We start from the raw sequence: 54,469 nt of genomic DNA, 5'->3' as shown, positions 1-54,469 counted from the left end.
GCGGATGCCGGCCTCGCTACTCCTCCTGCAGGTCTGGTGGCGGCAGCCGGCCAGGCTTCATCCGACCAGGCGTCATCGGGCGCTCGGAATGCCTCCTAGAACCGGTGACGGGACATGCGGCGTTATTTTTGAAACACTGCGGTCCTGATTCGGGGTAGGGGAAGGATTGCGGATGGAGCGGCTGGCGGGCAGGGTGATGCTTCTCTGGGGCATGCGCCGTCTCGTGCTGGCGTTTGCCGCAGGCGCGGTCGGCGCTCTCGCATTGCCCCCGTTCGGGATATTCGCCGTTCTCTTCGTCTCCTTCACCCTGCTCGTCTGGTTGATGGACGGGCAGGCTTCGCATCCTGAAAGCGGCTGGGTTTCGCGCCAGCGTTCCGTCTTCCTCCTCGGCTGGTCCTTCGGGTTCGGCTACTTCCTTGCGGGTCTGTGGTGGCTTGGAAATGCGCTGCTTGTCGAGGCCGACCAGTTCGCCTGGGCCTTGCCGCTTGCGGTGCTCGGGCTGCCGGCCGTGCTTGCCATCTTCTTCGGGCTGGCGACGGTACTTGCCGGCATGCTCTGGTCCGACGGGCCGGGACGGCTGGCGGCGCTCGCATTCGGGTTCGGCATCGCCGAATGGCTGAGAAGCTTCGTGGCGACCGGATTTCCCTGGAATGCCATCGGCTACGGGGCGATGCAGACGCCGATCATGATGCAGTCCGCCGCCGTGATCGGATTGTTCGGCGTGACGGTGCTGGCCGTCTTCGTCTTTTCCCTGCCTGCTCTCTTCGGTACGCGGCGCGGACTGGCTGCGGGACTGGCCTGCGGCGTCGTGCTTCTGGGCGCGCATCTCGGTTACGGTGCCTATCGTCTTTCCGTGATGGATGGCGCCGACACGGGCGCCGGGCCACAGACGATTGTTCGTCTCGTACAGCCGGTCCTCGACCAATCCCGCAAGCTCCAGAATTCCGACCGGGCCGCGATCCTGGAGGAGCATCTGACCCTGTCCTCCGCGCCGCCAGCCGATGGAGAAAGGCGTCCGGACGTCATCGTCTGGCCGGAGACTTCCGTCCCCTTCATCCTCACCGAGAACCGAGATGCGCTTGCGCGGATAGCGGACGTGCTGGAGGAGGGGCAGGTTCTGGTGGCCGGCGCGGTGCGCGTCGAGTATTCCGGTGCCGGTTCACCGCCGCGCTACTACAATTCCGTCTATGTCATCGATGACCGGGGCGAGATCCGCGGCGCGGCCGACAAGGTTCACCTCACCCCGTTCGGGGAATACGTACCCTTCGAGCAGTGGCTGCAGGAGTGGGGGATCGAAAGCCTTGTGGCGCTGCCTGGCGGCTTTACCGCAGCCGCGTCGCGCTCGCTCCTTCCCCTTCCAGATGGCCGGGCCCTCTATCCGCTCATCTGCTACGAGGCGATCTTCCCGGACGAGATCGGCGGAGAGGTGGGATCGACCGCGGCGATCCTCAACATCACCAACGACGCGTGGTTCGGCGATACTCCGGGTCCATACCAGCACTTTCAGCAGGCCCGGTTGCGCGCCGTGGAAACCGGTCGCCCGGTGATCCGGGGCGCCAACAGCGGCATTTCCGCAATCATCGCGCCGACGGGACGGATCACCGGCAGTTTGAGCTTCAACGAGAAGGCATTCCTCGACGTGCCGCTGGCCGATGTTTCGACAGGTGCGTGGAGCGAAAGCGCGCGCCGGATGAACTTCTGGTTGATTGAAATCGCTATGTTTTTGATTGCATTCATTTCCCGCAGTGGTTTTAATTTCCGACAGAATTGACCCAAAACCCCCAAAATTGCATAGTGCATCCGCACTTCTGTTCGGCAAGGTCTAGAAGTGATATGCGTTTCTGTCGCCACAGGCCGGCGGCAGTCGCGAAGCAGTTCGTAGACTACCAAACGTCAGGACAGAGTGATGATTGAAAACAAGAAGAAGCCGAACCCGATCGACATCCATGTAGGAAGCCGGATTCGTCTTCGTCGTACCATGCTTGGTATGAGCCAGGAGAAATTGGGGGAGAGCCTCGGCATCACCTTCCAGCAGATCCAGAAATACGAAAAAGGCACGAACCGGGTTGGTGCCAGCCGTCTCCAGAACATCTCCAGCATCCTGAACGTACCCGTTTCCTTCTTCTTCGAAGACGCGCCCGGTGATCATGGCGCTTCCGCCTCCGGGATGGAGGAGGCGTCGAGTTCGAACTTCGTCGTCGACTTCCTGTCTTCGTCGGAAGGGCTCCAGCTCAACCGCGCCTTCGTGAAGATCTCCGATCCGAAAGTGCGCCGTCGCATCGTTGACCTGGTAAAGGCGCTTGCTGCCGAAATCGACGAATAGCGTCCCGACACCGAAACACCCCGAGAAGCGGCCGCAGGGCCGCTTTTTTTATAAGCAGAGGAGGATCGCTCGCAGATTTTTACATATAAAGATATATTTATGTCCTTGTCTTTGAACGGGTGAGCTACTAATAGGTTGGCTGTTTGTTTCTTGAGGGGAATCCCGCATGCGTGAGAGCTATCTCTTTACCAGTGAATCGGTTTCGGAAGGTCACCCGGACAAGGTATGCGACCGGATATCGGATGAGATCGTCGATCTCATTTACCGTGAGGCTGCAAAGACCGGCGTCGACCCCTGGACGGTTCGCGTCGCATGCGAAACCCTGGCGACCACCAACCGCGTCATCATCGCCGGCGAAGTGCGGCTTCCGCCGAGCCTGATGAAGAAGGACAAGGACGGTCGCGACGTCATCAACCCGTCGAAGTTCCGGTCCGCGGCCCGCAAGGCAATTCGCGATATCGGCTACGAGCAGGCCGGCTTCAACTGGCGCACGGTGAAGGTGGACGTCCTGCTGCACTCGCAGTCGGCCGACATCGCCCAGGGCGTGGACAGTGCCGCCGACAAGCAGGGTGACGAGGGTGCCGGCGACCAGGGGATCATGTTCGGCTATGCCTGCCGCGAAACCCCGGACCTCATGCCTGCACCGATCTACTACTCCCACCGCATCCTCCAGCTGCTCGCCGCCGCCCGCAAGAAGGGCGAGGGCGATGCCGGCAAGCTCGGCCCCGACGCCAAGAGCCAGGTGACGGTGCGCTACGAGAACGGCAAGGCCGCCTGTGTCGACTCGATCGTCCTCTCCACCCAGCATCTGGATGAGAACTGGGATTCGAAGAAGGTCCGCGCCGTCGTGGAGCCCTATATCCGCGAGGCGCTGGGCGACCTGAAGATCTCGGAAGACTGCAAGTGGTACATCAACCCGACCGGCAAGTTCGTGATCGGCGGGCCTGACGGAGACGCGGGCCTCACCGGCCGCAAGATCATCGTGGACACCTACGGCGGCGCTGCCCCGCATGGGGGCGGTGCGTTCTCGGGCAAGGACACGACCAAGGTCGACCGGTCGGCCGCCTATGCCGCGCGCTATCTCGCCAAGAACGTGGTCGCGACCGGCCTGGCGGACCGCTGCACGATCCAGATCGCCTACGCGATCGGGATTGCACAGCCTCTCTCGATCTATGTGGATCTCCACGGCACAGGCAAGGGCGTGACGGAAGATCAGGTCGAGGCCGCCATCCGAAAGGTGGTCGACCTGTCGCCATCCGGTATTCGGCGCCATCTCGACCTGAACAAGCCGATCTACGCGAAGACAGCCGCGTATGGCCATTTCGGCCGCAAGCCGGGGCGTGACGGTTCCTTCGCCTGGGAGAAGGTGGATCTCGTCAAGCCGCTCAAGGAAGCGCTTAAGGCCGCCTGACCGGGCTTTACGGACCCGTCGTGAAAACTGTAAAGCGGGTGGCCTTCGAGCCGCCCGCTTTTTCCATTTCCGAAAGACCCTGCCGATGACCGATCAACAGCACCCCAGCCGCGCTACCGAAGCCTTCTTTGGCCGGCGCAAGGGAAAGCCGCTACGGGACCGGCAGGCGGAAAGTCTCGCTACGGTACTGCCCGCCCTGAAGCTCGATCTGGCGGCGTCCGCTCCGGGCCGACTTGTGGACCTCTTCCCGGTGTCCGTCGATGAGGTTCGCCTCGAGATCGGTTTCGGGGGCGGCGAGCATCTGATCCATAGGGCTCAGGAGAGCCCGGTCACGGGCTTCATCGGCGTTGAGCCCTTCGTCAATTCAATGGCCAAGCTGGTGGGGCGGGTGACCGATCTCGGCCTGCGGAACATCCGGCTCTACGATGACGACGCCACTCAGGTCCTGGACTGGCTTCCGTCTGGCTCGGTCGACCGGATCGATCTCCTCTACCCCGACCCGTGGCCGAAGCGGAAGCACTGGAAACGTCGCTTCGTCTCGCAGGTGAACCTTGACCGGTTCCACCGAGTTTTGAAGCCGGGCGGGCTGTTTCTCTTCGCCTCCGACATCGATACCTATGTCAACTGGACACTGATTCACTGCAGCCGACATGGCGGCTTCGAATGGCTTGCGGAGGAAGCGTCCGACTGGTTGACGCCCTTCGCCGGCTGGCCCGGCACGCGATACGAAGCCAAGGCGCGCAGGGAAGGGCGCTCGTCAGCCTACCTGACGTTCCAAAAGAAAGATCGTTGAGCAGAGTTAGTGAAGGCTGACGGTCTTCAGGTCGTCTTCAGCTGCCTTGAAGAAGGTGCTGGAGCGGTTGTCGGTCAGCAGGATCGGGGTGCCGTCGGCTCCGAACAGTGCCCAAAGATCGAGGCCGGGCTCCATGGACGGTGCTTCGGGGAAACAACGCGAGACATCTTCGTATCGGATCTTGCGGATGTAGCCGACTTCGCCGGCGCCCAGATGGGCAAGTTCGGTTTCCGTCAGCCGCGCGTTCGTTTCTTTCAGGAGCATCTCAGCCTCCAACATCGAGGGCATCACGACGATGATGTCGTTGCTCTACTCTGGGACGGAAATGTTAATTTTTCGCACCATCCGCGCCGGTTCCGGACGGACGAGATCGACGGAAAGCAGGCCGCTCCTGAGGGCCGCGCCGGCAACCTGCATTCCGTCCGCCAGCACGAAAGTCCGCTGGAACTGTCGTGCAGCAATGCCGCGGTAAAGATAGTCCCGCTCGGGCTGCTCCGCCTGGCGACCTCGAATGATCAACTGGTTTTCCTCGACGGTGACGTCGAGTTCGTTCTGGGAAAATCCGGCGACGGCGATCGTGATCCGCAGACTCTCCGCAGCGTCGGACGAGCCGGGAAGTATCCGCTCGATATTATAGGGCGGATAGCCATCGCCTGCCCTGACCACGCGCTCCAGGGTCTTTTCCATCACATCGAAACCCAGGAGAAGAGGGCTCGCGAACGGGGTGGTTCGGCTCATGTTTCAGGTCCTTCGAAGCGACCACAATTCCGGCCCGTCATGGCGCCGGCTTCGCCGGAATATGGGAAGGATGCCGCGGGAACGCAAGCATGGCGAGGCGGCTGGTCATTGCTTCGGAAACTGGGGCGGTGTAGCTAGGCGGCCATCCACAAAATCGGGAATCCAGCATGGCACAGCGGAAAATCATCATCGACACCGATCCCGGACAGGACGACGCGGCGGCGCTCATGCTCGCATTCGCCAGTCCGGAGGAGCTCGATGTTCTGGGGCTCTGCGCGGTCGCCGGGAATGTTCCGCTTTCGCTGACGAGCCGCAATGTCAGGATCGTCTGCGAACTGTGCGGACATGCCGACATGCCGGTCTACGAGGGTGCGGAACACCCGATCCTGCGCAAGCAGGTGACGGCGGAACACGTGCACGGTCGCACCGGCCTGGATGGCGCGGAATTGCCGGAGCCGACGATGGCGGTCATGCCGCAGCATGCGGTCGACTTCATCGTCGAGACGGTCATGCGGGAACCCGCCGGCAGCATTACCCTGTGCACGCTCGGGCCGCTGACGAACATTGCGCTCGCGCTGCAAAAGGAGCCGGCAATCGCGGGTCGCGTCCGGGAACTGGTGATGATGGGTGGCGGCTTCTTCGAGGGCGGCAACATCACGCCGGCTGCGGAATTCAACATCTATGTCGATCCGGAAGCGGCCGCAGCCGTCTTCGCCTCGGGAATGCCGATCGTGATGATCCCGCTCGATGTCACCCACCAGTTGCTGACCCGCAAGGACCGCGTCGCGAAGCTTGCCGCTCTCGGAACCCGCCCGGCGCAGGTCCTGGTCGACTGGCTCGCCTTCTTCGAGCGCTTCGACGAGGAGAAATATGGTTCCGATGGCGGTCCGCTGCACGATCCGACGGTCATCGCCTACCTGCTGAAGCCGGAGCTCTTCTCCGGTCGCCACTGCAATGTCGAGATCGAGACCCGGTCGGAACTGACGGTCGGCATGACGGTGGTCGACTGGTGGCGGGTCTCCGGTCGCCAGCCCAACGCCACGGTCCTGCGGAACGTGGACGCGGACGGCTTCTTCGACCTGCTGACGGAACGCGTCGGCCGCCTCTAGAGGCGTTCGGCGACTTCCGACGCGGTCGGTATCGAAGGCTGTGCGCCGGGCTTGAGGCAGGCAAGCGAGCCGGCCACGGCCGCGCGGCGCAGCGCGTCCGCGAAGGGCAGGCCGCCGTCCATGCCGGCGGCGAGATAGCCGCAGAAGGTATCACCGGCCCCCACCGTGTCGACCGGCCGGATGTCCAGCCCTTGTGCGCGATGCAGAACGCCGTCGCGCACGGCGACTACGCCTTCGGCGCCGAGCGTGACGATGAAGGTCTGCCCGGTTTCGGCGTGCATCCTCTTCAGCGCCTCTTCGCGTTCCGCCGGCTGCAGGTCCGCCTTGCCCGTCAGGAGTTCGAACTCCGTTTCGTTGGTGACGACGATGTCGGCCAGCGCCGCGAGCCTTGCAGCCTCTGCGGTGAGGGGGGCCGTGTTGAGAATGGAAGTGACGCCTTTTCGCCGGGCGGCCCGAAGCGCGGCCTCGACCGCCTCCGGAGGCACCTCGAGCTGGAGCATCAGGACGTCTCCCGCTGACATCGCATCGACCGCCTCATGGGCCTGGCCCTCGTTAACGGTGCCGTTGGCCCCCGGCACGACGGCGATCATGTTCTCCCCGGTTCCGCCGACCAGAATGAGGGCCGTTCCCGTCGGTCCGTCCACCCGGTTGACGGCGGAGAGGTCGACGCCCGCCTGATCCAGAAGCGAGAGGGACGGCGCGGCGAACTCGTCCTTGCCGACGGCTCCCGTCATGCGCACGTGGCTCCCGGCGCGCCGCGCCGCCAGTGCCTGGTTCGCGCCCTTGCCGCCGGCGGCGGTGGTAAAGCCCGTGCCCGGCACGGTCTCGCCGGGCACCGGAAGTCGCTCGGTGGTTGCGATAAGATCCATGTTGATGGAGCCGAAGACGGTGATCATGGGCGCTCTCTCTGCGTCGTCCGAAATGCGGTCGCGACACTGCCCGAGCCGCTTACTCCTCGTCAACCACCCGCAGTTTCAGGAGGCCGGTGCGGCTTTCCACAGCGCGCGGCTCGTCTCGGTCTACCGACGCCGGACCTGCCTGCTCCAGTTCGAGCGCGCCGATCTTTGCGCCGCGGCGGGTAAGTTTCTCGGAAGATGTGAGGATCTGGTCGACATCCCGCTGCGCCGCCAGGAAATGCCCCTGCAGCTTGCGGGTCCTGTCATCGAGCCGTGACAGGTCTTCCATCAGGAGCGCCACTTCGCCCTGGATCAGGTGGGCCTGCTCGCGCATCCTCTGGTCTTTGAGCACCGCCTGGATGACCTGGATCGACAGCATCAGCAGCGAAGGCGAGACGATCACCACCTTGAGGCGCTGCGCCTTCTGCACCACCCCGTCGAAATGCTCGTGGATTTCGGCGAAGATCGATTCCGACGGCACGAAGAGAAAGGCCATGTCCTGCGTCTCGCCGGCGATCAGGTATTTCTCGGAGATATCCCGGACGTGGACCTCGAGATCGCGGCGGAACTGGGTGGCCGCGGCCTTACGTGCCTCGGGTGCCGCCGTATCGCGGAACACGTTCCAGGCTTCCAGCGGAAACTTCGCGTCGATCACCAGCGGCGGTGCGCCGTTCGGCATCCGCACGAGGCAGTCGGGCCGCTTGCCGTTGGAGAGGGTGGCCTGGAACTCGTAGGCGCCCATGGGCAGGCCATCGGCAATGATCGCCTCCATCCGCCCCTGGCCGAATGCGCCGCGCGTCTGCTTGTTGGAGAGAATGGCCTGCAGTCCGACCACGTCCTTCGCAAGCGTCTGGATGTTGCTCTGCGCCGCATCGATGACCGCAAGGCGCTCCTGGAGGAGGCGAAGGTTCTCGTGCGTGGATTTCGTCTGCTCGGTAATTGTGCTGCCCAGCCGATGCGTCATGCCGTCGAGGCGCTGGTTCACCGCCTGGTTCAGTTCGGTCTGCCGCTGGGAAAGCGTTTCGGTCATGTTCGCAAGCCGCCCCTGCATCTCCGCCTGCGCCCGCATCAGTTCCGCCAGCCGGGCTTCCGATTGCGCGGCCTGCCGAACCTGCTCGACGCTCCTCCGGCGCGAGGCGACGAGCAGTCCGAAGGCCGCGGCACAAAGGGTCGCGAGGAGGAGGGCGAGGAGCCATGCGACGCCCGCGGGATCGGCAGCGAGATCTTGGAGGATAGGGATGAGGCTGTTCATGACGGCACCCTAGCAGAAATCCAGGCCACGGAAAGATCAAATCGTGAACATCGCCGTGGCGGCTTTCGCCGGCTCCGGCCGCCAATCCTGTTCCATCCGCCGGAAAGATGCGCTATGGGAGGCCATGACCATCAAGCCTCTCATCATTCTTCCCGACCCGCTCCTGCGTCAGGTTTCAACGCCGGTGGAGCAGGTCGATTCCGAAATCAAACGCCTTGCCGACGACATGCTGGAGACGATGTACGATGCCCCGGGCATCGGTCTTGCGGCGATCCAGATCGGCGTGCCGCGCCGCATGTTGGTGATCGACGTCTCCAAGGAAGACGAGGAAAAGACGCCGCTGGTCTTCATCAATCCGCAGATCGTCGCGTCCTCGGACGAGCGCTCGGTCTACGAGGAAGGCTGCCTCTCGATCCCCGATTATTATGCCGAGGTGGAGCGGCCCGCCGCGGTCACCGTGGATTACATCGATCGCGACGGAAAGCAGCAGACGCTTGAGGCCGACGGCCTTCTGGCGACCTGCCTACAGCACGAGATCGACCACCTGAATGGTGTCCTCTTCATCGATCACATCTCGCGCCTCAAGCGGGAAATGGTGATCAAGAAGTTCACCAAGGCTGCCCGCTCCCGCGCGTAAAAACGGGCCACGGGGTCAACGAACAGGCGGCGGCAGCCGCGGGCAAGGAGCGCAGACAGGATGGCGCTACGCATCATCTTCATGGGAACGCCGGACTTCTCCGTCCCGACGCTCCGCGCGCTCAAGGACGCCGGCCACGATATCGTCGCCGTCTACAGCCAGCCGCCGCGTCCAGGCGGGCGCCGCGGCCTGGACCTTCAGAAGTCGCCGGTCCACCAGGCGGCGGAACTGCTCGGCCTGCCGGTCTTCACGCCCGTGAACTTCAAGGATGAGGCCGACCGCGATCGGTTCCGGCAGTTCGAGGCCGACGTTGCCGTGGTTGTCGCCTATGGTCTCCTGCTGCCGGAAGCGATCCTGAGCGGCACGCGGCTTGGCTGCTACAACGGCCATGCCTCCCTCCTGCCGCGCTGGCGCGGTGCCGCCCCGATCCAGCGGGCAATCATGGCTGGCGACCTGAAGACCGGCATGATGGTCATGAAGATGGATAAGGGGTTGGATACCGGACCGGTTGCCCTCACGCGCGAGGTGGAGATCGACGCGAACATGACGGCGGGCGAACTCCATGACCAGCTCATGCATGTCGGCGCCCGCGCCATGGTGGAGGCGATGGGACGCCTGGAGGCAGGCGACCTGCCGCTGACGCCCCAGCCGGAAGAGGGCGTCCTCTATGCCTCCAAGATCGACAAGAACGAGACGCGTATAGAGTTCTCACGCCCCGCGCCGGAGGTCCACAACCAAATTCGCGGCCTTTCCCCCTTCCCGGGCGCCTGGTTCGAGGTCGAGATCAACGGCCGGGCGGAACGCGTCAAGGTGCTTTCCTCTGAGCTTGCAGAAGGCCATGGCGAAACGGGTACGGTTGTGGACGGCCAGCTCACAATCGCATGCGCAGGCGGAGCGGTCCGCCTTACCCGGCTGCAGAAGGCGGGCGGAAAGCCGCTTGCTGCGGCGGACTTCCTGCGGGGGACGCCGCTTCCCGCCGGCACGAGGCTCGGCTGATGCCGCGTTTCCGCATGACCGTCGAATATGACGGCACCCCCTATGTGGGCTGGCAGATGCAGGAGAACGGGCACTCCGTCCAGGCCGCGCTCCAGAACGGCATCCGCTCGCTGACCGGCGAGACCGTATCGATCCGCGGTGCGGGCCGGACCGATTCCGGTGTCCATGCGATTGGTCAGGTCATCCACGCGGACCTGGCGCGTGACTGGAAACCCCACACGCTCCGCAACGCGCTGAACGCGCATCTGGGAATGGCCGGCGAGAAGGTTGCCGTCGTCGAGGTCAGGGCGACGGACGAAAGCTTCGACGCCCGCTTCTCGGCCGTCAAGCGGCACTACCTCTACCGCATCGTCAACCGCCCGGCACCGCTGGCCCTCGAGGCAAACCGGGCCTGGTGGGTGCCGAAGCAACTGGATCACGAAGCCATGCATGCGGCCGCCCAGATGCTGGTCGGACACCATGACTTCACCACCTTCCGTTCCGCCCACTGTCAGGCGACCAGTCCGATGCGGACCCTCGATCGGCTGGACGTGACGCGGGATGGGGAACTCATCGAGATCCGCGCCTCCGCGCAGAGTTTCCTGCACAACCAGATACGCTCCTTTGCGGGAACGCTGAAGCTGGCCGGCGAGGGGAAGATGTCGCCCGAGGATGTGCGCGCCGCACTCGAGGCGAGGGACCGCAAGGAATGCGGGCCGGTGGCGCCGCCCGAGGGGCTCTATTTCATGAAGGTCGATTATCCCGGCGACGAGGCCTGATATCAGCCGGGATAGATGCCGAGGAACCGCTCCAGCGTGTCCGAGAGCAGCATGGTCGGGACGATCAGTACCATGGTCAGCGTGGACACCATCAGCGGGCTGGGACCGCAGATCGTCCGGAAGACGCGGGCGATTGAGAATATCAGCGAGATCAACAGGGCCAGCCAGACGAGCGACAGAAGGCCCGTAAGCCCCGGCGCCAGCAAGAGCAGAAGGCTGAGCACGGCATAGGCGTAGGCGAAGGGGACCGAAAGCCAGTTCACGGCCACGACCATCGCATAGTACTTCCGGCCAAGCCCGAGCGCCCAGGCCATCAGCCCGATCAGCACCAGCGGCACGAGCCAGTTGACCAGTTCCAGCATGGCGAGCCGGAAGAAGAACATCCCGCCGACTTCCGTGTCGCTCGGCAGGCCGCGCAGGTAGAGGGCGCGCCACCAGAACCATGATATGGCCATGGCCGGCAGGCACCAGACGATCGCCCAGAAGGAGCGGGCGAGGCCGCGGTCGGAAATGTCGAGACGGCGCAGACCGGCGGCGTCGCCGCGAACGACCTGCCAGAGACCACCGAGGTAGAACCTGACCTCAAGCGCTCCGGGCATGCTCGAACCAGTTGGCAACGAAGCGGCCGTAGATTTCGGTGAGCGTCTCCAGGTCGGCGACGGACACGCGCTCGTCGACCATGTGCATGGTCTGCCCGACGAGGCCGAATTCCACAACCGGGCAATAATCCTTGATGAAGCGGGCGTCGGAAGTTCCGCCGGTGGTGGAAAGCGCCGGTCTGCGTCCGGTGATTTCCTGCACCGCCCCGGAAAGCGATTCGATCAGCGCCTCGTTTCGCGTCAGGAAGACATGGCTCGGGCGCTCGCTCCAGGCGATCTCGTAGCGCACCGGGTCGCGCCCCGGCCGAAGTCCGCCTGCCGTCGCCGCCGCTTCGAGCCTGCGGATGATCTCCGCCTGGAGGCTCTCGGCGGTCCATGTATCGTTGAAGCGGATGTTGAAGGAAGCCGTCGCCTTGGCCGGGATGACGTTGACCGCCGGATTGCCGGTGTCGATCGTGGTGACCTCGAGATTGGACGGCGGAAAATCCGTCGTTCCGTGATCGAACGGCTCGTCCATCAGCGCATGCGTGAGCTGCAGCAGGCCGCGGATCGGGTTGTCGGCAAGATGCGGATAGGCGGAATGGCCCTGCACGCCCTGCACCGTGATGCGGCCCGAGAGAGACCCCCGCCGGCCGATCTTGATCATGTCGCCCAGGGTGTCGGGATTGGTCGGCTCGCCGACGAGGCAGGCGTCCCATTTCTCGCCCTTGCCCGCCGCCCACCGCAGAAGCTTGTCGGTGCCGTTGACGGAGGGACCTTCCTCGTCGCCCGTAATCAGGAAGGAGATCGATCCCTTGGGTGCGCCGTACTTCCCGATATGTCGGGCCACGGCGGCCACGAAGCAGGCGATCCCGCCCTTCATGTCCACCGCGCCGCGACCGTAGAGCATCCCGTCGGCGATCTCCGCCGCAAAAGGCGGATGCGACCAGTCGGACTCGTTGCCGGGCGGGACGACATCCGTATGCCCGGCAAACATCAGGTGCGGTCCGTAGGTCCCGACTCGAGCGTACAGGTTTTCGACGTCGGGCGTGCCCGGCGTGCTTGCGATCATCCGCTCGACCCGGAAACCGAGCGGCGACAGCATGGTCTCCAGCGCCGTCAGGGCACCGCCTTCTTCAGGCGTCACCGAGGGGCAGCGGATCAGCGCCTTCAGGTTTTCTACGGGATCGGTGGCGGACATGGCGATCTCAGTCTCGCAGCAATTCGTTGATGCCGGTCTTGGAGCGGGTCTTCTCGTCGACGCGCTTCACGATGACGGCGCAGTAGAGACTCGGTCCCTGCTCGCCGTTTGGCAAGGGCTTGCCCGGCATCGTGCCTGCGACCACGACGGAATAGGGGGGCACTTCGCCATAGGTGATCTCGCCCGTGGCGCGGTCGACGATCTTCGTGGACTTGCCGATGAAGACGCCCATGCCGAGCACCGAGCCTTCACGGACGATGCAACCTTCGACCACTTCCGAACGGGCGCCGATGAAGCAGTTGTCCTCAATGATCGTCGGGCCGGCCTGCATGGGCTCCAGCACGCCGCCGATGCCGACGCCGCCCGAAAGGTGGACGTTCTTGCCGATCTGGGCGCAGGATCCGACGGTTGCCCAGGTGTCGACCATCGTGCCTTCGCCCACATAGGCGCCGAGGTTCACAAAGGAGGGCATCAGCACGACGTTCGGGGCGACGAAGGCGGAGCGGCGCACAACGGCATTCGGAACCGCGCGGAAACCGGCGGCGCGGAACTCGCTCTCGCCCCAGCCCTCGAACTTGGAGGGCACCTTGTCCCACCACGTGGATTGGCCCGGTCCGCCCTTGACCACTTCCATGTCATTGAGGCGGAAGGACAGGAGTACGGCCTTCTTCAGCCACTGGTTGACCTTCCATGAGCCGTCGGACTGGCGTTCGGCAACGCGGGCCTTGCCGGAATCCAGAAGGTTGAGGGCGGCATCGACGGCATCACGGATTTCACCTTTCGTGGAAACAGATACCCCGTCTCTTTGTTCGAAGGCGGTCTCGATCGTGTGTTCCAGGGAGGCGAGATCCGTGCTGCTCATGGGAAGTCCTTAACGTGGAGTCATTAGGATGGTCGGGATGGTCTGGCGGCTGGCCAGATGATGGTAATTGATCTAAGCGACCACCATCTCACCGTCAACGTGAATTGGCGCCTCGCGCCGGACTTGAAAGGCATGACATGGCGAAGGTGAAAAAGGATGGCCCGCGGCGCAAGGACGGCATATGGGATCCGCTGAAGGATAGTGTGACCGACAGGGAGCGTGCTGCCAGCGTGCCGCAGACGCCGCAGTCCATGTCGCCCTCCTACCGTCTCGCCTATGTCGACGACGACTTCATGATGCGGGAAGACCTGCGGCCGGTCCGCCTGCAACTGGAACTGCTGAAGGCGGAAACGATCCTCACCGAACAGGGCATCAAGTCGACGGTCGTGCTGTTCGGCGGCGCGCGCATCCCGGCTCCCGGCCAGGCGGCATGGGCCGCCAGGAACGAGACCCAGCGGAAGAACCTGGAAGAGGCATCCGTCTATTACGAGGAAGCCCGCAAGTTCGCCAATCTCTGCGCGCTGCACGGAAAGCGATACGATCACCAGGAGTATGTGGTGGTGACGGGCGGCGGCCCGGGCGTCATGGAAGCGGGCAATCGCGGGGCCTCGGAAGCCGGCGCCCCGACCGTCGGCTTCAATATCGTGCTGCCCCACGAGCAGGCCCCTAATCCCTATGTCACGCCGGAACTCAGCCTCAACTTCCATTATTTCGCGATCCGCAAGATGCACCTGATGATGCGCGCCAAGGCGATCGTCATCTTCCCCGGCGGCTTCGGCACGATGGACGAGATGTTCGAGGCCCTGACGCTTATCCAGACAGGTCGAATGGCGAAGATACCGTTCATCCTCTTTGGCAGCGAATTCTGGCACCGGATCGTCAACTGGCAGGCGCTCGCGGATTTCGGCACGATCGCACCGGAGGACATCGAACTGATCAGCTTCGTCGAGACGGCGGACGAGGCCTGGAAGATCATCGGCGACTATTACGAGCACTAGAAAACGAAAACCCGCCCCTGATGGAGGGGCGGGCTTCGCGACAGCCGGGTCTCAGTCGGACGGTCAGAAGGGACGGTTCGGCATGTCGTCGATCGAGATCACGCCGTCGCCGTTGCGGTCCATGCGGGCGAACAGCTTGTCCGCGGCGGCGGTGATTTCCGCCTTGCTGAACTGGCCGTTCTCATCCGTGTCGGCCTGGCGGACGAGATGGAAGCCGCCCATATGGCCTAGCTTGCGGCCATGGTGCATGCCCCGGCGCTCGCCGTCACCGCGACCGTCGCGGTCCGCCCGGCGCTCGCCGCGGTCACTACGGTCGCCGTCCTGCCCGTTCTCGGCCGTTTCCTGGCGGCGCTCTTCACGCTGCTCTGTCCTTGCCTTGCGGAACTCCTCCATCTTGGCCTTGCGATAAGTCCGCAGTTCACCGGGGATCAGGTTGCCGTCCTTGTCGGCATCGATCTCGGCAAAGAGGGCGTCCTGACGCTGTGCAAGCTCTTCCCTGGTGATCTTCGCGTCCTTGTCGGCATCGGCAGTCTTGAGCAGGCGCACGAACATCAGTTCCTGCATTGCGCCTGTCCTGCCGGCATGCCGCCCCGGACCATCGCGCCCTGGGCCGGCGAAGCTCGGCGCGGCGACGCCGGCAATGAGAGCGGCGGCGAGCGATGCCAGTACGATCTTGCGGGTATTCATGAAGAGGCTCCTTCCTCGGTTGCGCTATGACCCCAAACTAGGGTCCGCCCGGCGGAAGGCCTACTTAAACATCCGTAATCTGGATGACATTTCGGTAAGGTCTCAACCTGCGGCTATCGCGCAGAGGAAGGCCTGGAGGTCGTCGGTGAGGTAGTCGATGTGGTCATCCTCCTCCGACAGCACTTCCCAGCGCTCGATCAGGACCTCGTCGAGGTTGCGCGGCGTCAGCAGGATGGTGCGCATGCCGAGCGCCTTGGGCGCCTTCAAGTTGCGCGGCAGGTCCTCGAACATGGCGGCATGTCGCGTATCGACACGGTGGAGATGGGCGAACTTGTCGTAGGTTTCGCCGGCCGGCTTCGGAACGTAGTCCGCAGCGACGATGTCGAATATTTCGTCGAAGTGGTCGAGAATGCCGAGCGCACGCGCGGCCGCCTCCGCATGCGGAACGCTTCCGTTCGTGAAGATGAACTTGCGCCCGGGCAGCGCCTTGATCGCCTCTCCAAGCTCCGGATGCGGCAGAAGAGCCGAATAGTCGATCGCGTGCGCCCGCTCCAGGAAGTCGTTCGGGTCGATGCCGTGGTTCAGCATCAGCCCCTGAAGTGTCGTGCCGTGCTCGTGGTAGTAGCGCTTCTGCAGAGCCCTTGCCTCGTCCCGCTCCATCTGCAGCAATTCCGCGACATAGGCGGTCATGTTGCGGTCGATCTGCGCAAACAGGTTGACGTGATGCGGGTAAAGCGTGTTGTCGAGGTCGAACACCCAGTCCCTGACATGGGCGAAATCGGCGGCGACGGGTGCGGTCTTGGGCTTGCTCATGCGGCCTTATGCACCGTGGAGAGGCCAAAGAAAACGGCAAACTCCGGCGCTGGAGGAAAGTGACCTTGGCGACACGCGCCCGGAGTGATAGCGGCCACAAGCATGGACATCTGGATACCGATCACCATTGGCGCGGCCTTTCTGCAGAACATGCGATCCGCGTTGCAGAAACACCTGCGCGGACGCCTGAACACGACGGGCGCCACCTTCGTCCGCTTCGGCTATGGCGTGCCCTTCGCCGTCCTCTACATGGCGATCCTGCATATCGGGCTGGATCGCCCCATGCCCGTGCCGAATCTGGCCTTCTGGCTCTGGTCTGTAACAGGTGGGCTCGCACAGATCGGCGCAACCTTCCTGCTGGTCTATATCTTCGCTTTCCGCAATTTCGCGGTCGGGACGGCCTATTCGCGGACAGAGCCGGCGCAGGCCGCACTTGTCGCGCTTGTCCTGGTAGGCGAGACGGTGACCGTCGGCACGGTGATCGCCATCGTGATTTCCGTCGTCGGCGTCATGTTGATTTCGGTGGCCCGGACCGAGCTGACGGCAAGGTCCCTCATTACCTCGATAGGCAGCCGTACGGCCGTCATCGGCCTGATGTCGGGCTTTCTGTTTGGAATATCCGGCGTCTCCTACCGCTACGCCTCGCTGTCGCTGGCGCAGAGCCTGCCGGTGCCCGATCCCGTCGTCCAGGCGGGTTACACCCTGATGATCGTGATCATCATGCAAGCGCTCGCGATGCTCGTGTGGATCGTGCTGCGGGAGCGCGAGGAACTGGGCAAGGTCGTTGCCGCCTGGCGCCCGGCGGCGCTGGTCGGCTTTGTCGGGGCGACGGCATCCTTCGGCTGGTTCACCGCGATGACGCTTCAGCCGGCGGCGGTCATCAAGGCGCTGGCGCAGGTGGAAATGCTCTTCACCTTCGCCTCGTCCGTCTTCATCTTCAAGGAGCATATCAACCGGCTGGAGATCGCCGGCTGCGTGTTGATCGTTCTGGGGATCCTGGCGCTGGTCCTGATCTGATCAGGGGACGATCAGTGTCCCCGCGCCGCCTTCGGTGAAGATCTCGAGCAGCACGGAATGGGCCGCCTTGCCGTTGAGGATGACGACGCCCTGCACGCCTGCCCTGATGGCGTCGATGCAGGTTTCGACCTTGGGGATCATGCCCCCGGAAATCGTCCCGTCCTTGATCAGCGCCTGCGCCTCGGCGACCGAAAGTTCCTTGATGAGCTGCTTGTTCTTGTCGAGAACGCCCGGTACGTCCGTCAGGAACAGCAGGCGGGTCGCCCTCAGCGCCCCGGCGATCGCGCCGGCGAAGGTGTCCGCGTTGATGTTGTAGGTCGCGCCGTCCCGGCCGGGTGCAACGGGCGCGATGACGGGGATCATCTCCGATTTGGCAAGCAGGTCGAGCAGCGTCCGGTCGACCTCCACGACTTCACCGACGAAGCCGAGATCAAGCACCCGCTCGATGTTGGAATCCGGATCGATGATAGTCTTCTTCGCCTTCTCGGCGAAGACCATGTTGCCGTCCTTGCCGCACAGTCCGATCGCCCATTCGCCCGTCTGGTTGATGAGCGCGACGATCTCCTTGTTGATGGAGCCGGCCAGGACCATTTCGACGATCTCGACCGTTTTGGCGTCCGTGACGCGCAGCCCGCCCTCGAATTTCGATTCGATGCCCATCTTGTTCAGCATGGCGCCGATCTGCGGGCCGCCGCCGTGGACCACGATCGGGTTCACGCCGGATTGCTTGAGGAGCGCGATGTCGGCTGCAAACGCCTTGCCAAGCTCGTTGTCGCCCATGGCGTGCCCGCCATACTTCACGACGATCGTCTTGTTCTCGTAGCGCTGCATGTAGGGCAGCGCCTGGGCCAGAAGTTTCGCCTGGAGTTCGCTGTCGGTCGCGCTCATGGAGATCCCTGTGTTTTTGATCGGCGCGTTTTAGCGCAGGTTCGTGACGGATGAAACCGGCCGCGGTCGCGGCGTTTATACGGAAGGATAGCCGACCGTGTCGGCAATGGTCCGGCGGAGTTCATCGAGCCCTTTGCCCTTTTCGGAGGACGTGGCGATGATCTCGGGGTAGGCGGCCGGACGCTTGCGGATCTTTTCCGTAGTTTCGGAAATCAGCCGGGGCACGCCCGCCTCCTTGATCTTGTCCGTCTTGGTTAGAACGATCTGGTAGGACACGGCAGCCTTGTCGAGGAGGTCGAGGACTTCCTCGTCTTTTTTCATGATGCCGTGGCGGCTGTCGATCAGCACGTAGACACGCTTCAGCGTCGCCCTGCCGCGGAGATAATCGAAAACCAGCTTGGTCCAGGCGTCCACCTGGTCCTTCGGTGCCTGCGCATAGCCGTAGCCCGGCATGTCGACGAGCGCCATCGGCGGCAGGTCGCCACCCTCGCCGGAATATCCCTCCGGCACGAAATAGTTGAGTTCCTGCGTGCGGCCCGGCGTGTTCGACGTCCGTGCAAGGCCCTTGTGACCGACAAGGGCGTTGATCAGCGACGACTTGCCGACATTCGAGCGTCCGGCGAAGGCGACTTCCAGCGGGCCCTCCGGAGGAAGGAACTTCAGGGAGGGAACGCCGCGGATGAAGATCCAGGGGCGGCCGAAGAGCGGCTTTTCGTCCGGGGTCGTGGTCGCGGGCATGATGGTCTCGTTTCCGTGTCTGTCGAGGGGCAGGGCTTCCCGGTTTTGCTCCCACTTGTCAAGCTGCGGCCGGTCGGCACCGTGTCCCGAAAAGAAAAAGCCCCGGGGCGTGCCGGGGCTTTTTCGCTGTTACTTGTTGGGCGCCGGCTTTCGCCGGAACAGGGACTTGATGTTGTCGAAGAGCTCGATCTTCGCCCCGTGACGCTTCATGATCAGCGCCTGCTGCATGATCGACAGCGTGTTGTTCCAGGCCCAGTAGATCACCAAGCCGGCCGGGAAGGTTGCCAGCATGAAGGTGAAGACCAGCGGCATCCAGTTGAAGATCATCGCCTGTGTCGGATCCGGCGGCGTCGGGTTCATGCGCATCTGCAGCCACATGGTGATGCCCATGATCAGCGGCCATACGCCGATGAGCAGGAAGCCGGGGACGCCGAAGGGCAGGAGGCCGAACAGGTTGAAGAGCGACGTCGGATCGGGTGCCGACAGGTCCTGGATCCAGCCGAAGAACGGCGCGTGGCGCATCTCGATGGTGACGTAGATCACCTTGTAGAGCGCGAAGAAGACCGGGATCTGCAGGAGGATCGGCCAGCAGCCGGCGATCGGATTGATCTTCTCCTCCTTGTAGAGCTGCATCATCGCCTGCTGCATTGCCATGCGGTCATCGCCATGCTTGGCCTTCAGTTCCTCCATTTTCGGCTGCACGCGCTTCATGTTGGCCATGGAGGCGTACTGCTTGCTGGCAAGCGGGAAGAAGATCGCCTTGACGACGATGGTCGTCAGCAGGATCGCAACGCCGAAATTGCCGAAGTAGCGGAAGAAGAAGTCCATCAGGTGGAACATCGGCTTGGTGATGAAGTAGAACCATCCCCAGTCGATCAGAAGCTCGAAGCGCGGGATCGAGTACTGTTCCTCGTACTGGTCGACGAGCGGAACTTCCTTGGCGCCTGCGAAGATCAGGTTGGTGACTTCCACCGTTTCGCCCGGCGCGACCGTCAGTGCATCGCTCCGGAAGTCGGCCTGGTAGCGCGGCTGGCCGTCCTTGAAGTGGGAGAAGCGGGACTCGTAGGGCAGCGACTGCGGCGGGACCAGCGTGGCGGCCCAGTACTTGTCCGTGATGCCGAGCCATCCGCCGGTCGCCTTGGCGTTGGCGACCGCTTCCTCGTCGACGTCGTCGTAGCTTTCCTCGATCAGCCCGTTCTCGCCGAGCACGCCGATGAAGCCTTCGTGAATAACGTAGACGGAAGGCGTTGCCGGCTTGTTGTAGCGCGTGACGCGGCCGTAGGGCGCGAGCGAGATCGCTTCTGCCGTCGGGTTCTCGATCTTGTCCGTGACGTTGAGCAGGTAGTGCTCGTCCACCGAGATGGTGCGCGTGAAGACCACGCCCTTCTCGTTGGTAAAGGTGAGGACGACCGGAGTGTCCACCGTCAGCTTGTCGCCGCTTGCCAGCGTCCATTGCGTGGACGGGCCGGGCACCGAGCCGGAATCGTCGCTCTGGACGAAGCCGAGTTCGGTGAAATAGCCGTCGGCGGTATTTGCAGGCGAGAACAGCGTGATGATCGGGCTCTTGTCGTCGACCGTCTCGTGGTAATCGCGCAGCTTCAGGTCGTCGAAGCGAGCCCCGACGAGGTTGATGGAGCCGGACAGGGCGGGCGTATCGATGGCAACGCGCGGGCTAGCCGCCACGGCCTGCTCTCGGTTCTGCGTCCCCTGGGCCTGGCTGGCGCCCGGAAGGCTGCCGCTCACGGTTGCGCCCGGGCTTTCAGGCGTTACCGGCTGCGCGGATTCGCCCTGCAGTGCCTGCTGCGCCTCGAGTGCCCGCTGCTGCGCTTCCATCCTCGGGTTCATGTAGAGGAATTGCCAGGCAAGGACGATCACCACCGAGAGGGCGATCGCAATAAGGTAATTGCGGTTCTTTTCCATCATGCTTTCCTGGAGCGGGTCTCCTCAGACCGTTTCGGTCTCGGCCGGCCGTCTATGCGCTCGGCAAGTTGTGCAGTGAGTTCTGCGAACGGTACCGTCAGGACCTCCCGTCGCGCGACAATGACATAGTCGTGTCCGGGCTTCATTGCAAACCCGACGCTCTGCCGCACCGCCTCTTTCAGGCGTCGGCGCATCCGGTTTCGCTCGACGGCGTTTCCGTGCTTCTTGGTGACGGTGAAGCCGGCCCGTGGCGGCGTCTCGGGCTCCTGCCGGTCCAGGACCTCGAGAAGGAAGGTCCGGCCTCTGCGGCTCTCGCCCTTGCGCACAGCGAGAAACTGCGGCCGGCTTTTCAGCCGCCCGACAGTCGATTTGGTTTTCTTTTCGGTCGTCATTGCCCGGTTGTCGGGCACGGCCGGCCCTTAGGCCGACAGACGCTTGCGGCCGCGTGCGCGACGAGCTGCAAGAACCTTGCGGCCGCCGTTCGTCGCCATGCGGGCGCGGAAGCCGTGACGGCGCTTGCGGACAAGCTTGGACGGTTGATAGGTACGCTTCGACATTATTTAAACACCGCGGTGTGCGGCCCTTCTTGATTGCCTTGCGGCAGAGCGTTTCGAAAACGTCCGCCAACAACTCGCAGTCGCGCGAGCCCGGGGAGGCTGAACGTGGGCGGCTTATAAGGGAAAGACGCCACAAAAGTCAATCACGGGCCGGCGGGAGCCAGCTCGGCTTGCGTGGAGGGTTGGTCGACCAATTTTGGCGAAGCAACCCAGTGCTCCACCCTTCCCCAGTAAATGAGGGGCAAAATTTCACGTCTCGGGCGCAAATGACAAGTCCTGAAGCAAAACGGTTCTCATTCCCGCCACTTAGTCACGCTCATGCAATCTTTTATCGGCCTGACCAGTTTTTATGCTCAAGCATTTCTTAATCGCTGCATGCCAATTCTCGCAACCGGTGGAGGGGTGCTCGCAGAGCCTCTGTCTGTAATCTGGCTTGGAAGGGAATGCGATGAGAATTCGAGGGAAGATCAACCTGCTCGTTGGTCTCATGAGTGCGGTGACGCTGATCGTCGGTGGGATATCCATCTTCGCGCTGACGCAATCCCGCTCGCTGATGCAGACATATGAGGCGGCCGCCCAGCGGGCTCACATGGGAGAGAGCCTGAACAGGCTGGTGACCGGGGTCGTCATGGAGTCGCGCGGCATATACGCCTCCGATACGAAGGAAGACGCCGTCAAGTTCGGCGACGGACTTTTGAACAACCTCCAGAAGATGGACGTTTTGCTTGCGGACTGGAAGTCCCGGATTCCCGATAGCCAGCAGGCCGCCTTTGCGAGCCTCGTTGCACGCGCGGGAGAGTTCAAGGCATTTCGCACCGAAACGGTAAAGCTCGGCCTGGAAACCGGCCCCGAGGCAGCTAACGTGCAGGGCAATAACGAGGCGAATCGGGCCAACCGCAAGCAGTTCCAGGCGGAAATCGATGCCGTGGTCGATGCGGACCTCGCGGAACTCGAGGCCGTCAATGCCGAAGTCGACCAGTTCGGCCGGCTGGTCGTGCTGCTCCTCTCGGCGGTCACGCTCTTCGGTGTCGCCGCCGGTGCCGGCCTCGGCCTCTACATGGGCCGCCGCCAGCTGAGTGGACCGATCATCGACCTCACCGTTTCCATGAAGCGTGTCGCCGATGGTGACTTCGATACGGAAATCCCCGGTCGTGGCCGCGCCGACGAAATCGGAGAGATGGCCGATGCGGTGGAGATCTTCAAGCAGAACGGCATCCAGGTCGCCCGCATGAACGAGCATGAGAGCGGGAGCCGCGCACGCAGTGACGAACTTCGCTCGCGGATGGAGGCGGTCGTGGGGGCCGCGGCTAACGGTGACTTCACCCTTCGGATCGACAAACGCTTCGGCGAGGAGAGCCTGGATAACTTCGCCCGCAACGTGGACAGCCTGATGGATAGCGTCGAGGCAGGCGTTTCGGAGACCGGTCGCGTCGTCAAGTGCCTCGCCCAGGGCGACCTCACCCAGACCATGTCGGGCAGTTTCCACGGCGCCTTCGCGGAACTGCAGGCCAACGTCAACGCGGCAGTCGCAAGCCTTCGCGACACCATGCAGAACGTAAGGGTCAGCTCCGGAACGATCAGCAGCAGTTCCAACGAACTGAGCAGCGCGACGAACGATCTTTCCAGGCGCACCGAACAGCAGGCGGCCGCCCTGGAGGAAACCTCGGCGGCGCTCGATCAGATCACGGCAGTGGTCCGCACCTCTACCGATCGAGCTCAGGAAGCAACCGTCATGGTGGGCGAGGCGAACGAGAGCGCCGTCGCGTCCGGTGCGGTCGTTCGCAGCGCGGTCGAGGCCATGGGCCGCATCGAGCAGGCCTCGCGCGAGATCGCCCAGATTACCAACGTGATCGACGAGATCGCCTTCCAGACGAACCTTCTGGCGCTCAACGCCGGTGTGGAGGCTGCGCGTGCAGGAGAGGCCGGCAAGGGCTTCGCCGTCGTCGCCCAGGAAGTTCGGGAGCTCGCCCAGCGCTCCGCGGCCGCCGCCAAGGACATCAAGGGTCTGATCACCAAGTCGGGCGAGGAGGTCGCCGGCGGCGTTCGCCTGGTCCAGAAGACGGGAGAAGCCCTGTCCGAGATCGAGGCCCGCGTTATGCGGATCAACGAACACATCCACTCGATCGCAGTGGCCGCAAAGGAGCAGGCGACCGGACTGCAGGAGGTCAATACCGCCATCAACCAGATGGACCAGGTGACGCAGCAGAACGCCGCAATGGTCGAGGAAACCTCGGCCGCCACGCAGAAGCTCTCCTCGGAGGCCGGCGGATTGTTCTCGGTGGTCTCCCGGTTCCATCTGGGAGACGTGGGCCTGGCACAGGCTCGTGCCGTTCCTGCACCCGCCCCGGCGGCGAAACCCTCGGCATCCGGAAACGGGCTCGGACGGGCGCGTCCGGCTTCGGAGACTGATCGTCCTCATGCATCGCCCGCCCGCGCGATGACGGGCGCGATTGCCAAGGCATTGGGTGTCGGCAGGACCGCGACGGCGGCAGCCGCTGCACCGGGTGCGGACTGGGAGGAGTTCTGACCGGTCCAGTCTTGTCGGACGACAGAAGCAGGCCGAGGGCTTTCTCCCCCGGCCTGCTTCTGTTTGTACGCGCGGGAAAAACTGCTACAACGGGCCGGGGCGACGAATGGACGCGCTGCCACAGGGGGTGGCGGCAACGACGGAGATCCGCATGAGCGGAGAAGTCGATAACGAAATTGGTGCACCCCCCGAGCGCGAAGCGCCTGAGAGGATGCCGCGCCTTTTCCACGGCCTTTCCGGGCGGCTGCTCTGGCTGACCGTGGCCTTCGTCATGCTTGCCGAAATCCTCATATTCGCGCCGTCGGTGGCGGGAATGCGCATGAGCTGGCTGCGGGATCGGCTCGATACCGCGGCGGCGGCCGGCGTGGTCATCGATGGCCTGCGCCCCTCGGAACTTCCCCGGAGCGTCCAGGACGACACGCTGCTCGCCACCGGTGCCAAGGTGGTGGCGCTCAGGAAGGACGGAACCTCGAGCCTGCTGGCGGCCGTCGATACACCGCCCCAGATCGATGATCAGTACGACCTGTCGGACGTCTCCTTGCCGGAGTCCATCCGTGACGCGATGCGCACCCTGCTTTTCGGCGGCGGACGGGTGATGCGCGTGCTTGGCCCCATCGGCGAGACGGACATGGTTATCGAGGTGGTGATGACCGATGATGCGTTGCGCAAGGAGATGATCGGCTACGCGCAGATGATGTTCGTCCTGTCGCTTGTCATATCCCTGATCACCGCCGTGCTGATCTTCCTTGCCATCAACCGGATGATGATCCGGCCGATCCGCCATCTCGCGCGCAGCATGCAGCTTTTTTCGGAGCGTCCCGAGGATCCGGGCAGGCTGTTTCGCCCCGATGGCGCCAGGGGCGAACTCGCCGTCGCCGGACACCACCTCCTGGAAATGCAGGTCGAGCTTCAGCGGACCCTCAAGCAGCAGAAGAACCTCGCCGATCTCGGGCTCGCGGTGTCAAAGATCAATCACGACATGCGCAACATCCTCGCGTCCGCGCAGCTCATGTCCGACCGCCTCGTGGATGTCGACGATCCGATGGTGCGAAGGTTCGCGCCGAAGCTTCTGCGCACGATCGATCGCGCCGTCGGCTATACGAGCGAGGTGCTCTCCTACGGCCAGGCGACCGAGTCGGCGCCCAAGCGCCGCGTCCTGCGCCTCGCCGAACTGTGCCAGGACGTTCGCGACATGCTGGCCCTCGATCCCGACAGCGGCATCGAGTTCCAGGATCAGGTTCCGGGCGAGCTCGAGATCGATGCCGACAGCGACCAACTCTTCCGCGTCATCCACAACATCTGCCGGAATGCCGTGCAGGCGCTCGTCGTCTTTCACCCCGACGATCCGGCGACCATCAGGCGGATCACCGTAACGGCGCAACGCGTCGGCAGTGTCGTGGGCATAACCATCGACGACACCGGGCCGGGCATGCCGCGCAAGGCGAAGGAAAACCTCTTCGCGGCCTTCCGCGGCGCAGCCCGCTCCGGCGGCACCGGGCTCGGGCTCGCCATTGCGCGCGAACTCGTGCTCGCCCATGGAGGCACGATCGCACTCGTCGAAAAACCCGGCCCCGGCACCCAGTTCCGGATAGAGATTCCCGACCGGCCGGTCGCTCTCGACGACTATCGCATGCGCGCCGGCGCCTGAATTCTTCGATAAACGGCCTCCACTGGCGCTTGATCAGCAAAAATCGGACCTGCGGCGGAAAAGCGCTTGCAATCATCCGGAGGACGTTTTAGAGGATCGCCACGCAAGCGGCGACGCCGTTAGCAGACGCACCCGTAGCTCAGCTGGATAGAGCACCAGACTACGAATCTGGGGGTCAGGAGTTCGAATCTCTTCGGGTGCGCCATTTCTTTCCTTCTCAATTTCTGTGATGCGAGCCTTGCGGCAACCGCCCAGTCGCGCCGTGCAATCTCCCGTCATCTTTCTTTCCAGGCTCACCATAGGCAATCGCGAGATGCCGGTGCTATAGCTCCATCGGCGATGCGAACGTTCGTCGTCGCTTGAAGGAGGGGGCATGCAGGAGGAAGCGGTGAAGCCGGTCGCGTTAATCACGGGTGGCGGTCGGGGCATGGGAGCGGCAATCGCGCGCGAACTGCACGAGCGTGGCTATCGTCTGGCGCTGATGTCGCCGTCCGAAAGCTGCGAGGCGCTCGCGGCCGAACTCGGGGGCGTCGCAGTGCGCGGCGTCGCGGAAGAAGCTGCGGATATCGAGGCGGTGTTCGATCTCGCAATGAGGACCTATGGTCGCATCGACGCGGTGGTCAATCACACCGGCCACCCGCCGAAGGGCGATCTTCTCGACATAACGGATGAGCAGTGGACGCTGGGATCTGACATGATGATCCTCAGCCTGGTTCGCATGGCAAGGCTCGTCACACCCGTCATGCTTCGCCAGGGCGCGGGCGCCTTCGTCAATATCACGACATTCGCCGCCTACGAGCCATCGCTGGTTTTCCCCGTGTCTTGCACCTATCGCGCCGCCGCGGGAGCCTTCACCAAGCTCTATTCCGACCGCTACGCCGCAAGCGGCATCAGGATGAACTGCATTCTCCCGGGCTATATCGACAGCCTCGACCACAAGCCGGAAACAGCCGAGAAAGTACCGATGAAGCGGATCGGGCTTGTCGAGGAGGTCGCCAAGACGGCAGCCTTCCTGCTGTCTGACGGCGCGGGCTATATCACCGGACAAAACATCCGGGTGGACGGCGGGCTCACAAGGCACGTGTAAAGTTCGTCGCCGGAGAGGCGAAGGATCCAAGGGCCGTCAATTCAGTCCGATGAAAATCAGATGCTCTTGGCGAGAAGGGACGGTTTTTCCATGTCGCCCTCTTTCAGGACGAGCGAGTTCATCCCTTCCTCGAATTCGCTCATCTCCGGCTGCTCCAGGCGACCGGACGCGTGCAGTTCGAGGATCTTGTTGGCGGCGAACATGTCACCGCGCTCCGCGGCTCTTGCGTAGAGTTCAGCGGCCTGGCCGGCATCGGGATCGATGCCTTCCCCGGTTTCGAGCATGATCCCGAGATTGACCATGGCGTCCACGTTGCCGCGCTGAACGGCGAGGTCGTACCATGCGATCGCGGTCTGGTCGTCCTCCGGCAGCAGCTTCCCTTCATCGTAGATGACGGCAATGTTAAAGGCGGCCGTATCGTCTCCGCCGGCCACTGCGGCTTCGAACCAGTGTAGCGCCTTGTCGACGTCGACCTGGGTTCCGATGCCGTCGCGGTAGGAGACACCCAGATTGTATGCCGCCAGCACGTTTCCGCCCTCAGCGGCCTCGCTATACATCTGGAACTCCGCTCCATGGTCTCCCAGGCGGCCGAGAAGCATGCCGAAATTGACCTTGGCGGCGGGGTACTGCGCCTCGGCCGCAGCTTCGTATGCCGACATTGCCTGGTCGATTTCGTTGGCATTGTTGAGCGCCCGGCCAAGCTGATAGGCGAAGCGCGGATTGCCGGTGGCTTCGAAGGCGAGGCGGCAGGTGTCGATCGCGCCTGCGCCGACCTGTGCGGTATCGACAGCCCCGAAGGCCGTGTTGCGTTGATGATCGCTCGGGCTGCCCGCCAGGCGGTCGCACTCGTTCTGGATGTTGAGCGAATCGGACGGCACGGCGTTTTCCTGAGCGCCGGGGGAAACGGTCAGTGACAGCAGGACGACTGCTGTTCCTGTGGCAAGTGCAAATCCCTTGTTGACTTTACGGACCTGGGATTTCATTGTGCGCTCCGATTCATTTCTTATTTATTTGCTTAACGAACGCCCAAGTTCGTGAGCGGTTCCTTTTCTATGAGGAGCCGGCGGCTCCACATCCCCATTTTGCAATCACCATTTCGCGAGCGCGACAGGTCGAGATCGCGGTTCGAGCGGTCTGCCGAGTTGTTTCTGACACGTGGTTGGTGCTATGCGGGCCTCACCTGTGACTGCGAGGCTCCCGCATGAAAACGCTGACCATCCGCCGCCCCGACGACTGGCATCTGCACCTGCGCGACGGCGCCGTGCTCAAGGCGGTGATAGGCGATACCACCCGCCATTTCGCGCGGGCCATCATCATGCCGAACCTCGTGCCGCCCGTCGTGACGACCGCGGATGCGGCGACCTATCGGGAGCGCATCCTCGGCGCCGTTCCGGCGGGTGAACGTTTCGAGCCGCTGATGACCCTCTACCTGACGGAAGGGACGAGCCCGGATGACGTCGCAGCCGGCAAGGCGAGCGGTCTCATCAAGGCGGTGAAGCTTTATCCGGCGGGTGCCACGACGAACTCAGCCAGTGGCGTGCGCGATATCGACAAGGCAATGCCCGTCCTGGAACGGATGGCCGAGATCGGCTTGCCGCTCTGCGTCCACGGTGAGGTGACGACCGCGGAGATCGACATCTTCGACCGCGAGGCGGTGTTCATCGAAACCGTACTCGACCCGCTCCGAGCGCGCCTGCCGGAACTGAAGGTGACGATGGAGCACGTGACCACGAAGGACGGGATCGACTATATCCTCGGCTCTTCAGGCAATCTCGCCGGCACGATCACCACCCATCACCTCATCATCAACCGGAACGCCATCCTCGTGGGCGGGATACGCCCTCACTATTACTGCCTGCCGGTCGCCAAGCGGGAGCATCATCGCCTGGCGTTGCGGGCTGCGGCGACCTCCGGTGACGCGCGCTTCTTCCTTGGCACGGATTCGGCCCCCCACGTCGATCCGCTGAAGGAATGCGCCTGCGGTTGCGCCGGCATCTATACCGCGCCGAATACGATGAGCTGCCTTGCGCATGTCTTCGAGGAGGAGAACGCGCTCGATCGTCTCGAATCGTTTGCTTCGCTCAACGGCCCGGCCTGGTACGGGCTTGCGCCCAATTCCGAGACGATCACGCTGGTCAGGCAAGAGGAGGCGGTGGTCTATCCCGCCAAGCGCGAGACGGAGGCGGGAGCAATCACCGTCTTCGATCCGATGTTCCCGCTGCATTGGCGGGTGGAGCCCTGATCCCCTGATCCGCCGACGGGCCATCTGGCGCGTCGGTCGGCAGGCTGGTATGGCGCTCGATAAACAGCGACAGGAAGGAACGGCAGCATGATCCAGACGACCTTTACAGACCGCGGCGTCATGGCCGAACTGATGGCGAAGATGCTGTGGGAGATCGGCGCCGTCCACTTCAGCGCGGAGAAGCCCTACAAGCTCTCCTCCGGCATGATGAGCCCCGTCTATATCGATTGCCGCAAGCTCATCTCCTACCCGCGCATCCGCTCGACCATCATGGATTTCGCGGCGGCCACCGTCATGCGCGAAGCCGGCTTCGAGAAGTTCGACTGCGTAGCGGGTGGGGAGACCGCCGGCATTCCCTTCGCGGCCTTTCTTGCCGAACGCCTCGGCCTGCCGATGATCTACGTCCGCAAGGCGCCGAAGGGCCACGGCCGCAATGCGCAGATCGAAGGTCACATGCCGGAAGGTGCCCGCGTGCTGGTGATCGAGGACCTGACGACGGCCGGCGGCTCGATGTTCAAGTTCATCGACGCCATCCGCGCCGCAGGCGGCAGTGTCGATCACGGCATGGCCCTCTTCTTCTATGGTATCTTCCCCGAAGCGGAAGCGCGGTTTGCAAACGGCAAGGTCGAGCTTCACCACATCGCCACCTGGCGCGACGTCCTCGCTGTGGCGAAAGCGGAGCGGCTCTTCGACGACAAGACGCTTTCGGAAGTGGAAGCCTTCCTGGATGCGCCCTTGGCCTGGTCGGGCCGCAATGGCGGCGTGAGTGAGCTTTCGCTCTAGGCAAGCGACAAAAGCTCACGTATCCAAGGTCTCGGCAGTTCTGGGAGGAACGACATGATCCTGTGTTGCGGTGAAGCCCTGATCGACATGCTTCCGCGTGAGACGACGCTGGGAGAGAAGGGCTTCGCCCCTTACGCGGGTGGCGCCGTCTTCAACACGGCGATCGCGCTCGGGCGGCTCGGCCAACCGACCGGTTTCTTCACCGGCCTCTCCGACGACATGATGGGCGACATCCTGCGCGACACGCTTCGTGCCAGCAATGTCGATTTTAGCTACTGCGCCACCCTTTCGCGGCCGACGACGATCGCCTTCGTGAAACTCGTTCATGGCCAGGCTTCGTACGCTTTCTATGACGAGAACACCGCCGGCAGGATGATCACCGAAGACCATCTGCCGGAGTTGACCGACGAGTGCGAGGCGCTCCACTTCGGTGCGATCAGCCTGATCCCGGAACCTTGCGGATCGACCTATGAAGCGCTGATGAAACGCGAGCACGAGCGGCGGGTGATCTCGCTCGATCCCAACATCCGCCCCGGCTTCATCCGCGACAAGGCCGCCCACATGCTGCGGATCCGCCGCATGGCGGCCATGTCCGATATCCTGAAGTTCTCCGACGAGGATCTCGCCTGGTTCGGCCTCGAGGGAGACATGGACGCACTCGCGCGCCACTGGCTCCATCATGGCGCCAGGCTCGTCGTCGTCACCCGCGGAGCGGACGGCGCCACCGGCTACACGGCAGAGCACCGGGTCACGGTACCGAGCGAGAAGGTCGCGGTCGTCGATACGGTTGGCGCAGGAGATACATTCGACGCAGGCGTCCTCGCCTCGCTGAAGATCCAGGGCGTCCTGACCAAGGCAAAGGTGGCGACGCTGACCGAGGCCCAAATCCACGACGCGCTTTGCCTTGGGGCAAAGGCTGCGGCTGTGACAGTTTCCCGCTCCGGCGCAAATCCGCCCTACGCCCACGAGATCGGCCTGTCGGCTGGCTGACCGCCGATACGCCATAGGGTGCCCACGCTGCCGGTAAGGCCGAATGCCCGAGGGCTGGATGGATCAGCGTCTGCCCTTCAGCAGGCTTGTGACCAGGCCGACGGTCGAGCTGTCGTGCCCGTCCGGGCTTTCCTTCCCTTCGACGATAGGCAGCAACCCGGTCGCCAGCTCCTTGCCAAGCTCCACCCCCCACTGGTCGAACGAATTGATCCGGAACAGGACCCCTTCGACGAAAACGCGATGTTCGTAGAGGGCGATGAGGCGGCCGAGCGCAAAAGGCGTGAGCTGGTCGTAGACGAAGGTGATGGAAGGGCGATTGCCCGGAAAGACGCGATGCGGAGCGATCGCCTCCGCCTGCGCGCCATCCATTCCCTTGGAGGCGAGCTGCGCCTTCGCTTCCTCAAGCGTGCGCCCCTTCATCAGTGCCTCCGATTGCGCCAGGCAGTTGGCGATAAGCAGGTCGTGGTGGTGGCGCAGGTGCGGTTCGAAGCCGTTGGCCGCGATCATGAACTCGGCCGGGATGATGCTCGTCCCCTGGTGGATGAGCTGGTAGAAGGCGTGCTGGCCGTTGGTGCCGGGCTCGCCCCAGACGACCGGGCCGGTTTCCCCCTCGACCGACGTTCCGTCGATGGTGACGCGCTTGCCGTTCGATTCCATGTCCAACTGCTGCAGGTAGGCCGGGAAGCGCGACAGGCGCTGGTCGTAAGGCAGGATGGCGCGCGTCGGATAACCCAGCACGTTGCGATGGTAGAAGCCGATCAGGCCGAGCAGCATCGGCAGGTTCTCCCGGATCGGTGCTTCCCGGAAATGCCGGTCCATCGCATAGGCGCCATCCAGGAAGCTGCCGAAGTTTTCCGGGCCGATCGCGATCATCAGCGGCAGCCCGATCGCCGACCAGATGGAATAGCGCCCGCCGACCCAGTCCCAGAAGCCGAAGACCCGGTCGCTGGCTATGCCGAAGGTCGCGACCTTGTCGAGCGCGGTAGAGACGGCCGCGAAATGATGCTTCACCGCATCTTCGCCGAGCGTGTCGGCGATGAACGCGCGGGCCGAAGCCGCATTGGTCATCGTCTCGATGGTCGTGAAGGTCTTGGAGGCGACGATGAAGAGCGTGGTCTCGGCGTCGAGAAGCTTCAACGTGTCTGCGATATGGGCGCCGTCGACATTGGAGACGAAGTGGGCGCGCGGGCCGTCATGGAAGGGCGCGAGCGCCAGCGTCGCCATTACCGGGCCGAGATCAGACCCCCCGATGCCGATATTGACGATGTCGGTGATCTTGCGCCCCGTCGCTCCGCTGAGCCTGCCGGACCGTATCCCCTCGGCGAACCGGCCCATGGCCGCGAGCACTGCGTCGACGTCCGGCATCACGTCCTTGCCATCGACCAGGACCGGGGTGTCCGACCGGTTGCGAAGGGCGGTGTGGAGAACCGCACGGCCTTCGGTGAAGTTGATGGCCTCGCCGGAGAACATCGCCTCGCGCTTCTGTGCGACGCCCGCCTCTGCCGCCAGCCTCTCGAGGAGGTCCATGACCTCGTCGTTGACCGCCGTCTTGGAGAAATCCATCAACAGGTCTCCCGTGGAGACGCTGTACCGCTCGAAACGTTGCGCGTCGGCAGCGAATGCCGCCCGAAGGTCGGTCGCATTCGTGGCGGCAGCGGTGGTCTTCAGCTGGTTGATGATGGCCTGCATGGAATGTCCTCTTGATCCGGGGGAGGGATGCACGGGAACCTATAAGACTTCCATGTCAAATCAAGCGCGGCCTCGCGGGCCGCGCCTGTTGCGTGTCTCGATCAGCCGCGCAGTTCGCGGCGGAGGATCTTGCCGACGTTGGACTTCGGCAGTTCGGTTCGGAATTCGATCAGCCGCGGCCGCTTGTAGCCCGTCAGGTTGGTGGCGCAGTGCTCCCTGATGTCGTCTTCGGTGACGCTGGCATCCTTCTTTACGACGAAGAGCTTGACCACCTCGCCCGAATGCGGATCCGGAACCCCGACCGCCGCGCATTCCAGCACCCCCGGATGCATCGCCGCGACTTCCTCGACCTCGTTCGGATAGACGTTGAAGCCGGAGACGAGGATCATGTCCTTCTTGCGGTCGACGATCTTGGTGAAACCCCGTTCGTCCATGTAGCCCATGTCGCCGGATCGGAAGAAGCCGTCCTGCGTCATGACCGCCGCGGTCTCGTCGGGCCGCTGCCAGTAGCCCGCCATCACCTGCGGGCCGCAGATGCAGATCTCGCCGACCTCGCCCAGCGGCAACGGCTTGCCGTCTTCGTCGCGGATGGAGATTTCCGTCGAGGGCAACGGCAATCCGATCATGCCGGTGAATTCCTGTCTGTCGACGCGGTTCGCGGTGACGACCGGCGACGTCTCCGAAAGGCCGTAGCCTTCCGTAATGGCGGTGCCGGTCAGCGCCTGCCAGCGTTCGGCAACCGGGCGCTGCACTGCCATGCCGCCGCCCAGTGCAAGGATCAGCGATGAAAAGTCCACCTTCGCGAAATCGGGATGGTTCATCATCGCGTTGAACAACGTGTTGAGGCCCGGGAAGATATGTGCCTTGTGCTTCTGCAACTCCTTGAGGAAAGCAGAAATGTCACGCGGATTGGCGATGAGGACATTGTGTCCACCCATCGCAATTCCCATCAGCGAATTCACCGTCAGCGCAAAGATATGGTAGAGCGGAAGCGCGCAGACGAAGGTCAGGACCTCGGGCCTTGGTCGGGTGGCGAACGCCGCCTCCAGCCACATGGTCAGCTGCATCTTGTTGGCGAGCAGGTTGGCGTGCGTGAGCGCCGCCCCCTTCGAAACGCCCGTCGTTCCGCCCGTATACTGCAGGAAGGCAACGTCGTTGCTGTCGATGTCGACCGGTTTCAGCGAAAGGTGGGCGCCTTCGGCGAGGACCTTCTTGAACGGAACGGCGGACGGAATGGACCACGCCGGAACCAGTTTCTTGACCTTCCGGACCACCAGGTTGACCAGATGGCCCTTCATGCCCAGCATGTCGCCCATCGCCGTCACGACGATGTGCCGCACGCCCACCTCGGCCGCCACCTGCTGAACCGTGTGCGCGAAATTCTCCAGCACGAAGATGGATTTCGCCCCGGCATCCTTCAGCTGGTGTTCCAGCTCGCGGGGCGTGTAGAGCGGATTGACGTTGACGACGACGCAGCCGGCCCTGAGGATCGCGTAGGTGACGACCGGGTTCTGCAGAACGTTCGGCATCATCACCGCGACGCGGTCGCCCTTTTCCAGGCCCTGTGCCTGAAGCCACGCGGCTACCTTGCGCGTTTCAATTTCCAGCTCCCGGTAGGTCATCTCGCGCCCCATGCTCGAGAAGGCGACCCGCGGCAGGTATGCTACGCAGGAGCTCTCGAACAGTTCTGCCAGGGAGCGGTAGGAGAGTGCCGGAATATCGGCGGGAACCGAGGAGGGGTAGGAGGCAAGCCAGACCTTGTCGGATTTGTCACTCATATGCGCATGCGCTTCGCTCATTTGGGCCTCCTCTTCCCTTTTATTCTTGGCGGTATAACCCGTCGCAAAGTCCTCCACTCTGCGGCAGGAGCAATACTATGCCATGGCCTGTTCCGCCGGGCCATAAGCTGATGTTGCTATATAACCTGCACGTAAACGTCAACGGTGGCGAGAATGGGCGGATTCCCCTGTCCTTGGAACGAACGCTTGGTGCCTGACGTTTCTTCAAAGCAACGCACCGAACCATGGAGGTATGTGACGATGCACCACGAACCGCGCGCAGGACAGGATCCCTATGTGAAGGATACGCCGTCGCTCATTGCGAGCGACAAGGTGGAAGGCACCCGCGTCTATGGCGCAGACGGCCGGCATATCGGCTCGATCGAACGCGTTCTCCTGGAGAAGCGGGGCGGTCGCGTGGCCTATGCCGTCCTGAGCTTCGGCGGCTTTCTCGGCATCGGCGATGATTACTATCCGTTGCCTTGGGAAAAGCTGAAATACGACGAGGAGCTCGACGGTTATCGCATCGACCTGACGAAGGACCAGATTACCGGCGCGCCCCGCTACAACGATCTCGAGGACGACAGCTGGTATCAGGACAAGGGCCGGACGATTTACGATTACTACGGCGTTCCGCCCTACTGGATGTAAAGTCCGATATATGAATGATCGGGAAAGGCTCCGCATGCGGGGCCTTTTTCCGTTTGCTTAAGGCCTGCATGCCAATCATGCGGTGGGCCGGCACAGAGCCGGAGCGATAGGGGACACATGTCGCAGGCAACAGGCCAGGGAAGCGTGCGCGATATCGAGCGCGACGACATCGCCGCGGTCGCCCGCCTGTTCCAGGAGACGTTCCGCGACGGCAGGGCCGTTCCACCATCTCTCGTAGAGTATATCCGGGAAGTGTTCCTCGATCACCCCTGGCAGGATAACGACCTGCGCTCGAAAGTTTTCGTCGGCGAAAAGGGTGAGGTCGAGGGTTTCATCGGGGTTTTCCCCTCGCGCCTGGAACTGGAGGGCCGCGCCCTTCGTGCCGCGTTTGCCGGTTCGATGATGGTCCGCCGGCCGGAGCGGAACCCCTTGGCGGGCGCCCGCCTTCTTCGTGCATTCCTTGCAGGCCCGCAGGACGTTTCCTTGACCGAGACCGCGAACGCCACCGCGCTAGGCATGTGGCAGAAGCTCGCCCTGCCGCTGGACACCGCCTACAGCCTGAACTGGATACGGGTTTTCCGCCCGGCCTCCGCGGCGGTTCAAGCGGCGGAGCGTCGGCTCCCGGCCGCGCGGTTTGTGCGGCCGCTGGGCAGGGCGGCGGATGCACTCTGCGAAAAGACCGGCCTCGCCTCGCTGCGCATGCCCGAGGGCGTGACGGCACGCCGCGCCAGCTTCCGAGACGCAACGGAAGGCGAGTTTGCAGAAGCCATGCTCCTGCTCGGCCGGAATTTTTCCCTTCGTCCGACCTGGGATCGTGCCATGCTCGACTGGCTGATCCGCCACGGTCGCGAGAAACGTGCGTTTGGCGAGCCCGTCTGGCGTATAGGGCAGACCCGCGACGGCGAGATCGCCGCTTGCTACGCCTATTTCGGCGGAGCCGGTCGCATCGGCTGGATGCTGCAGGCGCTTTGCAAGCCCGCGGTTGCCGGGGATCTGGTGGACGACCTGTTCGCCCATGCCGACGGCAGCGGATGCGCGGCGCTCCGCGGCGGGGGTCATCCGTGGCTGACCCACGAACTCATTACCCGCAAGGCGATCTTTTACGGCAGGGCCTTCTTCGTCGCCCATTCCAGGGACGCCAGCCTGTTGCAGCCGATCAGGTCCGGCAAGGCGCTCATCAGCGGATTGGCCGGAGAGAACTGGACGCGGCTGATCGGAGACCGGTTCGACTGACCGGAGGTCGCCCGGTCAAAGCATGGTCGCGGGTGCTGCGTGCAGGTACTCCGCCACCTTGCGTTTCGAGGCGATGTTGCGCCACACGGCTTCCACCTCTGCCGGCGTCAGCCCGCACGCCTCGGCGACGGCTTCACCCGGTACGCCATGGTCCAGTCCGAAAAGGCAGATGTCCATCCGGTCGTAGGGGAGCGAAAAATAGTATTCGTCCTGGCCCTGCGGCAGCGACCACGTATCCGTGGTCGGCGGCCGGCGGCGGATTTCTTCCGGCACGCCCAGCGCCTCCGCAAGCTGGTAGACCTGGGTCTTGTAGAGATGCGCGATCGGCTTGAAGTCCGCGGCCCCGTCGCCGTTCTTCACGAAGAAGCCCTGATCGTATTCCAGCCTGTTCGGCGTCCCGGCGACGGCATGGTTCAGCCGGTCGGCATGGTAGTATTCGATCTGCTTGCGGGTACGCTGCTTCATGTTGGCGGCGGCGATCATGCCGAGATAGACGTCGAGCGGCATGCGGTGCCGGCTCTGCTCGCCGGATGGCGATGCCACGACCAGCCAGGAAATATTGTAGCCGCGGGCCGAAAGCGCATTCTCCAGCACGACCTTGCAGCCCCAACCCTCGCCGAATTCCGGAACCACCTGCCGGATGAAGCCGTCGCGCCGCGCATAGCATCCCGACGCCGCCAGCGCCGGACCGATGTCTTCGAGGACCGTCTCGACCCCGGTCACTGCTGCAAGCGCCTGCCCCAGCCGGAGGCTCTCCGGATCGGAATCGTGTTCGGGCATGAAGATGCCCGTCACCCGGGATGGACCGAGGGCCCGGGCGCAAAGGGCTGCCGTGACGCTGGAATCGATGCCCCCGGAAATGCCGAGAACGACGCCCCGCTTGCGGAGGTCCTTCAGGACCGTCTCCCTTATCCAGGCGCAGATCCGATCGATCTCGGCCTCCGCGTCGAGGCGAAGGCTGTCGGCGGAAAAGGCCGCGGCCTGCGCGCCAATCTTCATCGTCTGGTTCATACTGCTGTCTCCAGTTGCGGCGCGACGACGTCAGCGTCGGCGCTCATCCTGATCTTGCCGCTGCCTGTCCGCGGCAATGCATCCCGAAATTCCACCGTCTTCGGCACCATGTAGTCTTCCAGTTGGCTGGCGCAGTGGCGCATGACGTCACGCTCGGTGAGCGTCGACCCGGGTTCCAGCGCCACGTGGGCGCGCACGACCTGGCCGAAGACCGGGTCGTCCATTCCCGTCACGGCGGCTTCCCGCACGCCGGGTAGGCCGTAGAGCACGCGCTCGACCTCCTGCGGGCTGACCTTCTCGCCGCGCGTCTTGATGATGTCGTCCTTGCGGCTGACGAAGTAGAGGAAACCGTCGGCATCCGTCCGGAAGAGGTCTCCCGTCAGTAGGCGCCCTCCGGTCTCCTGGTTTGGCGGACGTTGCGGGGAGCGTGTCTCCTCGCCCCAGTAGCCGGCCATCACATGCGGTCCCTCGACCACCAGTTCGCCGATTTGACCGGGAGCGCACGGTTGTCCATCGTCACCCAGGACATAGGCGCGCGTACCCGGTATGGCCTTGCCGACCGAGGTCGGGCGGTGTCGGATTTCGTCCGGATCGAGATAGGTCGCTCGCAGGCACTCCGTCTGTCCGTACATGATGAAGATCAGGGCATCCGGCATCATGTCCCGGAGCCGGTTCGACAATGCGGGCGGCAGCGCAGCAGCGGCACTTGTGACGTAGCGAAGGGATGCGAAGCGGCCAGCGTCCCGCTCCTTCATGCCGGCAATCAGCGCGACCATGGCCGGCACCAGCGGAAAGCCGGTCGCCTTTTCCTCGGCAAGCCTATCGAGGATCATGCGGGGGAAGGCGAAGCTCTTTTCCAGCACCAGCGTTCCGCCGACCGACGCCATCGTCACCAACTGCGTGATGCCGTAGCCGAAGGAGAGAGGCAGCACGCTCAGGACCACGTCCTTCTCCGTATTGCCCAGATAACCTGCGATGGACTGGCATGCGGCATCGACATTGGCATGCGTCAGCATCACGCCCTTCGGGCGCCCCGTGGACCCGGAAGTATGGATGAGGAGCGCAAGCCCGGTCTCGTCGCCAGGGACGTCCGGCGGGCAGGGAGGTTCGCCCCCGGTAAGTTCATCGAAGGACAGCAGGTCGGCTGCGTGGCCGCTTGCACCTTCGGTGGTGATCACCAGGGCTCGGCTGGCATTTGCGGCGAGCGCGGCTGTGACGCAGAGGACCTGGCGGGCCTGAGTGATGACGGCCGCGGGCCGGATGCTTGCGAAGATGGCGGCGAGCTTCTCCGGTTTCATCGACGGATAGAGCGGGCAGGCCACCGCGCCGGCCTTCCAAGTCCCGAAGAAGCTCAGCGGCGCCTCGAAGCCGTTCTCAAGAAGCAGTACAACCCGGTCGCCCGGCCTGATGCCGGCCGTGATCAGCGCCGCGGCAAGTCGGTCCGATCGGGCATCGACTTCCGCATAGCTCAGCCGCCGCCCGCCTGCGACAAGGGCGGTCTTTTCCGGATGGCGGCGGGCGCTTTCCCTGAGCCTTGCGTCGAGCCGCATCGCGACAGTCAGGCGGCAACCGGCAGCTTGCGCGCCAGGTAGTCCGTAACCGCCTCGACGCTGTCGAGGTTTTGCGGGATGATTTCCTCGTCGGCGATGCTGATCCCATAGCTGCTTTCCAGAAAGGCGATCAGTTCCAGCACGCCGGTGGAATCCATCACGCCGCTTTCCAGGAGGGACTGGTTGTCGTCGATCTCCGCGTCGGCGCGGAACAGGAAGTTCTCGGCAATGAACTCGCGCACCGCGGGTCGAAATCTCTGGCTCATGACTGGTCGCTCCGGGCTTCATCTCTATCTGACTATGCCGTCGCGCAGCCGCCTGCGGCATATCTGAATGAGAATGCACCATGGCATCGGCACCTGAATCCTTCGCTAAATGGTATCGTAAAGACTTCGCAAAACATGCAGGGGTTGCAATGTCCGGCACGCTTTTGGCGACATCCAAGGCCTTGGCTCGACCGACAGCGTTGCCCGGATGAAGATCGCGACCTTCAACGTCAACGGCGTCAACGGTCGCCTCGATAATCTGCTCCGGTGGCTCGAAGAGGCACGTCCTGATGTCGTGTGCCTGCAGGAACTGAAGGCGCCGCAGGGCAAGTTCCCCCGCCGTGCGCTCGACGAGGCGGGCTATGGTGCCGTCTGGCACGGGCAGCAGCGGTGGAACGGCGTGGCGATCCTGGCGCGGGACGTGGATCCGATCGAGACGCGCCGCGGCCTCGGCGGCGACCCGCAGGACAGCGACAGCCGCTACATCGAAGCTGCCGTCAACGGCATACTGATCGGATGCCTCTATGCGCCGAACGGAAATCCGGCGCCCGGACCGAAGTTCGATTACAAGCTCGCCTGGTACGACCGCTTCCTCGCGCATGCCCGCGACCTGCTGGAAACGGGCGCGCCGGTCGTGCTTGCCGGCGACTACAACATCATGCCCACCGATCTCGACGTCTATGCGCCGGAGCGATGGCGGGACGACGCGCTTTTCCGGCCCGAGGTGCGCGACCTCTTCCGCCGCCTGCTTCATGAGGGCTGGACGGACGCGCTCCGCCATCTTCATCCCGATGAACGGATCTACACGTTCTGGGATTATTTCCGGAATGCCTGGGGTCGAAACGCCGGCCTGCGCCTCGACCACCTGCTGCTCAGTCCCTCGATCGCGGGCCGCCTGGAGGACGCCGGCGTCGATCGCCACGTGCGCGGCTGGGAGCATGCCAGCGATCACGCGCCGACCTGGATCACGCTTTCCGAGCGTTGAGGACCGGCGCGAGGAAGTTCCCGCGCCGGGTGTTCCTTCAGAGGGCAGCCCGCTTGTCGCGACGTCCGAGCCGCTGCAGCAGATAGTCGACCTCGGCCCGCCCCGTATCGGAAAGGGCAAGGCCTGGCTTTCGTTGCGCGTCCGAGGTGATGACGCCGCGCCGCTTCAGCACGTGTTTGCGCACCGCAAGCCCGATGCCGAGTTGCTGCTCGTAGCGGATCAGCGGCAGGTGCGCGTCGAACAGGTCGTGGGCCTCCTCGCGCTTGCCGTCGGCGAAGAGCCCGACCAGTTCGGTCAGCATGTCGGGGAAACCGTATCCGGTCATCGCGCCGTCCGCGCCGCGCTCGGGCTCGAAGTCGAGGAACATGCCGCCATTGCCGCAGAGGATGGAGAAGGGCCTGAGCTCCCCCGCCTTCTGCATGGCCCGCAGCCTGGAGATCTTCTCCAGCCCCGGCCAGTCTTCGTGCTTCAGCATCAGGCAGGAAGGATGGTTGGAGATTACCTTCGCCACCACGCCTGCCGACATGACGACGCTGAGCGTCAGTGGATAGTCCTGCAGCACCCAGGGCACGTCATCGCCCACCGCTTCCACGGCCTGGCCGAAGTAGTTGATGATCTGCTCGTCGGTCCGAAGTGCGGGCGTCGGCGCGATCATCACGCCGGCTGCCCCCATGTCCATCGCGTCGCGTGCGAGCGAGCGCATGGCCGCAAAGCCCGGTGCCGAGACGCCGACGATCACCGGCACGCGCGAGCGGCCGACAACCTGCCGGATGATCGCCCGGCTTTCGGATGGTTCGAGCTTCGGTGCCTCGCCCATGATGCCGAGAATGGTGATCCCCGTGCAGCCGCTGTCCTGGTAGAAATCCGTCAGCCGGTCGACCGACGGCGTATCCAGCGAGCCGTCCGGCAGGAATGGCGTGGTCGCGATCGCGTAGACGCCTTTCGATTGCGCGGAAAAACTCACTGGCCGTCCTTCCATGCCTGGTAGCGGGCCTTGGTCTCGGCATTCATCGGATAGAGCCCCGGCAGCGGCACGCCGCGGTCGACCTCGGTCATGATCCAGGCCTCCATGCGCTCCTGTTCGGGTGCCTCGGCCAGCACCGCGTCGAGGAACTTCGCCGGGATCAGCACGGCGCCGTCCTCGTCCACCACCACGATGTCGTCCGGGAAGACCGCGACCCCGCCGCAGGCGATGGGCTCCTGCCAGCCGACGAAGGTCAGTCCGGCGACCGAAGGCGGTGCGGCGACCCCGCTGCACCAGACATCCAGCCCGGTGCCGAGAACGCCTTCGGCATCGCGCACGACGCCGTCCGTCACCAGTCCGGCAACGCCCTTCTTGACCATGCGCGAGCAGAGGATATCGCCGAAGATGCCGGCATCGAGCACGCCCATGGCGTCGGCCACGGCGACGCAGCCTTCCGGCATGGCCTCGATTGCGGCGCGGGTGGAGATCGGCGAGGACCAGCTCTCGGGCGTGGCGAGGTCTTCTCGGGCGGGCACGAAGCGGAGCGTGAAGGCGGGGCCGACGACGCGTCCCTGTCCGGGCTTCAGCGGCATGGTGCCGCGCATCCAGACATTGCGCAGGCCCTTCTTGAGGAGAACGGTGGTCAGCGTCGCGGTGGAAACGCCCTTGAGCGTCTCGACGATCTTCGGATCAAGCATGCAAAATTCCTCGGCACTCGGCGACGGACTGCCCGTCACGGCCGCGGATATTCTGTTGTCCGACAAGATGCGTCAAGCGAAGGCCGATGGCTTTCCGTTCGCCTCTACCGGTCCCGATCCGGCTCCCGGTCGGTGTCCCCGTTCTGGAAGATCCGGCGGTCCTCCTCGGCGTCCCCGACGTCGAATTCCTTGACGGGCGATATCGGGGAATTGCCCGAAATCCCTGCCTGCTTGTCGGTCTTTTCGGGGTTCTTCTCGCGATCCTGCCTGCGGATATCGTCCATGGTCTTCCTCCTGGTTTTGCAGGAAAACGAACGAAGGGCGGCTTTGTTCGGCGAGGGGAGAGATGATGCCGAGAAGGTCGCGTTGTCGCGGGCCTCGTCCAGTCGGCGCCTGCTGTCGGCCCTTGCCGGCCTAGCGGAACCACCGCTCCGCTGCCGACAGAAGCTCGTCCTCGGACCTTACCCCGTCCTGAAACAGGCGCACCAGCAGCATTGCGAGCTCATCCGGATGGGTGTCGTGCTCCGGCACGACCTGCGCGAAAACGCGCTCGAGCAAGGCAAGATCATCGGGGCGGAGATGAATGTCGGAAGGAACACGGCCACGCATGACCACACGCTACGGTCGGTGGATCATTTAGGCAAGAGCGTGTGGTAAGTGGTGCCGCTTACGTGACTCGAACACGTGACCCCATCATTACGAATGATGTGCTCTACCGACTGAGCTAAAGCGGCATAAGGCAGGACCCGGCGAGCCGGCTGCGATGTGATGGGGCTGATACAGGCAAAGATCGCCGATTTCAAGCCGGGATTTCATCGCGCCGGAAATTTACCGTGCGACGCGCTTTAGGCGCAGAGCCGTTGCCGTGCGGCGATGTATTCCTGCTCCAGCCTGTCGACGAGCTGAGCGACCGGAACGACCTCCTTCACGGAGCCGACGCCCTGTCCGGCGCCCCATATGTCCTTCCAGGCCTTCGCGCCGGTCGTCGCCTTCTCGAAGTCCATCTTGGAGGGATCGGCGACGGGAAGGTTCTCCGGGTCCATGCCCGAAGCCAGGATCGAACCCTTCAGGTAGTTGCCGTGAATGCCGGTGAAATAGTTCGAGTAGACGATGTCGGCCGCCTTGGACCCGGCGATCATCTGCTTGTAGGCGTCCGCGGCGCGCGCCTCTTCCGTGGCGATGAACGGGGTCCCTATGTAGGCCATGTCGGCGCCCATGGCCTCGACCGCCAGGATCCCACCACCGGTTCCGATCGCGCCGGCAAGCAGCAGCGGTCCGTCGAACCATTCGCGGATCTCCTGCACAAGCGCGAAGGGCGATAGGGTGCCGGCATGCCCGCCGGCACCCGTCGCCACCGCGATCAGCCCGTCGGCGCCCTTGCGGATAGCCGAATTGGCGTGCCGGTTGTTGATCACGTCGTGCAGGACGATGCCGCCATAGGAATGCACCGCGGCGTTGACTTCGGGAACCGCGCCCAGCGAGGAGATGACGATCGGCACCTTGTACTTCACGCACATCATCAGGTCGTGCTCGAGGCGCTTGTTGGACGTGTGCACGATCTGGTTGACGGCGAAGGGCGCCGCCGGCCGGTCTGGATTGGCCGCGTCATGGGCCGCAAGTTCTTCCGTGATCATCGCCAGCCATTCGTCGAGCTGGCTCTCCGGCCGTGCGTTGAGCGCCGGGAAGGCGCCCACCACGCCGGCCTTGCACTGCGCCAGCGTAAGCGCGGGATGGGAGATGATGAACAGCGGAGACGCCACGACCGGCAGGCGCAGTTTGTCCTTCAGGATGGGTGGCAGCATCGGATCCTCCTCGATTGACGTTTACGCAAACGTAAATCTCACTAGCAGAGCCGTGCGCGTTCGAAAAGGGTAGCCTGTCATGCCGCCTGAGGCGGGCGCCTCGGATTCGACGGAATGCCGGTGCTTGCAGTTCGCGACCGGAAAGATTACCGAAACGTAAAGGCACTCACCTCGCGACAGGCGATGACAGGGCAGGATTGGAATTGAGCGGTTTGGAAACAGCGATCAGGAACGCGTTGGAAAAGTCCGAGCGCGCCAATCCCGATGTCAGGGCCCGCATCTACCAGTCCGCGCGCCAGGCCCTGGACGCGGGGCTGAAGAAGCAGGGTGTCTCCGATCCGCAGGTCGTCCTGGCCCAGCACCAGCGGCTGGAAGAGAAGATCCGCGAGATCGAGATGGAGGAGCGGCGGGCCGAAGTCTCCGCCCAGCCGGCTCCCCCCGCGCCCAGGCCCCCCGTGGTTTCCCCCGCGGTCCCCCCAGCGGTCCCCCCTGTGGTCCCTCCCGTCGTCACGGTGGCGCCCGTGGCGGCTCCGGCCGCGGCACCCTCGGTAGCGCCCCCCGTTGCGCCCGATGCTTCAAGGCAGCCACCCGGGTCCCGCATGTCGGAGCCTCGGGATGCTTCCATCCTGGGCGGAGCGACGCGCGATGCCGGACGTCCGTCACCCGGCGCGCCTCAGGTTGCCGCCGCTTCTGGTCTCGACAGCCTGCGCGCCGATCGCGATGGCCATTTCGATGCCGCCCCGGAACCGCCGCCTGTCCCGGCACAGGCCCCTGCGCGCCAGGGTCGCGAACGTAACCGCGCGAGCGAGAAGCGTTCCCGCGACGAGACGCTACTCGAAACCCGTCCGGAGCGGACGGCGAAGCCGCGTCGGCGCCGCAGCTTCCTGTCCGTGCTGATGGCATGGCTCGTCTTCTTCGTGCTTGTTGGGCTCGCCGTCTGGTGGGCTTATTCTTCCGGCCTCGTTCAGCAATCGCTCCAGCAGGCCCTCGACGCCGCCGAGCGGTCGACAGCCGGCCAGTCGTCCGATCTTGGCAGCGGAGGCACCCAGAACGGTTTCTCCGAAGCATGGACGGAGATTTTCGCCGGTGGAGACGCGACGTCGCTCCAGGGCGGTACAGCCTCGCGCGTCGAGCCGGTAGCGATCCAGGACGGCACCGCATCCCGGGTAATGTCCGGTGCGTCCGGCTCGGCGGGTGATGTTTCGGTTTCCGTTCCGGCGGAGATCTTGCAGGAACTGGCGGGCAAGTCCTCCACGATTGCGCTGACCGTTCAGTCGGCAACAGAATCCCCGGTGCAGTTCTCCGTCCGTTGCGATTTCGGCAGCCTCGGTGAATGCCCGCGCCATCGCTTCACGGCGGGGCAGGAGCGGGCGGATGTCTTGCTGCGCGTCACCTTCGAGCGGTCCATCGCGCCGAACGCGCCCGGCAGGCTTCTGATCAATACCGGCATAGACCAGGCCGAGGGGGCGATCCTCCTGCATTCGGTGCGGGTGCTTCCGGGGCAATAGCCTCAGCGGATGAAGTCGAGGCCCTTGCCGAGGATCTTGTGGTCGATCTCTCCGATCGCCTTCTTGTCCCGCCCCTCGTAATCGATCGACAGCAGGATGTGACGCATCACGTTGACCCGCGCCCTGCGCTTGTCGTTGGAATTCACCACCGTCCAGGGTGCATGCTTCGTGTGCGTCTTCTTCAGCATGCGGTCGCGGGCTTCGGTGAACTCGTCCCACTTCGTCGGCGCCGCGATGTCCATCGGCGAAAGCTTCCAGATCTTCAGCGGATCATGCCGCCGGTCGTGGAAGCGCTTCAGCTGCATTTCCTGGCCGATGTTCAGCCAGAACTTGAAGAGGTGGATACGGTCGTCGACGAGGAGACCTTCGAAATGGGGCACCTCGTCCAGGAAGGTCTTGCACTGCTTGGGCGTGCAGAACCCCATCACCGGCTCCACCACTCCGCGGTTGTACCAGGAACGGTCGAAGAGAACGATCTCCCCGGCAGTCGGGAAATGGGCCACGTAGCGCTGGAAGTACCACTGGCCGGCTTCCGCTTCCGTCGGTTTCGGCAGTGCCACGAGACGCGCCGACCGTGGATTGAGATAGGCGCGTATGGAAAAGATCGTGCCGCCCTTGCCGGCCGCATCGCGGCCCTCGAACAGGGCCATCATCCGCTTGCCGCTCTTGTTCAGCCAGAACTGCAGCTTGACCAGTTCGATCTGCAGCCGCCTCAGCGTCTCGGCGTAGTCGTCCTTGTCCATCTTGTCGTCATAGGGGTAGCCGCCGGAGGCCAGCGCCTTTTCGTCTATCCAGTCCGGCAGCTGCGGATCGTCGATGTCGAAGACGCGGCGGCGCCCGTCAATCTCGATGTCGACCGAACGGTCCTGGCTTGAGCTGCTCACGGCCTTCTCCTCCGGCTGAAAACATGGGCCCACGGGCACGCCGGTTCATTTTATCGTTCATAGGCCGGGCGTCGATGTATATCTGTCATGTGGCCGGGCTAAGAGCCGAAATTTATGGAGCGGGAGGTGATTTGCTCATGGCATCCGAGTGGGGGACCTTGTTCGGGAAGCGTGTCGGCGGCTCTTGGCCGCTTTTGCTTGCGCTCTCCCTGGTGGGCGCGCTCAGCGTAATCGCCGGTATCCCCCTCTGGCAGGCGGCCCTTGCCTGGTTCGTGCTCGCCGGGCTGGCGCTGGTGGCCGACCGCGGCGCCGAGCCCGTGCCGGTAGAGCCGGCGGCGGTTGACGAAGAAGCGCCCCATGACGTGGTCGAGATCGTGTCGGCATCGCTCGACGCGCTCGACATGCCCTCCATGCTGCTCGATGACCAGGCCAACGTGCTATTCCAGAACGCGGCGTGCGAACGGCTGCTGGGTTCCCTGTCGATCGGGACGCATGTTGCCGCGCGGTTGCGATCTCCCGCGGTGCTGGACATCATCCGCGAGACGCTCGCTACCGGCAAGCCGAACCAGGTCGAGCATGCCGAGCGCCTGCCCTCCCAGCAGGTCTACGTAGTCCGCATCGCACCGGTGGACCTGCGCCGGGAGAACGGGCATGAACGACTCTACCTTCTGTCCTTCCGCGATATTTCCGAGCTTCGCCGCCTCGACCGGATGCGCAGCGATTTCGTTGCCAATGCAAGCCACGAATTGCGCACCCCGCTCGCGTCGCTGCGAGGTTTCATCGAGACGCTGCAGGGACCTGCGCGTTCGGACCCGAAGGCGCAGGAGCGCTTCCTGTCGATCATGCTGGATCAGTCGACCCGCATGAGCCGGCTGATCGACGACCTCCTGTCGCTGTCGCGGCTGGAACTGAGGTCGAACGTCGCCCCGGAAGGCCGGGTGAACCTTGTGCCGCTGCTGTCCCACGTCCGCGATGCGCTCTCGCCTCTCGCGGAAGACCTCGGGGTGAAGATCAATCTTCATCTGCCGGAGGGCCCGGTGGAGGTCACCGGCGATCGCGACGAGCTAGTCCAGGTCTTCGAGAACCTCGTGGAAAATGGCTGCAAATACGGCCAGGAGGGCAAGGCAGTCGATGTCTTCCTGAGGTCGCCGGAGGCCGGGCCCGTCGAAGTCACGGTGGTAGACCACGGACCCGGCATCCCGTCAGAACATGTACCGCGGCTGACGGAGCGCTTTTATCGCGTCAGCGTGGCCGACAGCCGTTCGAAGAAAGGCACCGGGCTTGGGCTGGCGATCGTCAAGCACATCCTCACGCGCCACAGGGCAAGGCTTCTTGTCACCTCCGAGATCGGCAAGGGCAGCCAGTTCACGGTTCGGTTCTAGCTGCCCGCAACCGTTGGATGCCGAGGGCTGTACGCAGGCTGTTCAGCGACATCGCAAACAAAAAAGCGGGCTCGACGGCCCGCTTTCTAGGGATTTTCGTTCCGGTCAGGCCCGGGCTGCAGCCTTGCGGCGGTCTGCCACCGGCTGGTAGGCGAGGCGGGCATGGTATCCGCAGTACGGCGAGGCTTCCGATGCGTCGACGCCACAGAAGTGGAAGTCGTCCTTCAGCGGATCGCCCATCGGCCATTTGCACGTGCGCTCGGTCAGGTCGGTCAGCGAGAGCTTGCGCGAAATCGGAACCACGACATCGCTGGGCGGAGTGTAGGTCATTTCCGGCAGGGCGACCTCTGCGTCGTCCTTCAGCGCCGTGGCTCCGATGGTGCGGACCGCGGGGCGCGCTGCGACGCGTGCCGGGTAGCTGGTGGGGCGGGCCGGGGCGGCCGGGCGCTTGGTTGCACGGCTCGCGGTGGTCGATCCGCCGGCCTTCGCGCGTCCCGGAAGGTTCAGCCTATGAACCTTGCCGATGACTGCATTTCGGCTGACGCCGCCAAGTTGGGCTGCGATCTGGCTGGCGCTCAGGCCCTCCGCCCACAGTCTCTTCAGCTTTTCGACGCGCTCGTCTGTCCAGTTCATGCCCGTGCTCCGCATTTAAACGTGTCCGGCATGCGGAATCCGTCGCCCTTGACGCGAACAATAAATTCGCATCAGCTACTACATCTAGCTTTTGGGTGACTAGTTCCGCCGCATGCAGTCTAGTTGTTGATTGATAAACTACTGGGCCCGTGACTCGGTGGCAAGAGTCACGGGAATCAGCGCGAATCGATTTCCGGGTTTTCCCCAACTTGCTTTTCGGGCGAGTCATTTTTGTCACAGGAGCCCCACCCGTGCAGATGGGTGCTTTTGTTGACATCCCGGGGCGAAATGCCGATAGTGCCCGCGCCGCCCGAAAGGGCGGCATTTTTGATTGGTCGAACCACTTCGTCGCATCTCAACAGGAGCCGTCACCCATGGCCGAGGCCGCGCTGTTCGAAACCTACAACCGGGCGCCATTGCGCTTCGCCCGCGGAGAGGGTGTTTGGCTGGTGACGGAGAGCGGAGAACGCTACCTCGATTTTGCCGCTGGTGTCGCCGTCAACTCTCTCGGTCATAACCACCCGCACCTAGTCGAGGCGCTGAAGTCTCAGGCCGACAAGCTGTGGCACCTGTCCAACCTCTACGAAATACCCGGGCAGGAGCAGCTGGGACGTCGGCTTACGGAAGCGACCTTCGCAGACAAGGTGTTCTTCACCAATTCCGGCGCCGAGGCGCTCGAATGCGCGATCAAGACCGCGCGGCGCTACCAGTACAGCAAGGGCCATCCCGAGCGTTTCCATATCATCACCTTCGAGGGTGCCTTCCACGGGCGCACGCTGGCGACGATCGCCGCAGGCGGCCAGGCAAAGTATCTGGAAGGTTTCGGCCCCAAGGTCAGCGGCTTCGACCAGGTCCCGTTCGGGGATATCGAGGCGCTGAAGGCGGCGATCAGCGATTCCACCGCGGCGATCCTGATCGAGCCGGTGCAGGGCGAGGGCGGTCTTCGTCGCGTCTCCAGGGAATTCATGCGCTCGTTGCGGGAACTCTGCGACGAACATGGCCTTCTTCTCGTCCTCGACGAGGTGCAGTCCGGAGTAGGCCGCACCGGCCAGCTCTTTGCCCATGAATGGTCCGGCATCACGCCCGACATCATGGCGGTTGCGAAGGGCATCGGCGGCGGCTTCCCGCTCGGCGCCTGCCTTGCGACGGAAGAGGCCGCAAGCGGCATGAAGGCCGGCACCCACGGCAGTACCTATGGCGGCAATCCGCTGGCCATGGCGGTCGGCAATGCCGTTCTCGACGTCGTGCTTGCCGATGGGTTCCTCGATCATGTGCGTGACGTCGCGCTCGTCTTCCGCCAGGGCCTGGAAGGGCTGAAGGACCGTTTTCCCGACGTCATCGAGGAGATCCGCGGCGAGGGCCTGATGCTCGGCATCAAGGCGAAGGTACCCAATACCGAGCTTCTGATGGCCATGCGCGACGAGCATATCCTGGCCGTGCCGGCCGGCGACAACGTGCTCCGGCTCCTGCCGCCGCTGACCGTCACCGCCGAGGAGGCCCGCGATGGCCTCGCGCGCATCGAGCGGGCCGCCGAACACCTCAGCAAGTCGGGCCTGAAGAAATCAGCTTAAGGAGTGCGGGGCGCCAAGCCCTCATCGAAGACATGGCATCACCCAAGCACTTTCTCGATCTTTCGGCCGTCTCGGCGAACGACCTGCGGACCATCCTCGACGATGCCCGCTCACGGAAGCTGGCCAGCAAGGCCGGAACGGCGGACAAGCCGCTCGCCGACAAGATGCTGGCAATGATCTTCGAAAAGCCCTCCACCCGCACGCGCGTTTCCTTCGACGTCGGAATGCGCCAGCTGGGCGGCGAAACGCTCTTTCTCTCCGGCACCGAGATGCAGCTCGGCCGCGCGGAAACGATCGGCGACACAGCCAAGGTTCTCTCCCGCTACGTCGACGCGATCATGATCCGCACGACGGATCATTCGCGCCTTATGGAGCTTGCGGAGCACGCGACCGTTCCGGTCATCAACGCGCTGACGGACGACACGCATCCTTGCCAGATCATGGCCGACATCATGACCTTCGAAGAGCATCGCGGCCCGGTGAAGGGCAAGACGATTGCCTGGACGGGCGACGGCAACAACGTCCTCCACTCCTTCGTCGAGGGTGCCGCCCGCTTCGGATACCGCATGAACATGGCCGTGCCGATGGGATCGGAACCGTCCGACAAGTTCCTGAACTGGGCCCGCAACAATGGCGGCGACATCATGCTGTGTCATGATGCGGAGCGTGCCGTCTCCGGCGCGGACTGTGTCGTGACCGACACCTGGGTTTCCATGAACCAGGAGCACAAGGCCCGCGGCCACAACATCTTCCAGCCCTACCAGGTGAACGGTGCCCTGATGAAGCAGGCAAGGCCCGAGGCGCTCTTCATGCACTGCCTTCCCGCCCACCGCGGCGAGGAAGTGACGGACGAGGTGATCGACGGTCCGCAGTCGGTCGTCTTTGACGAGGCGGAGAACCGCCTGCACGCCCAGAAGTCCATCCTCGCGTGGTGCCTGGGCGCTCTTTGAGCCTGTTCTTGACTTCGTGCGGGCCCGACACCACCTCTCGGCTATCGAGCCTTTCCGGGTGACGGAAGGGCAATTCACGTTATTCTCGACAACTTTCACGCCGTGGCGGTTCCGTCGCGAGGCGAGCGTGTAGAAATTGGGCCGTTAGGCGCCAGGGAGCAGACCATGGCGGAAGCCACCGTTGAACTGAATGACTTCAACTTCGCCGGCGATGATCGCGTCGTCCCCTTCCAGGTGGAAGGCCTGGACGTCCGTGGCCGCGCGGTCCAGCTCGGTCCGCTCCTGAACGCGATCCTCGGGCGTCACGATTATCCGGCGCCGGTCGCCCGCCTGCTGGCCGAGGCGATCGTGCTGACGGCGCTGCTCGGAACCTCGCTGAAGTTCGACGGCAAGTTCACCGTCCAGACGAAGAGCGACGGCCCGGTCGATCTCCTGGTCGCGGATTTCACCACCCCCGACGCGTTGCGCGCTTATGCGCGTTACGACGAGGAGGCGCTGGCTGCCGCACTTGCGGAAGGCCGGACATCGCCGCCGGAGCTGCTCGGTGTCGGCGTTCTTGCCTTCACCATAGACCATGGCCACGGCATGCAGCCCTACCAGGGTATCGTCCCCCTCGATGGATCGTCGCTCGAGGAAATCGCCGGCGTCTATTTCCGCCAGTCGGAGCAGATCCCGACGAAGGTGAGGCTGGGCGTGGCGGAGCTCCTGGATCGGGATGCCGCCGGAAAGCCGCGCCACAACTGGCGGGCGGGAGGGCTCGTGGCCCAGTTCCTGCCGCAGGCGCCCGAGCGCATGCGCCAGCCCGACCTCCACGGCGGCGATGGCGACGAGCGCGAGCATGATCACAGCGAGGACGACGGCTGGTCCGAGGCCCGCGTCATGGTCGAGACGATCGATACGGACGAACTGACCGATCCGCAGGTGCCGATCGAGCGCCTGCTGTTCCGCCTGTTCCACGAGCGCGGCGTCAGGGTCTATAAGCCGCAGTCCGTGCTGGATCGCTGCAGCTGCTCGCGCGAGAAGATCAAGGGTGTGCTGGACGGCTTCAGCGCCGAGGAGATCACCGCGAGCGAGGAGAACGGCGAGATCACCGTGACCTGCGAATTCTGCTCGACCACATACCGCTTCGCCCCGGAGGAATTCGCGGCGGCGTGACCGGCAACGGTTCCCTCAGTTGAGAACCCTCAGAAGTCCCGGCGAGTCCAGCGAGAACGCCGGGATTTCGACGTTGAACGTCCGTCCCTCGTCGTCCTCCATCGTGTAGTGGCCGAACATCATGCCGGACGGCGTGTCCAGCGGGCAGCCGGAGGAATACTCGTAGGTATCGCCGGGCATCAGCCGCGGCTGTTCGCCCACCACGCCCGGCCCCTCGACCTCGTCGACGATGCCGTTCTGGTCGGTGATGTGCCAGTAGCGGTGCGCCAGCCGGATCGCCTGGTCTGAATGGTTCTCGATGACGATATGGTAGGCCCAGACATAGCGGCTATCCTCCGGGCTGGATTGCTCCTCCAGATAGAAAGGTTCGACGACGACCTCTATGTCTCTTGTTCTGGCGCGGTACATGCGGCACCTCTGGCATACCGGATGCGATATGCTGCAGTTGCGTCATAACGTCAAGAAATCCGGTGAGTTGCAACGGTTTCCGCCGTCCCTCGCGGAAACTATCGCAGGTTAAGGATAACCGGGCGCTATCCGAAGGCCGGACAGCGCCCTTCTGCCGGTATCAGCCGGGCACCTTATCCAGGGCCCGCGCGAAATCCTCGACGAGGTCGTCGGTGTCCTCGATCCCGGCCGAAAGCCTGAGCGTGCCCGGCGAGATGCCCAGTTCGGCGCGCGCTTCGTCGGTCAGGTTCTTGTGCGTCGTGGTGCCCGGATGGGTGATCAGGCTTTTCGCATCGCCGAGGTTGTTGGAGATCTTCACGACTTCCAGGGCGTTCTGCAGGGCAAACGCGGCGGGTTTGCCGCCTTTGAGCTCGAGGCAGACAAGGGTCGAGCCGCCGGTCATCTGCTTGGCGATGATATCGGCCTGCGGATGGTCGGCGCGGCCCGGATAGATGACCCGCGCCACCTTGGGGTGGTTCGCCAGGAGGTCGGCGATCCGCGCGGCATTCTGCGTCTGCTGGCGGACCCTGAGCGGCAGCGTCTCGATCCCCTTCAGGAGCGTCCAGGCGTTGAAGGGCGACATGGCAGGGCCCGTGTGGCGGAAATAGTCCTGCAGGCTCTCCGTGATCCATTCGAGGTCGGACAGCACGACCCCGCCCAGGCAGCGGCCCTGTCCGTCGATATGCTTGGTTGCCGAATAGACGACGATGTGGGCGCCGAGCTCGAGCGGCTTCTGGAAGAGCGGCGTCGCGAACACGTTGTCCACCACCACCTTCGCGCCAATTTGGTTGGCGAGCTTCGCCACGCCGGCAATGTCGATCACTTCGAGCGTCGGGTTGGTCGGGCTTTCCAGGAAGAAGACCTTGGTGTTCTTGCGGACGGCCTTCTCCCAGTTGGCGAGGTCGCGCCCGTCGACCAGTGTGCATTCCACGCCGTATTTCGGTGCGAGCGTCTCCACCACCCAGCGGCAGGATCCGAACAGTGCCCGGGCGGCCACGATATGGTCGCCGGCCTTGACCTGGCAGAGGATTGCCGCGGCGACCGCCGCCATGCCCGAAGCCATGGCGCGCGCCTCCTCGGCGCCCTCCAGAAGGCACATGCGCTTCTCGAACATGTCGTTGGTCGGGCTGCCGTAGCGGGCATAGATATAGCCGTCGTCCTCGCCCTTGAAGCGCGCCTCGGCCGCCTCCGCCGTCTCGTAGACGAACCCCTGGGTCAGGTAGATGGCTTCGGACGTCTCGCCATATTGGGAACGGATCGTCCCGCCGTGGACGAGCTGGGTTGCGGGGCGCCATTTCGTGGTCATGCGCTTGCACCTTTCAGACACAAAAAAACCGGTCGCATCAGCAGACCGGTTTCGCCCCGGTCTTTTTAGCCACTTGTTTAACGTGGCTGCAAGCCGACCGGCCAAATCACCACGGGATAAAGCTGCCATACCGCCCGTCCTCGCTTGCGTCAATGGCGCGCATTTGGTTTTGTCCGGCTGACGGGAAAGAACCAAAATGAAGAGAACCACCGGAATCCTGGCCGACCGGGCCATCGCAGCGCTGTTCGAGGGCGGGCGCCTCGCGTCCGAGAAGCCGCTGGACGGCGACCAGATCCAGCCGGCGAGCCTCGACCTGCGGCTCGGCGCGAAGGCTTTCCGCGTTCGCGCAAGCTTCATGCCCGGGCCCAACAGCCGGGTGGCGGACAAGCTCGACCGGCTGAGCCTGCATGTGATCGATCTCTCTGAAGGCGCCGTGCTGGAAACCGGCTGCGTCTACATCGTGCCCCTGATGGAGACGCTCGACCTGCCGGCCGACATGTCTGCCTCGGCCAATCCGAAGAGCTCGACCGGCCGTCTCGACATCTTCACCCGCGTCATCACCGATTTCGCCCAGGAGTTCGACAAGATCCCTGCCGGCTATTCGGGTCCGCTCTATCTCGAAATCAGCCCGCGTACCTTCCCGATCGTCGTCCGGCGCGGCTCGCGCCTGTCGCAGATACGTTTCCGGATCGGCAATGCCCTATTGGGCGAACCGGAACTGATGCGCCTTCACGAGGCCGAGATGCTGGTCGCCTCCAGCCAGCCGAACGTCAGCGGCGGCGGCATCGCGCTGTCGATCGACCTCGCCGGCGACAAGGCCGGCGACAAGGCCGGCGACAAGGAAGGCCTGATCGGCTACCGGGGCAAGCACCACACGGCGGTGGTGGATGTCGACAAGAAGGCCCAGCACGATGTCTTCGACTTCTGGGAGCCCCTCTACAGCCGCGGGCGCAACGAACTCATCCTCGATCCCGACGAATTCTACATCCTCGTTTCCCGGGAGGCGGTGCACGTGCCGCCACTCTATGCCGCCGAGATGACGCCCTTCGACCCGCTGGTCGGCGAGTTCCGCGTCCACTATGCCGGCTTCTTCGATCCAGGCTTCGGTCATGCCGCTGCCGGCGGCCGGGGCAGCCGGGCGGTGCTCGAGGTCCGCAGCCACGAGGTCCCATTCATCCTGGAGGACGGGCAGATCGTCGGCCGGCTTGTCTACGAGCACATGCTGGAACAGCCGGACGCCCTCTACGGCCTCGGCCTCGGCTCCAACTACCAGGCGCAGGGCCTGAAACTGTCGAAGCACTTCCGCCTCGGCTGACGCGACCGCACCGATCGGTTCTTGACAGACGCCGCGAACTGGGCGAACTCTCTGCCCCACTGTCGCGGGTGTAGCTCAATGGTAGAGCAGCAGCTTCCCAAGCTGACGACGAGGGTTCGATTCCCTTCACCCGCTCCAGCTAACCTTTGTCCGATCCGGATACATAGGTAACGGTTTGTACCTAAGACATGGGTGACAACCTCGTGCCGAACGGGTTGTCGATGGTTTGCAAGGTTCTCTGC

Annotated in this window: 55 protein-coding genes, 3 tRNA genes and 1 riboswitch (1 of these 59 cut by a window edge); of the genes, 29 read left to right on the top strand and 29 right to left on the bottom strand. The window is 63.9% G+C overall.

The window, feature by feature from the left end:
* The 5 genes from ACWGPT_RS03295 to trmB all read left to right on the top strand — a co-directional run.
* Positions 1–99: the 3' portion of a hemolysin family protein gene (locus ACWGPT_RS03295; RefSeq protein WP_452604507.1), read on the top strand. Its footprint begins 1,107 nt before the window's first position; only the last 99 of its 1,206 coding nucleotides appear in the window; its start codon lies off the left edge, out of view; the stop codon is at positions 97–99.
* Between the two features lie 73 nt (positions 100–172).
* The gene (lnt, locus tag ACWGPT_RS03290) at positions 173–1,771 is read left to right on the top strand and encodes an apolipoprotein N-acyltransferase (protein ID WP_452604161.1); all 1,599 of its coding nucleotides are present in this window, start codon (positions 173–175) and stop codon (positions 1,769–1,771) included.
* 135 nt (positions 1,772–1,906) lie between these two features.
* On the top strand, positions 1,907–2,323 hold the full coding sequence (locus tag ACWGPT_RS03285) for a helix-turn-helix domain-containing protein (protein ID WP_452604160.1): 417 nt from the start codon (positions 1,907–1,909) through the stop codon (positions 2,321–2,323).
* A 166-nt stretch (positions 2,324–2,489) separates the two neighbouring features.
* Positions 2,490–3,734: a methionine adenosyltransferase gene (gene metK / locus ACWGPT_RS03280; protein ID WP_452604159.1), complete on the top strand. Its 1,245-nt coding sequence runs from the start codon at positions 2,490–2,492 to the stop codon at positions 3,732–3,734.
* Positions 3,735–3,819: 85 nt separating this feature from the next.
* Positions 3,820–4,527 carry a tRNA (guanosine(46)-N7)-methyltransferase TrmB gene (gene trmB, locus ACWGPT_RS03275; RefSeq protein WP_452604158.1) on the top strand — a complete coding sequence of 236 codons (708 nt, stop codon included), beginning with the start codon at positions 3,820–3,822 and terminating at the stop codon, positions 4,525–4,527.
* 6 nt (positions 4,528–4,533) lie between these two features.
* Here the strand turns inward: trmB and ACWGPT_RS03270 are convergent, their stop codons facing one another.
* Both ACWGPT_RS03270 and ACWGPT_RS03265 read right to left on the bottom strand, forming a co-directional pair.
* Positions 4,534–4,791, bottom strand: coding sequence for a BQ00720 family protein (locus ACWGPT_RS03270; RefSeq protein WP_452604157.1), 258 nt, complete (start codon positions 4,789–4,791; stop codon positions 4,534–4,536).
* A 45-nt stretch (positions 4,792–4,836) separates the two neighbouring features.
* On the bottom strand, positions 4,837–5,265 hold the full coding sequence (locus ACWGPT_RS03265; RefSeq protein ID WP_452604156.1) for an Hsp20 family protein: 429 nt from the start codon (positions 5,263–5,265) through the stop codon (positions 4,837–4,839).
* A gap of 167 nt (positions 5,266–5,432) precedes the next feature.
* On the opposite strand from ACWGPT_RS03265, the gene ACWGPT_RS03260 reads away from it, so the two are divergent.
* Positions 5,433–6,374 carry a nucleoside hydrolase gene (locus tag ACWGPT_RS03260; RefSeq protein WP_452604155.1) on the top strand — a complete coding sequence of 314 codons (942 nt, stop codon included), beginning with the start codon at positions 5,433–5,435 and terminating at the stop codon, positions 6,372–6,374.
* On the opposite strand, the gene ACWGPT_RS03255 is transcribed toward ACWGPT_RS03260, so the two are convergent.
* Together ACWGPT_RS03255 and ACWGPT_RS03250 are read right to left on the bottom strand one after the other, a co-directional pair.
* Positions 6,371–7,270, bottom strand: coding sequence for a ribokinase (locus ACWGPT_RS03255; RefSeq protein WP_452604154.1), 900 nt, complete (start codon positions 7,268–7,270; stop codon positions 6,371–6,373). The genes ACWGPT_RS03260 and ACWGPT_RS03255 overlap by 4 nt on opposite strands.
* A 52-nt stretch (positions 7,271–7,322) precedes the next feature.
* Positions 7,323–8,522, bottom strand: a complete 1,200-nt coding sequence (locus ACWGPT_RS03250) for a DNA recombination protein RmuC (protein ID WP_452604153.1) — start codon at positions 8,520–8,522, stop codon at positions 7,323–7,325.
* Positions 8,523–8,646: 124 nt separating this feature from the next.
* Between ACWGPT_RS03250 and def the strand changes: the two genes are divergently transcribed.
* Genes def through truA form a run of 3 tightly spaced genes read left to right on the top strand, consistent with a single transcriptional unit; the run spans position 8,647 to position 10,913 of the window.
* Positions 8,647–9,159 carry a peptide deformylase gene (def, locus tag ACWGPT_RS03245; RefSeq protein ID WP_452604152.1) on the top strand — a complete coding sequence of 171 codons (513 nt, stop codon included), beginning with the start codon at positions 8,647–8,649 and terminating at the stop codon, positions 9,157–9,159.
* Positions 9,160–9,219: 60 nt separating this feature from the next.
* Positions 9,220–10,155, top strand: a complete 936-nt coding sequence (gene fmt, locus ACWGPT_RS03240) for a methionyl-tRNA formyltransferase (RefSeq protein ID WP_452604151.1) — start codon at positions 9,220–9,222, stop codon at positions 10,153–10,155.
* Complete coding sequence (truA, locus tag ACWGPT_RS03235; protein ID WP_452604150.1) at positions 10,155–10,913, top strand: tRNA pseudouridine(38-40) synthase TruA; 759 nt, start codon at positions 10,155–10,157, stop codon at positions 10,911–10,913. The genes fmt and truA overlap by 1 nt, the downstream gene beginning before the upstream one ends.
* Positions 10,914–10,915: 2 nt before the next feature.
* Here truA and ACWGPT_RS03230 read toward each other — a convergent pair whose 3' ends face one another.
* From ACWGPT_RS03230 to dapD, 3 genes are read right to left on the bottom strand one after another with little or no spacing between them, the layout of a single operon-like run.
* Entirely contained in the window at positions 10,916–11,512 is a 597-nt protein-coding gene (locus tag ACWGPT_RS03230) for a hypothetical protein (RefSeq protein WP_452604149.1), read from the bottom strand.
* Positions 11,496–12,692: a succinyl-diaminopimelate desuccinylase gene (gene dapE, locus ACWGPT_RS03225; RefSeq protein WP_452604148.1), complete on the bottom strand. Its 1,197-nt coding sequence runs from the start codon at positions 12,690–12,692 to the stop codon at positions 11,496–11,498. The genes ACWGPT_RS03230 and dapE overlap by 17 nt, the downstream gene beginning before the upstream one ends.
* Positions 12,693–12,699: 7 nt before the next feature.
* Positions 12,700–13,554, bottom strand: a complete 855-nt coding sequence (gene dapD, locus ACWGPT_RS03220) for a 2,3,4,5-tetrahydropyridine-2,6-dicarboxylate N-succinyltransferase (RefSeq protein ID WP_452604147.1) — start codon at positions 13,552–13,554, stop codon at positions 12,700–12,702.
* A gap of 137 nt (positions 13,555–13,691) precedes the next feature.
* On the opposite strand from dapD, the gene ACWGPT_RS03215 reads away from it, so the two are divergent.
* On the top strand, positions 13,692–14,552 hold the full coding sequence (locus tag ACWGPT_RS03215) for an LOG family protein (RefSeq protein ID WP_452604146.1): 861 nt from the start codon (positions 13,692–13,694) through the stop codon (positions 14,550–14,552).
* A 63-nt stretch (positions 14,553–14,615) separates the two neighbouring features.
* On the opposite strand, the gene ACWGPT_RS03210 is transcribed toward ACWGPT_RS03215, so the two are convergent.
* Entirely contained in the window at positions 14,616–15,239 is a 624-nt protein-coding gene (locus ACWGPT_RS03210; protein ID WP_452604145.1) for an EF-hand domain-containing protein, read from the bottom strand.
* A gap of 102 nt (positions 15,240–15,341) precedes the next feature.
* Positions 15,342–16,052: a pyrimidine 5'-nucleotidase gene (locus tag ACWGPT_RS03205; protein WP_452604144.1), complete on the bottom strand. Its 711-nt coding sequence runs from the start codon at positions 16,050–16,052 to the stop codon at positions 15,342–15,344.
* A 102-nt stretch (positions 16,053–16,154) separates the two neighbouring features.
* Between ACWGPT_RS03205 and ACWGPT_RS03200 the strand changes: the two genes are divergently transcribed.
* Complete coding sequence (locus ACWGPT_RS03200) at positions 16,155–17,069, top strand: EamA family transporter (protein WP_452604143.1); 915 nt, start codon at positions 16,155–16,157, stop codon at positions 17,067–17,069.
* Here ACWGPT_RS03200 and argB read toward each other — a convergent pair whose 3' ends face one another.
* The 5 genes from argB to rpmH form a co-directional block, all read right to left on the bottom strand.
* Positions 17,070–17,957 carry an acetylglutamate kinase gene (argB, locus tag ACWGPT_RS03195; protein ID WP_452604142.1) on the bottom strand — a complete coding sequence of 296 codons (888 nt, stop codon included), beginning with the start codon at positions 17,955–17,957 and terminating at the stop codon, positions 17,070–17,072.
* A 75-nt stretch (positions 17,958–18,032) separates the two neighbouring features.
* Positions 18,033–18,695 carry a ribosome biogenesis GTP-binding protein YihA/YsxC gene (gene yihA / locus ACWGPT_RS03190; RefSeq protein WP_452604141.1) on the bottom strand — a complete coding sequence of 221 codons (663 nt, stop codon included), beginning with the start codon at positions 18,693–18,695 and terminating at the stop codon, positions 18,033–18,035.
* 129 nt (positions 18,696–18,824) lie between these two features.
* Entirely contained in the window at positions 18,825–20,618 is a 1,794-nt protein-coding gene (gene yidC, locus ACWGPT_RS03185) for a membrane protein insertase YidC (protein WP_452604140.1), read from the bottom strand.
* Positions 20,615–21,007, bottom strand: a complete 393-nt coding sequence (rnpA, locus tag ACWGPT_RS03180) for a ribonuclease P protein component (RefSeq protein ID WP_452604139.1) — start codon at positions 21,005–21,007, stop codon at positions 20,615–20,617. Before rnpA ends, yidC begins: the two co-directional genes overlap by 4 nt.
* 27 nt (positions 21,008–21,034) lie before the next feature.
* Positions 21,035–21,172, bottom strand: a complete 138-nt coding sequence (gene rpmH / locus ACWGPT_RS03175) for a 50S ribosomal protein L34 (RefSeq protein WP_052636689.1) — start codon at positions 21,170–21,172, stop codon at positions 21,035–21,037.
* Between the two features lie 448 nt (positions 21,173–21,620).
* On the opposite strand from rpmH, the gene ACWGPT_RS03170 reads away from it, so the two are divergent.
* The 4 genes from ACWGPT_RS03170 (at position 21,621) to ACWGPT_RS03155 (ending at position 26,434) form a co-directional block, all read left to right on the top strand.
* The gene (locus tag ACWGPT_RS03170) at positions 21,621–23,699 is read left to right on the top strand and encodes a HAMP domain-containing methyl-accepting chemotaxis protein (RefSeq protein WP_452604138.1); all 2,079 of its coding nucleotides are present in this window, start codon (positions 21,621–21,623) and stop codon (positions 23,697–23,699) included.
* A 151-nt stretch (positions 23,700–23,850) separates the two neighbouring features.
* Positions 23,851–25,347: an ATP-binding protein gene (locus ACWGPT_RS03165; RefSeq protein ID WP_452604506.1), complete on the top strand. Its 1,497-nt coding sequence runs from the start codon at positions 23,851–23,853 to the stop codon at positions 25,345–25,347.
* A gap of 128 nt (positions 25,348–25,475) precedes the next feature.
* Positions 25,476–25,552: transfer RNA gene (locus ACWGPT_RS03160), tRNA-Arg, on the top strand.
* Positions 25,553–25,720: 168 nt separating this feature from the next.
* Positions 25,721–26,434 carry an SDR family oxidoreductase gene (locus tag ACWGPT_RS03155; protein WP_452604137.1) on the top strand — a complete coding sequence of 238 codons (714 nt, stop codon included), beginning with the start codon at positions 25,721–25,723 and terminating at the stop codon, positions 26,432–26,434.
* A gap of 56 nt (positions 26,435–26,490) precedes the next feature.
* Here ACWGPT_RS03155 and ACWGPT_RS03150 read toward each other — a convergent pair whose 3' ends face one another.
* Complete coding sequence (locus tag ACWGPT_RS03150) at positions 26,491–27,417, bottom strand: tetratricopeptide repeat protein (protein WP_452604136.1); 927 nt, start codon at positions 27,415–27,417, stop codon at positions 26,491–26,493.
* Between the two features lie 218 nt (positions 27,418–27,635).
* Between ACWGPT_RS03150 and pyrC the strand changes: the two genes are divergently transcribed.
* From pyrC to ACWGPT_RS03135, 3 genes are all read left to right on the top strand, one after another.
* The gene (gene pyrC / locus ACWGPT_RS03145; protein ID WP_452604135.1) at positions 27,636–28,676 is read left to right on the top strand and encodes a dihydroorotase; all 1,041 of its coding nucleotides are present in this window, start codon (positions 27,636–27,638) and stop codon (positions 28,674–28,676) included.
* An 87-nt stretch (positions 28,677–28,763) separates the two neighbouring features.
* Complete coding sequence (locus ACWGPT_RS03140) at positions 28,764–29,459, top strand: orotate phosphoribosyltransferase (RefSeq protein ID WP_452604134.1); 696 nt, start codon at positions 28,764–28,766, stop codon at positions 29,457–29,459.
* A 54-nt stretch (positions 29,460–29,513) separates the two neighbouring features.
* Positions 29,514–30,449 (top strand): carbohydrate kinase family protein, encoded by a 936-nt coding sequence (locus tag ACWGPT_RS03135; protein ID WP_452604133.1) that lies wholly within the window; start codon positions 29,514–29,516, stop codon positions 30,447–30,449.
* Between the two features lie 63 nt (positions 30,450–30,512).
* Here the strand turns inward: ACWGPT_RS03135 and pgi are convergent, their stop codons facing one another.
* Together pgi and ACWGPT_RS03125 are read right to left on the bottom strand one after the other, a co-directional pair.
* Positions 30,513–32,138 (bottom strand): glucose-6-phosphate isomerase, encoded by a 1,626-nt coding sequence (pgi, locus tag ACWGPT_RS03130; protein WP_452604132.1) that lies wholly within the window; start codon positions 32,136–32,138, stop codon positions 30,513–30,515.
* Positions 32,139–32,239: 101 nt separating this feature from the next.
* Positions 32,240–33,937: a long-chain-fatty-acid--CoA ligase gene (locus tag ACWGPT_RS03125; protein ID WP_452604131.1), complete on the bottom strand. Its 1,698-nt coding sequence runs from the start codon at positions 33,935–33,937 to the stop codon at positions 32,240–32,242.
* 240 nt (positions 33,938–34,177) lie between these two features.
* Here ACWGPT_RS03125 and ACWGPT_RS03120 point away from each other — a divergent pair, with 240 nt between their 5' ends.
* Both ACWGPT_RS03120 and ACWGPT_RS03115 read left to right on the top strand, forming a co-directional pair.
* Positions 34,178–34,567, top strand: a complete 390-nt coding sequence (locus ACWGPT_RS03120; protein WP_452604130.1) for a PRC-barrel domain-containing protein — start codon at positions 34,178–34,180, stop codon at positions 34,565–34,567.
* Positions 34,568–34,684: 117 nt separating this feature from the next.
* Positions 34,685–35,800 carry a hypothetical protein gene (locus ACWGPT_RS03115; RefSeq protein WP_452604129.1) on the top strand — a complete coding sequence of 372 codons (1,116 nt, stop codon included), beginning with the start codon at positions 34,685–34,687 and terminating at the stop codon, positions 35,798–35,800.
* Between the two features lie 15 nt (positions 35,801–35,815).
* On the opposite strand, the gene nadE is transcribed toward ACWGPT_RS03115, so the two are convergent.
* The 3 genes from nadE to ACWGPT_RS03100 are packed head-to-tail and all read right to left on the bottom strand — an operon-like array spanning position 35,816 to position 38,627.
* On the bottom strand, positions 35,816–36,799 hold the full coding sequence (nadE, locus tag ACWGPT_RS03110; RefSeq protein ID WP_452604505.1) for an NAD(+) synthase: 984 nt from the start codon (positions 36,797–36,799) through the stop codon (positions 35,816–35,818).
* Positions 36,800–36,807: 8 nt separating this feature from the next.
* On the bottom strand, positions 36,808–38,361 hold the full coding sequence (locus ACWGPT_RS03105; protein WP_452604128.1) for an AMP-binding protein: 1,554 nt from the start codon (positions 38,359–38,361) through the stop codon (positions 36,808–36,810).
* Positions 38,362–38,369: 8 nt separating this feature from the next.
* Positions 38,370–38,627: an acyl carrier protein gene (locus tag ACWGPT_RS03100; protein ID WP_452604127.1), complete on the bottom strand. Its 258-nt coding sequence runs from the start codon at positions 38,625–38,627 to the stop codon at positions 38,370–38,372.
* Between the two features lie 208 nt (positions 38,628–38,835).
* Here ACWGPT_RS03100 and xth point away from each other — a divergent pair, with 208 nt between their 5' ends.
* Entirely contained in the window at positions 38,836–39,612 is a 777-nt protein-coding gene (xth, locus tag ACWGPT_RS03095) for an exodeoxyribonuclease III (protein WP_452604126.1), read from the top strand.
* Positions 39,613–39,649: 37 nt separating this feature from the next.
* Here xth and ACWGPT_RS03090 read toward each other — a convergent pair whose 3' ends face one another.
* The 3 genes from ACWGPT_RS03090 to ACWGPT_RS03080 all read right to left on the bottom strand — a co-directional run bounded on the left by ACWGPT_RS03090 (position 39,650) and on the right by ACWGPT_RS03080 (position 41,558).
* Complete coding sequence (locus ACWGPT_RS03090; RefSeq protein WP_452604125.1) at positions 39,650–40,576, bottom strand: dihydrodipicolinate synthase family protein; 927 nt, start codon at positions 40,574–40,576, stop codon at positions 39,650–39,652.
* The gene (locus ACWGPT_RS03085) at positions 40,573–41,274 is read right to left on the bottom strand and encodes a ribonuclease activity regulator RraA (RefSeq protein ID WP_452604124.1); all 702 of its coding nucleotides are present in this window, start codon (positions 41,272–41,274) and stop codon (positions 40,573–40,575) included. Before ACWGPT_RS03085 ends, ACWGPT_RS03090 begins: the two co-directional genes overlap by 4 nt.
* Positions 41,275–41,378: 104 nt before the next feature.
* Positions 41,379–41,558 carry a hypothetical protein gene (locus tag ACWGPT_RS03080; RefSeq protein ID WP_452604123.1) on the bottom strand — a complete coding sequence of 60 codons (180 nt, stop codon included), beginning with the start codon at positions 41,556–41,558 and terminating at the stop codon, positions 41,379–41,381.
* Between ACWGPT_RS03080 and ACWGPT_RS03075 the strand changes: the two genes are divergently transcribed.
* A complete protein-coding gene (locus ACWGPT_RS03075; RefSeq protein ID WP_452604122.1) occupies positions 41,557–41,931 on the top strand; it encodes a hypothetical protein in 375 nt (124 codons plus the stop codon). The two genes, ACWGPT_RS03080 and ACWGPT_RS03075, sit on opposite strands and share 2 nt — an antisense overlap.
* Before the next feature lies 1 nt (position 41,932).
* On the opposite strand, the gene ACWGPT_RS03070 is transcribed toward ACWGPT_RS03075, so the two are convergent.
* Positions 41,933–42,008: transfer RNA gene (locus ACWGPT_RS03070), tRNA-Thr, on the bottom strand.
* A gap of 111 nt (positions 42,009–42,119) precedes the next feature.
* Positions 42,120–43,076: an NAD(P)H-dependent flavin oxidoreductase gene (locus ACWGPT_RS03065; protein ID WP_452604121.1), complete on the bottom strand. Its 957-nt coding sequence runs from the start codon at positions 43,074–43,076 to the stop codon at positions 42,120–42,122.
* Positions 43,077–43,312: 236 nt separating this feature from the next.
* On the opposite strand from ACWGPT_RS03065, the gene ACWGPT_RS03060 reads away from it, so the two are divergent.
* Positions 43,313–44,584, top strand: a complete 1,272-nt coding sequence (locus ACWGPT_RS03060; RefSeq protein WP_452604120.1) for a hypothetical protein — start codon at positions 43,313–43,315, stop codon at positions 44,582–44,584.
* Between the two features lie 2 nt (positions 44,585–44,586).
* Here ACWGPT_RS03060 and ppk2 read toward each other — a convergent pair whose 3' ends face one another.
* On the bottom strand, positions 44,587–45,468 hold the full coding sequence (gene ppk2, locus ACWGPT_RS03055) for a polyphosphate kinase 2 (protein WP_452604119.1): 882 nt from the start codon (positions 45,466–45,468) through the stop codon (positions 44,587–44,589).
* A gap of 137 nt (positions 45,469–45,605) precedes the next feature.
* Between ppk2 and phoR the strand changes: the two genes are divergently transcribed.
* Positions 45,606–46,850 carry a phosphate regulon sensor histidine kinase PhoR gene (phoR, locus tag ACWGPT_RS03050; RefSeq protein ID WP_452604118.1) on the top strand — a complete coding sequence of 415 codons (1,245 nt, stop codon included), beginning with the start codon at positions 45,606–45,608 and terminating at the stop codon, positions 46,848–46,850.
* A gap of 105 nt (positions 46,851–46,955) precedes the next feature.
* Here phoR and ACWGPT_RS03045 read toward each other — a convergent pair whose 3' ends face one another.
* Positions 46,956–47,483: a GcrA family cell cycle regulator gene (locus ACWGPT_RS03045; protein ID WP_452604117.1), complete on the bottom strand. Its 528-nt coding sequence runs from the start codon at positions 47,481–47,483 to the stop codon at positions 46,956–46,958.
* Positions 47,484–47,857: 374 nt separating this feature from the next.
* On the opposite strand from ACWGPT_RS03045, the gene ACWGPT_RS03040 reads away from it, so the two are divergent.
* The 3 genes from ACWGPT_RS03040 to ACWGPT_RS03030 all read left to right on the top strand — a co-directional run bounded on the left by ACWGPT_RS03040 (position 47,858) and on the right by ACWGPT_RS03030 (position 51,159).
* Positions 47,858–49,054 (top strand): acetylornithine transaminase, encoded by a 1,197-nt coding sequence (locus tag ACWGPT_RS03040; RefSeq protein WP_452604116.1) that lies wholly within the window; start codon positions 47,858–47,860, stop codon positions 49,052–49,054.
* 32 nt (positions 49,055–49,086) lie between these two features.
* The gene (gene argF / locus ACWGPT_RS03035; RefSeq protein ID WP_452604115.1) at positions 49,087–50,004 is read left to right on the top strand and encodes an ornithine carbamoyltransferase; all 918 of its coding nucleotides are present in this window, start codon (positions 49,087–49,089) and stop codon (positions 50,002–50,004) included.
* A 165-nt stretch (positions 50,005–50,169) separates the two neighbouring features.
* Positions 50,170–51,159, top strand: coding sequence for an Hsp33 family molecular chaperone (locus tag ACWGPT_RS03030; protein ID WP_452604114.1), 990 nt, complete (start codon positions 50,170–50,172; stop codon positions 51,157–51,159).
* Between the two features lie 15 nt (positions 51,160–51,174).
* Here the strand turns inward: ACWGPT_RS03030 and apaG are convergent, their stop codons facing one another.
* Positions 51,175–51,567, bottom strand: a complete 393-nt coding sequence (apaG, locus tag ACWGPT_RS03025) for a Co2+/Mg2+ efflux protein ApaG (protein WP_452604113.1) — start codon at positions 51,565–51,567, stop codon at positions 51,175–51,177.
* A gap of 160 nt (positions 51,568–51,727) precedes the next feature.
* Positions 51,728–52,912: an O-succinylhomoserine sulfhydrylase gene (locus ACWGPT_RS03020; RefSeq protein WP_452604112.1), complete on the bottom strand. Its 1,185-nt coding sequence runs from the start codon at positions 52,910–52,912 to the stop codon at positions 51,728–51,730.
* A 44-nt stretch (positions 52,913–52,956) separates the two neighbouring features.
* A riboswitch (SAM riboswitch) is annotated at positions 52,957–53,035 on the bottom strand.
* A 73-nt stretch (positions 53,036–53,108) separates the two neighbouring features.
* Here ACWGPT_RS03020 and ACWGPT_RS03015 point away from each other — a divergent pair.
* Both ACWGPT_RS03015 and ACWGPT_RS03010 read left to right on the top strand, forming a co-directional pair.
* On the top strand, positions 53,109–54,227 hold the full coding sequence (locus ACWGPT_RS03015) for a 2'-deoxycytidine 5'-triphosphate deaminase (protein ID WP_452604111.1): 1,119 nt from the start codon (positions 53,109–53,111) through the stop codon (positions 54,225–54,227).
* 64 nt (positions 54,228–54,291) lie between these two features.
* Positions 54,292–54,365, top strand: a tRNA-Gly gene (locus tag ACWGPT_RS03010).
* Positions 54,366–54,469: the final 104 nt, after the last annotated feature.

This window comes from Pseudorhizobium sp. NPDC055634, assembly GCF_053618655.1.
Note: the sequence above shows the minus strand (reverse complement) of the source record. Positions and strands in the feature narration are given on the sequence as shown.

Coding starts and splice junctions, on each gene's coding strand:
- lnt (WP_452604161.1), top strand. CDS start 173: ATGGAGCGGCTGGCGGGCAGGGTGATGCTTCTCTGGGGCATGCGCCGT.
- ACWGPT_RS03285 (WP_452604160.1), top strand. CDS start 1,907: ATGATTGAAAACAAGAAGAAGCCGAACCCGATCGACATCCATGTAGGA.
- metK (WP_452604159.1), top strand. CDS start 2,490: ATGCGTGAGAGCTATCTCTTTACCAGTGAATCGGTTTCGGAAGGTCAC.
- trmB (WP_452604158.1), top strand. CDS start 3,820: ATGACCGATCAACAGCACCCCAGCCGCGCTACCGAAGCCTTCTTTGGC.
- ACWGPT_RS03270 (WP_452604157.1), bottom strand. CDS start 4,791: ATGCTCCTGAAAGAAACGAACGCGCGGCTGACGGAAACCGAACTTGCC.
- ACWGPT_RS03265 (WP_452604156.1), bottom strand. CDS start 5,265: ATGAGCCGAACCACCCCGTTCGCGAGCCCTCTTCTCCTGGGTTTCGAT.
- ACWGPT_RS03260 (WP_452604155.1), top strand. CDS start 5,433: ATGGCACAGCGGAAAATCATCATCGACACCGATCCCGGACAGGACGAC.
- ACWGPT_RS03255 (WP_452604154.1), bottom strand. CDS start 7,270: ATGATCACCGTCTTCGGCTCCATCAACATGGATCTTATCGCAACCACC.
- ACWGPT_RS03250 (WP_452604153.1), bottom strand. CDS start 8,522: ATGAACAGCCTCATCCCTATCCTCCAAGATCTCGCTGCCGATCCCGCG.
- def (WP_452604152.1), top strand. CDS start 8,647: ATGACCATCAAGCCTCTCATCATTCTTCCCGACCCGCTCCTGCGTCAG.
- fmt (WP_452604151.1), top strand. CDS start 9,220: ATGGCGCTACGCATCATCTTCATGGGAACGCCGGACTTCTCCGTCCCG.
- truA (WP_452604150.1), top strand. CDS start 10,155: ATGCCGCGTTTCCGCATGACCGTCGAATATGACGGCACCCCCTATGTG.
- ACWGPT_RS03230 (WP_452604149.1), bottom strand. CDS start 11,512: ATGCCCGGAGCGCTTGAGGTCAGGTTCTACCTCGGTGGTCTCTGGCAG.
- dapE (WP_452604148.1), bottom strand. CDS start 12,692: ATGTCCGCCACCGATCCCGTAGAAAACCTGAAGGCGCTGATCCGCTGC.
- dapD (WP_452604147.1), bottom strand. CDS start 13,554: ATGAGCAGCACGGATCTCGCCTCCCTGGAACACACGATCGAGACCGCC.
- ACWGPT_RS03215 (WP_452604146.1), top strand. CDS start 13,692: ATGGCGAAGGTGAAAAAGGATGGCCCGCGGCGCAAGGACGGCATATGG.
- ACWGPT_RS03210 (WP_452604145.1), bottom strand. CDS start 15,239: ATGAATACCCGCAAGATCGTACTGGCATCGCTCGCCGCCGCTCTCATT.
- ACWGPT_RS03205 (WP_452604144.1), bottom strand. CDS start 16,052: ATGAGCAAGCCCAAGACCGCACCCGTCGCCGCCGATTTCGCCCATGTC.
- ACWGPT_RS03200 (WP_452604143.1), top strand. CDS start 16,155: ATGGACATCTGGATACCGATCACCATTGGCGCGGCCTTTCTGCAGAAC.
- argB (WP_452604142.1), bottom strand. CDS start 17,957: ATGAGCGCGACCGACAGCGAACTCCAGGCGAAACTTCTGGCCCAGGCG.
- yihA (WP_452604141.1), bottom strand. CDS start 18,695: ATGCCCGCGACCACGACCCCGGACGAAAAGCCGCTCTTCGGCCGCCCC.
- yidC (WP_452604140.1), bottom strand. CDS start 20,618: ATGATGGAAAAGAACCGCAATTACCTTATTGCGATCGCCCTCTCGGTG.
- rnpA (WP_452604139.1), bottom strand. CDS start 21,007: ATGACGACCGAAAAGAAAACCAAATCGACTGTCGGGCGGCTGAAAAGC.
- rpmH (WP_052636689.1), bottom strand. CDS start 21,172: ATGTCGAAGCGTACCTATCAACCGTCCAAGCTTGTCCGCAAGCGCCGT.
- ACWGPT_RS03170 (WP_452604138.1), top strand. CDS start 21,621: ATGAGAATTCGAGGGAAGATCAACCTGCTCGTTGGTCTCATGAGTGCG.
- ACWGPT_RS03165 (WP_452604506.1), top strand. CDS start 23,851: ATGAGCGGAGAAGTCGATAACGAAATTGGTGCACCCCCCGAGCGCGAA.
- ACWGPT_RS03155 (WP_452604137.1), top strand. CDS start 25,721: ATGCAGGAGGAAGCGGTGAAGCCGGTCGCGTTAATCACGGGTGGCGGT.
- ACWGPT_RS03150 (WP_452604136.1), bottom strand. CDS start 27,417: ATGAAATCCCAGGTCCGTAAAGTCAACAAGGGATTTGCACTTGCCACA.
- pyrC (WP_452604135.1), top strand. CDS start 27,636: ATGAAAACGCTGACCATCCGCCGCCCCGACGACTGGCATCTGCACCTG.
- ACWGPT_RS03140 (WP_452604134.1), top strand. CDS start 28,764: ATGATCCAGACGACCTTTACAGACCGCGGCGTCATGGCCGAACTGATG.
- ACWGPT_RS03135 (WP_452604133.1), top strand. CDS start 29,514: ATGATCCTGTGTTGCGGTGAAGCCCTGATCGACATGCTTCCGCGTGAG.
- pgi (WP_452604132.1), bottom strand. CDS start 32,138: ATGCAGGCCATCATCAACCAGCTGAAGACCACCGCTGCCGCCACGAAT.
- ACWGPT_RS03125 (WP_452604131.1), bottom strand. CDS start 33,937: ATGAGCGAAGCGCATGCGCATATGAGTGACAAATCCGACAAGGTCTGG.
- ACWGPT_RS03120 (WP_452604130.1), top strand. CDS start 34,178: ATGCACCACGAACCGCGCGCAGGACAGGATCCCTATGTGAAGGATACG.
- ACWGPT_RS03115 (WP_452604129.1), top strand. CDS start 34,685: ATGTCGCAGGCAACAGGCCAGGGAAGCGTGCGCGATATCGAGCGCGAC.
- nadE (WP_452604505.1), bottom strand. CDS start 36,799: ATGAAGATTGGCGCGCAGGCCGCGGCCTTTTCCGCCGACAGCCTTCGC.
- ACWGPT_RS03105 (WP_452604128.1), bottom strand. CDS start 38,361: ATGCGGCTCGACGCAAGGCTCAGGGAAAGCGCCCGCCGCCATCCGGAA.
- ACWGPT_RS03100 (WP_452604127.1), bottom strand. CDS start 38,627: ATGAGCCAGAGATTTCGACCCGCGGTGCGCGAGTTCATTGCCGAGAAC.
- xth (WP_452604126.1), top strand. CDS start 38,836: ATGAAGATCGCGACCTTCAACGTCAACGGCGTCAACGGTCGCCTCGAT.
- ACWGPT_RS03085 (WP_452604124.1), bottom strand. CDS start 41,274: ATGCTTGATCCGAAGATCGTCGAGACGCTCAAGGGCGTTTCCACCGCG.
- ACWGPT_RS03075 (WP_452604122.1), top strand. CDS start 41,557: ATGGTCTTCCTCCTGGTTTTGCAGGAAAACGAACGAAGGGCGGCTTTG.
- ACWGPT_RS03080 (WP_452604123.1), bottom strand. CDS start 41,558: ATGGACGATATCCGCAGGCAGGATCGCGAGAAGAACCCCGAAAAGACC.
- ACWGPT_RS03065 (WP_452604121.1), bottom strand. CDS start 43,076: ATGCTGCCACCCATCCTGAAGGACAAACTGCGCCTGCCGGTCGTGGCG.
- phoR (WP_452604118.1), top strand. CDS start 45,606: ATGGCATCCGAGTGGGGGACCTTGTTCGGGAAGCGTGTCGGCGGCTCT.
- ACWGPT_RS03045 (WP_452604117.1), bottom strand. CDS start 47,483: ATGAACTGGACAGACGAGCGCGTCGAAAAGCTGAAGAGACTGTGGGCG.
- ACWGPT_RS03040 (WP_452604116.1), top strand. CDS start 47,858: ATGGCCGAGGCCGCGCTGTTCGAAACCTACAACCGGGCGCCATTGCGC.
- argF (WP_452604115.1), top strand. CDS start 49,087: ATGGCATCACCCAAGCACTTTCTCGATCTTTCGGCCGTCTCGGCGAAC.
- ACWGPT_RS03030 (WP_452604114.1), top strand. CDS start 50,170: ATGGCGGAAGCCACCGTTGAACTGAATGACTTCAACTTCGCCGGCGAT.
- apaG (WP_452604113.1), bottom strand. CDS start 51,567: ATGTACCGCGCCAGAACAAGAGACATAGAGGTCGTCGTCGAACCTTTC.
- ACWGPT_RS03020 (WP_452604112.1), bottom strand. CDS start 52,912: ATGACCACGAAATGGCGCCCCGCAACCCAGCTCGTCCACGGCGGGACG.
- ACWGPT_RS03015 (WP_452604111.1), top strand. CDS start 53,109: ATGAAGAGAACCACCGGAATCCTGGCCGACCGGGCCATCGCAGCGCTG.